Annotated in this window: 44 protein-coding genes, 2 tRNA genes, 3 rRNA genes and 1 pseudogene (2 of these 50 only partly in view); 28 read left to right on the top strand and 22 right to left on the bottom strand. The window is 61.3% G+C overall.

The genetic code is table 11. From position 1 onward, the window contains the following. Positions 1-1,181 carry the 5' portion of a murein biosynthesis integral membrane protein MurJ gene (murJ, locus tag FH041_RS20565; RefSeq protein ID WP_027915688.1) on the bottom strand. 358 nt of this gene lie to the left of the window's left edge, so only the first 1,181 of its 1,539 coding nucleotides appear in the window; the start codon lies at positions 1,179-1,181; its stop codon lies beyond the left edge, outside the window. 250 nt (positions 1,182-1,431) lie between these two features. Here murJ and rpsT point away from each other — a divergent pair, with 250 nt between their 5' ends. Beyond that, complete coding sequence (gene rpsT, locus FH041_RS20560) at positions 1,432-1,710, top strand: 30S ribosomal protein S20 (protein WP_023533220.1); 279 nt, start codon at positions 1,432-1,434, stop codon at positions 1,708-1,710. A gap of 128 nt (positions 1,711-1,838) precedes the next feature. Here the strand turns inward: rpsT and FH041_RS20555 are convergent, their stop codons facing one another. From FH041_RS20555 to FH041_RS20505, 10 genes are all read right to left on the bottom strand, one after another. Then, on the bottom strand, positions 1,839-4,139 hold the full coding sequence (locus FH041_RS20555) for a PqiB family protein (RefSeq protein WP_027915687.1): 2,301 nt from the start codon (positions 4,137-4,139) through the stop codon (positions 1,839-1,841). Then, the gene (locus FH041_RS20550; protein ID WP_028688058.1) at positions 4,132-4,755 is read right to left on the bottom strand and encodes a paraquat-inducible protein A; all 624 of its coding nucleotides are present in this window, start codon (positions 4,753-4,755) and stop codon (positions 4,132-4,134) included. The genes FH041_RS20555 and FH041_RS20550 overlap by 8 nt, the downstream gene beginning before the upstream one ends. Next, complete coding sequence (locus tag FH041_RS20545; protein WP_049695400.1) at positions 4,742-5,401, bottom strand: paraquat-inducible protein A; 660 nt, start codon at positions 5,399-5,401, stop codon at positions 4,742-4,744. Before FH041_RS20545 ends, FH041_RS20550 begins: the two co-directional genes overlap by 14 nt. 215 nt (positions 5,402-5,616) lie before the next feature. Continuing rightward, positions 5,617-5,732: ribosomal RNA gene (rrf, locus tag FH041_RS20540) — 5S ribosomal RNA — on the bottom strand. Positions 5,733-5,866: 134 nt separating this feature from the next. Then, positions 5,867-8,759: ribosomal RNA gene (locus FH041_RS20535) — 23S ribosomal RNA — on the bottom strand. A 243-nt stretch (positions 8,760-9,002) separates the two neighbouring features. Continuing rightward, positions 9,003-9,078 (bottom strand) — tRNA-Ala (locus FH041_RS20530). A gap of 24 nt (positions 9,079-9,102) precedes the next feature. Next, positions 9,103-9,179 (bottom strand) — tRNA-Ile (locus tag FH041_RS20525). Positions 9,180-9,264: 85 nt separating this feature from the next. Continuing rightward, a 16S ribosomal RNA gene (locus tag FH041_RS20520) occupies positions 9,265-10,801 on the bottom strand. The 16S, 23S and 5S rRNA genes sit together here with 2 tRNA genes alongside, the layout of an rRNA operon. A 603-nt stretch (positions 10,802-11,404) precedes the next feature. Next, the gene (locus FH041_RS20510; RefSeq protein WP_027915193.1) at positions 11,405-12,898 is read right to left on the bottom strand and encodes a CoA-acylating methylmalonate-semialdehyde dehydrogenase; all 1,494 of its coding nucleotides are present in this window, start codon (positions 12,896-12,898) and stop codon (positions 11,405-11,407) included. A 69-nt stretch (positions 12,899-12,967) separates the two neighbouring features. After that, positions 12,968-14,314, bottom strand: coding sequence for an aspartate aminotransferase family protein (locus FH041_RS20505; protein ID WP_027915192.1), 1,347 nt, complete (start codon positions 14,312-14,314; stop codon positions 12,968-12,970). A gap of 115 nt (positions 14,315-14,429) precedes the next feature. On the opposite strand from FH041_RS20505, the gene FH041_RS20500 reads away from it, so the two are divergent. The 5 genes from FH041_RS20500 to FH041_RS20480 all read left to right on the top strand — a co-directional run bounded on the left by FH041_RS20500 (position 14,430) and on the right by FH041_RS20480 (position 18,801). Then, entirely contained in the window at positions 14,430-15,350 is a 921-nt protein-coding gene (locus FH041_RS20500; RefSeq protein WP_027915191.1) for a LysR family transcriptional regulator, read from the top strand. A gap of 90 nt (positions 15,351-15,440) precedes the next feature. Continuing rightward, a complete protein-coding gene (locus FH041_RS20495) occupies positions 15,441-16,103 on the top strand; it encodes a TetR/AcrR family transcriptional regulator (RefSeq protein ID WP_023535181.1) in 663 nt (220 codons plus the stop codon). A gap of 9 nt (positions 16,104-16,112) precedes the next feature. After that, the gene (locus FH041_RS20490; RefSeq protein ID WP_028687904.1) at positions 16,113-16,697 is read left to right on the top strand and encodes a YigZ family protein; all 585 of its coding nucleotides are present in this window, start codon (positions 16,113-16,115) and stop codon (positions 16,695-16,697) included. Positions 16,698-17,081: 384 nt separating this feature from the next. After that, the gene (locus FH041_RS20485) at positions 17,082-17,768 is read left to right on the top strand and encodes an SDR family oxidoreductase (protein ID WP_104926549.1); all 687 of its coding nucleotides are present in this window, start codon (positions 17,082-17,084) and stop codon (positions 17,766-17,768) included. An 85-nt stretch (positions 17,769-17,853) separates the two neighbouring features. Next, complete coding sequence (locus tag FH041_RS20480; RefSeq protein WP_049695395.1) at positions 17,854-18,801, top strand: adenosine deaminase; 948 nt, start codon at positions 17,854-17,856, stop codon at positions 18,799-18,801. A 5-nt stretch (positions 18,802-18,806) separates the two neighbouring features. Here the strand turns inward: FH041_RS20480 and FH041_RS20475 are convergent, their stop codons facing one another. From FH041_RS20475 to FH041_RS20465, 3 genes are all read right to left on the bottom strand, one after another. After that, complete coding sequence (locus FH041_RS20475) at positions 18,807-19,520, bottom strand: helix-turn-helix transcriptional regulator (protein WP_027915187.1); 714 nt, start codon at positions 19,518-19,520, stop codon at positions 18,807-18,809. Positions 19,521-19,862: 342 nt separating this feature from the next. Next, a complete protein-coding gene (locus FH041_RS20470; RefSeq protein ID WP_125922713.1) occupies positions 19,863-21,044 on the bottom strand; it encodes a multidrug effflux MFS transporter in 1,182 nt (393 codons plus the stop codon). A gap of 98 nt (positions 21,045-21,142) precedes the next feature. Next, on the bottom strand, positions 21,143-21,340 hold the full coding sequence (locus FH041_RS20465) for a heavy-metal-associated domain-containing protein (RefSeq protein WP_049695393.1): 198 nt from the start codon (positions 21,338-21,340) through the stop codon (positions 21,143-21,145). A gap of 137 nt (positions 21,341-21,477) precedes the next feature. Between FH041_RS20465 and FH041_RS20460 the strand changes: the two genes are divergently transcribed. From FH041_RS20460 to FH041_RS23320, 5 genes and pseudogenes are all read left to right on the top strand, one after another. Then, positions 21,478-21,864, top strand: a complete 387-nt coding sequence (locus tag FH041_RS20460) for a hypothetical protein (RefSeq protein WP_027915184.1) — start codon at positions 21,478-21,480, stop codon at positions 21,862-21,864. A gap of 51 nt (positions 21,865-21,915) precedes the next feature. Further along, positions 21,916-24,312, top strand: a complete 2,397-nt coding sequence (locus FH041_RS20455) for a heavy metal translocating P-type ATPase (protein ID WP_140175002.1) — start codon at positions 21,916-21,918, stop codon at positions 24,310-24,312. Next, a complete protein-coding gene (gene cueR, locus FH041_RS20450; protein WP_027915182.1) occupies positions 24,309-24,719 on the top strand; it encodes a Cu(I)-responsive transcriptional regulator in 411 nt (136 codons plus the stop codon). Before FH041_RS20455 ends, cueR begins: the two co-directional genes overlap by 4 nt. Positions 24,720-24,896: 177 nt before the next feature. Next, positions 24,897-25,934, top strand: a pseudogene (locus FH041_RS23325) (cache domain-containing protein); the annotation flags it as partial. Between the two features lie 138 nt (positions 25,935-26,072). Beyond that, complete coding sequence (locus FH041_RS23320; protein ID WP_371259677.1) at positions 26,073-26,840, top strand: methyl-accepting chemotaxis protein; 768 nt, start codon at positions 26,073-26,075, stop codon at positions 26,838-26,840. 70 nt (positions 26,841-26,910) lie between these two features. Here the strand turns inward: FH041_RS23320 and FH041_RS20440 are convergent, their stop codons facing one another. Both FH041_RS20440 and FH041_RS20435 read right to left on the bottom strand, forming a co-directional pair. Next, a complete protein-coding gene (locus FH041_RS20440) occupies positions 26,911-27,690 on the bottom strand; it encodes a helix-turn-helix transcriptional regulator (protein ID WP_027915180.1) in 780 nt (259 codons plus the stop codon). A gap of 107 nt (positions 27,691-27,797) precedes the next feature. Then, positions 27,798-29,075, bottom strand: coding sequence for an acetyl-CoA C-acetyltransferase (locus FH041_RS20435; protein ID WP_027915179.1), 1,278 nt, complete (start codon positions 29,073-29,075; stop codon positions 27,798-27,800). A gap of 116 nt (positions 29,076-29,191) precedes the next feature. Here FH041_RS20435 and FH041_RS20430 point away from each other — a divergent pair, with 116 nt between their 5' ends. The 8 genes from FH041_RS20430 to FH041_RS20395 all read left to right on the top strand — a co-directional run bounded on the left by FH041_RS20430 (position 29,192) and on the right by FH041_RS20395 (position 35,357). Continuing rightward, a complete protein-coding gene (locus FH041_RS20430) occupies positions 29,192-30,544 on the top strand; it encodes a 3-oxoacyl-ACP reductase (protein ID WP_049695392.1) in 1,353 nt (450 codons plus the stop codon). A 2-nt stretch (positions 30,545-30,546) separates the two neighbouring features. Continuing rightward, the gene (locus tag FH041_RS20425; protein WP_140175000.1) at positions 30,547-31,413 is read left to right on the top strand and encodes a MaoC/PaaZ C-terminal domain-containing protein; all 867 of its coding nucleotides are present in this window, start codon (positions 30,547-30,549) and stop codon (positions 31,411-31,413) included. Between the two features lie 80 nt (positions 31,414-31,493). Beyond that, on the top strand, positions 31,494-31,799 hold the full coding sequence (locus FH041_RS20420; RefSeq protein ID WP_140174998.1) for a MazG-like family protein: 306 nt from the start codon (positions 31,494-31,496) through the stop codon (positions 31,797-31,799). Continuing rightward, the gene (locus FH041_RS20415) at positions 31,796-32,545 is read left to right on the top strand and encodes a methyltransferase domain-containing protein (protein WP_028687894.1); all 750 of its coding nucleotides are present in this window, start codon (positions 31,796-31,798) and stop codon (positions 32,543-32,545) included. The genes FH041_RS20420 and FH041_RS20415 overlap by 4 nt, the downstream gene beginning before the upstream one ends. A 19-nt stretch (positions 32,546-32,564) precedes the next feature. Then, positions 32,565-33,194, top strand: a complete 630-nt coding sequence (locus FH041_RS20410) for a DUF4136 domain-containing protein (protein ID WP_028687893.1) — start codon at positions 32,565-32,567, stop codon at positions 33,192-33,194. Between the two features lie 19 nt (positions 33,195-33,213). Further along, positions 33,214-33,783, top strand: a complete 570-nt coding sequence (locus FH041_RS20405; RefSeq protein ID WP_028687892.1) for a DUF4136 domain-containing protein — start codon at positions 33,214-33,216, stop codon at positions 33,781-33,783. Positions 33,784-33,990: 207 nt separating this feature from the next. Next, positions 33,991-34,461, top strand: coding sequence for an A24 family peptidase (locus FH041_RS20400; RefSeq protein WP_023535174.1), 471 nt, complete (start codon positions 33,991-33,993; stop codon positions 34,459-34,461). Positions 34,462-34,601: 140 nt separating this feature from the next. Continuing rightward, complete coding sequence (locus tag FH041_RS20395; protein WP_080992809.1) at positions 34,602-35,357, top strand: response regulator transcription factor; 756 nt, start codon at positions 34,602-34,604, stop codon at positions 35,355-35,357. 36 nt (positions 35,358-35,393) lie between these two features. Here the strand turns inward: FH041_RS20395 and pbpC are convergent, their stop codons facing one another. Continuing rightward, complete coding sequence (gene pbpC / locus FH041_RS20390; RefSeq protein WP_049695389.1) at positions 35,394-37,751, bottom strand: peptidoglycan glycosyltransferase PbpC; 2,358 nt, start codon at positions 37,749-37,751, stop codon at positions 35,394-35,396. A gap of 77 nt (positions 37,752-37,828) precedes the next feature. Between pbpC and FH041_RS20385 the strand changes: the two genes are divergently transcribed. Beyond that, positions 37,829-38,122 (top strand): hypothetical protein, encoded by a 294-nt coding sequence (locus tag FH041_RS20385; protein ID WP_023535173.1) that lies wholly within the window; start codon positions 37,829-37,831, stop codon positions 38,120-38,122. A gap of 52 nt (positions 38,123-38,174) precedes the next feature. On the opposite strand, the gene FH041_RS20380 is transcribed toward FH041_RS20385, so the two are convergent. Further along, entirely contained in the window at positions 38,175-43,070 is a 4,896-nt protein-coding gene (locus tag FH041_RS20380; RefSeq protein WP_140174996.1) for an alpha-2-macroglobulin, read from the bottom strand. Between the two features lie 203 nt (positions 43,071-43,273). On the opposite strand from FH041_RS20380, the gene FH041_RS20375 reads away from it, so the two are divergent. Then, positions 43,274-44,611, top strand: coding sequence for an MATE family efflux transporter (locus tag FH041_RS20375; protein ID WP_027915169.1), 1,338 nt, complete (start codon positions 43,274-43,276; stop codon positions 44,609-44,611). A 97-nt stretch (positions 44,612-44,708) separates the two neighbouring features. Here FH041_RS20375 and speA read toward each other — a convergent pair whose 3' ends face one another. The 4 genes from speA to FH041_RS20355 all read right to left on the bottom strand — a co-directional run bounded on the left by speA (position 44,709) and on the right by FH041_RS20355 (position 48,953). Then, complete coding sequence (gene speA, locus FH041_RS20370; RefSeq protein ID WP_023535169.1) at positions 44,709-46,622, bottom strand: arginine decarboxylase; 1,914 nt, start codon at positions 46,620-46,622, stop codon at positions 44,709-44,711. 150 nt (positions 46,623-46,772) lie between these two features. Continuing rightward, the gene (locus FH041_RS20365; protein WP_027915168.1) at positions 46,773-47,144 is read right to left on the bottom strand and encodes a translation initiation factor Sui1; all 372 of its coding nucleotides are present in this window, start codon (positions 47,142-47,144) and stop codon (positions 46,773-46,775) included. Between the two features lie 203 nt (positions 47,145-47,347). Continuing rightward, positions 47,348-47,884, bottom strand: coding sequence for an NUDIX hydrolase (locus FH041_RS20360; protein ID WP_027915167.1), 537 nt, complete (start codon positions 47,882-47,884; stop codon positions 47,348-47,350). Position 47,885: 1 nt separating this feature from the next. Beyond that, a complete protein-coding gene (locus FH041_RS20355) occupies positions 47,886-48,953 on the bottom strand; it encodes a DUF2333 family protein (RefSeq protein ID WP_027915166.1) in 1,068 nt (355 codons plus the stop codon). Between the two features lie 248 nt (positions 48,954-49,201). On the opposite strand from FH041_RS20355, the gene FH041_RS20350 reads away from it, so the two are divergent. The 7 genes from FH041_RS20350 to FH041_RS20320 form a co-directional block, all read left to right on the top strand. Then, complete coding sequence (locus tag FH041_RS20350) at positions 49,202-50,560, top strand: diguanylate cyclase (protein WP_027915165.1); 1,359 nt, start codon at positions 49,202-49,204, stop codon at positions 50,558-50,560. Between the two features lie 123 nt (positions 50,561-50,683). Further along, complete coding sequence (locus tag FH041_RS20345) at positions 50,684-52,645, top strand: methyl-accepting chemotaxis protein (protein WP_059183616.1); 1,962 nt, start codon at positions 50,684-50,686, stop codon at positions 52,643-52,645. Between the two features lie 125 nt (positions 52,646-52,770). Further along, the gene (locus FH041_RS20340; RefSeq protein ID WP_059183615.1) at positions 52,771-54,534 is read left to right on the top strand and encodes a protein-disulfide reductase DsbD; all 1,764 of its coding nucleotides are present in this window, start codon (positions 52,771-52,773) and stop codon (positions 54,532-54,534) included. Positions 54,535-54,713: 179 nt separating this feature from the next. Further along, positions 54,714-55,169 (top strand): type II 3-dehydroquinate dehydratase, encoded by a 456-nt coding sequence (gene aroQ / locus FH041_RS20335; protein WP_003255330.1) that lies wholly within the window; start codon positions 54,714-54,716, stop codon positions 55,167-55,169. Between the two features lie 96 nt (positions 55,170-55,265). Then, entirely contained in the window at positions 55,266-55,724 is a 459-nt protein-coding gene (gene accB, locus FH041_RS20330) for an acetyl-CoA carboxylase biotin carboxyl carrier protein (RefSeq protein WP_023535179.1), read from the top strand. Between the two features lie 17 nt (positions 55,725-55,741). Further along, a complete protein-coding gene (gene accC / locus FH041_RS20325; RefSeq protein WP_027915162.1) occupies positions 55,742-57,097 on the top strand; it encodes an acetyl-CoA carboxylase biotin carboxylase subunit in 1,356 nt (451 codons plus the stop codon). A 523-nt stretch (positions 57,098-57,620) separates the two neighbouring features. Next, positions 57,621-57,671, top strand: the start of a protein-coding gene (locus tag FH041_RS20320; RefSeq protein ID WP_140174994.1) for a T6SS effector BTH_I2691 family protein. The gene runs 2,556 nt beyond the window's last position; the window shows 51 of its 2,607 coding nt (coding positions 1-51); its start codon is at positions 57,621-57,623; its stop codon lies off the right edge, out of view.

Raw genomic sequence — 57,671 nt, 5'->3', positions numbered from 1 at the left:
GTGCAGACCAGGGTGAAGACGGCGATCTTCACCGGCGTGCGGATATTCTGCTGCGCATAGAAGCCCGGCGCCAGCACCTTGACCATAATGATTGCCAGCAGGCCGACGGAATAGGCGATCAGCGCCTGCTGGGTCATGGCGGCATCGGTTGCACTGAACTTGCCGTACTGGAACAGGGCCACGGTCAGCGGCTCGGCTAGGATCGCCAGCCCCAGCGTACACGGCAGCACCAGCAAAAAGCACAAGCGCAGGCCCCAGTCGAGAATGCGCGAGTACTCTTCCCGGTCCTTGTTGGCGTAGGTCTTGGCCAGGGTCGGCAGCAGGATGGTACCCAGAGCCACGCCCAGAACACCCGACGGCAGCTCCATGAGCCGGTCTGCGTAATACATCCAGGAGACGGAGCCTGCCACCAGGAACGAGGCGAAGATGGTATTGATGATCAGCGATATCTGGCTCACCGAGACGCCGAGGATGGCAGGGAGCATCTGCTTGAGCACCCGCCACACGCCTGCATCTTTCAGGTTCAGCCGCGGCAACACCAGCATGCCGATCCTTTTCAGGGCCGGAAGCTGGTAGAGCAGTTGCGCCAGGCCACCGGCCAGCACGCCCCAGGCCAGCGCCATGATCGGCGGATTGAAATACGGCGTGAGCAATACGGCGAACACGATCATCGCCACGTTGAGCAAGGTCGGCGTGAAGGCCGGCACGCTGAAGCGGTTCCAGGTGTTGAGGATGGCGCCCACCAGGGATGACAGCGAGATCAGCAATATATAAGGAAAGGTGACCCGCAGCAGATCGGTGGTGAGCTGGTATTTCTCGGCGTTGTCGACGAAGCCAGGCGCCGTGGCCCACACCACCCATGGCGCGGCCAGGATACCGATGCCGGTCACCACGGCCAGCACCAGCGTCAGCAGGCCGCTGACGTAGGCCACGAAGGTACGCGTGGCCTCTTCGCCCTGCTGGCTTTTGTATTCGGCAAGAATAGGCACGAATGCCTGGGAGAACGCACCCTCGGCGAAGATGCGGCGCAGCAGGTTGGGTAGCTTGAACGCAATGAAGAAAGCATCGGTGGCAACGCCGGCGCCGAAAATACGCGCCAGGATGGTGTCGCGGACAAAACCCAGCACCCGCGAAATCATGGTGATCGAGCTTACCGCAGCGAGGGATTTGAGCAGGTTCATCGAAAAGATTCACGCCAATGACAGAGGACGCTGCCAGAGCGCGTCCGAATGTGCGATACTCCCGCGCCTTCGCAGGGGAGCCAAAAATTCCCGAGTGTACAGGTCGCGCAGCAGAAAGGAATCTTTCCCGCTTGTTGGCGCACCGCTCGGCGGAACCTTGCAAGTGGCCTTGACATCCGCCCGACTGATCGGCATGATTCGCGGCCTATTTTGTTTGCTATTTACCTAAAGTCTTTCGAGGAGCTCGACGGTGGCCAACTCACCTTCCGCCAAGAAACGTGCAAAACAGGCTGAGAAGCGTCGCAGCCACAACGCCAGCCTGCGTTCCATGGTCCGCACCTACATCAAGAATGTAGTCAAAGCCATTGACGCAAAAGACGCCGAAAAAGCGCAAGCCGCTTACGTTCTGGCTGTACCTGTAATCGACCGTATGGCCGACAAAGGTATCATCCACAAGAACAAGGCTGCTCGTCACAAAGGCCGTCTGAATGGCCACATCAAGGCGCTGAAAGAAGCTGCAGCTGCCTAAGCGACGCGCTAGTCAAAAAACCGACCTCAGGGTCGGTTTTTTTATGCCTGGGTTTTGTGAAGTGCCAGGCTCGCGGCTCAACGCACGCGCTGTAAAGTGGCAGGGCCGCATGGCGGCCCTACCCTGCATTACTTGGCGATCTGAATCTTGGGTGCCCACTGCAGCCATTCGTCTTCAGCTTTCTCGAACAGCGGGAACGTTTGCCTTGGCCGAGCCGGAGTGCCCATGCGTTCCCCCTCGGGCGTCGCGAAGGCAATACCACCATCGATCAGTGTTTCCAGCGACTCCGTGCGCACGGTAGCGCCCTTGAACAAGCCCCAGTCGAAGCCGAAACCGCTGCTGTTCCAGAAGCGGCTGCCGCTACGTACCAGGCTGGCATAACGCGGCTCGATCAGAATGTGGATCAGCACCCTGTCGGCACTCTGGCCTAGCTCGACGTCGGTCACCTTGCCAACCGCCACCTCGCGGAATGTCACGGGCACACCGGGCTTGATGGAGCCTAGCCGAGGTGCGCTGAGGGTCACTGGCAGACCCACCTCCGGACCGGCTACTTCGGGCGCTTCGGCCAGTGCGATGAAGTCACGCTGCGGGCCCCTGTCCTTGACCGCAGGCTGTACTTCCAGGTACTGCCCACCCACCAGCGTGTCGAGGTTTTCGGTGCGCACCAGGCCGAAGGATGGCTTGACCACCCAAAACTGAGTGCCGGCACGGGCAATGCGCTCTGCAGCTTCGGTAATACGTGCCTTCAACAGCACTGCCTGCATGTCTTTGGTAAGGTCGACACTTTCCACACTGCCCACATCCAGCCCCCGGAAGCGGATGGCGGTCCCTGGCTTGAGCCCATCGGCGCGTTCCACACGGATCGTGATAAGGGTACCGGCACGGTTGGCTGCCTCCTGGCTTTCGTGCAGGCGGAAACGCGGGATATGGCGCTTTAGCGGCACATTGGGCCTTGGCGTGTCGAAGGCGATGCCCCCTGCCATCAGGGTTTGCAAGGACTCACTCTTGATCTTGATGCCGGACAGGCCACCGGTGAGGGTAATACCACTAGCGTTCCAGAACCGTGTCGAGCCGTTTACCAGTTTTTCGTATTCTTTCTCGATGTGAACACCGATCAGAATACGGTTGCTGTCACGGGCGAACTGATAGCTTTGCACGCTACCTACCTTCACCTGCTTGAAGGTTACGGGGCTACCCACCTCCAGTGAACCCAGGGTATCTGCGAACAGCACCATGTGCAGGCCCGGCGCCTTCAGGTCCAGCGGCGGCGCCTTGGCGCGCGCTTCGAACTCCCGTTCAGGTCGAGCACCTTTCTCCCCAGGGCGGATGGCAATGTAGTTACCCTTGACCAGTGCTTCCAGGCCCGTGATACCCGCCAGGGAAATGGAAGGTTTGACCACCCAGAACTGAGTGCCCTCCACCAGGTAGTCTTCGGTCAACGGGTCCAATGTCAGCTCGGCAGTGGCGCTGGCAAGGTTGTCCTCCATTTTCAGGGTCTTCAGAGAGCCCACCTGGATGCCTTTGTACATGACAGGCGTACGCCCGGCCTGCAGGCCCTCGTAGTCGCTCAGCTTCACTTTCACCCGGATACCGGCCTGGGCTGCATCGAAGTCCTCGTACAAGCGAAATGGCAGGCTTGGGTCGGTAGGCGGGCTGTCCTTGCGGTGCTCTGGCGTGGCAAAGGCGATGCCGCCGGCGACGATACTCGATAGCGATTCACTGCGCACCTTGACCCCCGATAGCGAGGCATCGATGCTGACGCCGCTGGCGTTCCAGAAGCGCGTATGCTTGCGCACCAGGCTCGCGTAGGCAGGCTCGATGAAGATTTTTACCTCGACTGTGCTCTGGTCGTCGGAAAGCCGGTAGCTTTTCACGCGGCCGACCTGGATTTGCTTGTAGAAGATCGGGCTGTCTTTATTGAGCGACCCCAGGCGCTCGGCCTTGAGGGTGAGGTGCAAACCAGGTTCGGAATCCGACAGGGGCGGTGCCACCTTGAGCGCGGTGAACCGCTTGGTTGGCTCACCCTCTCCGGGGCTGACGGCAATGTAGTTACCCGATACCAACGTCTCGAGGCCGGAAATGCCCGCCAGGCTGACGCTCGGCTTGACCAGCCAGAAACGCGTGCCTTTGTTCAGGTGCCCTTCAGCCGCCTGGTTCATCTCGATGGTGGCGATGACACCCTGATTCTCGCCCTCGGCATCGAGTACCAAACTCTTGACCTTACCGACCGGCATGCCTTTGTAGATGACTTCGGTCTTGTTGGCGACGATGCCTTCGCCCGATTCGAAACGCACCTCGATCTGCACCCCGGCCTCACGGTAAGCCTGCCATGCGAGCCAGCCTCCGATCATCAGCGCGATCAAGGGCAGGATCCAGATGGCCGACCAATTGGAGGCAGGCCGAGTTTTAGCCGTTGGCAGGTCACTCATGGTCGTCATCCGACTCCGTGTTATCCCAAATCAATCGGGGATCGAAGGTCAAAGCAGCAAGCATCGTCAGGATCACCACAGTTGCGAAGGCGACAGCGCCCAGATTGGCTTCGACATTGGCTATCCTGCCGAAATTCACCACTGCCACCAGAATGGCGATAACGAATATGTCGAGCATGGACCAACGTCCTATGAATTCGATGAAACGGTACATCCAGATCCGTTGCCGCGCCGACAGGGGCTGTCGGCGCTGCACGGAATACAGGAGCAGGCCGATCCCTACCAGTTTGAACGTAGGTACGAGGATACTGGCCGTAAATACCACGGCCGCAATCGGAACCATGCCGTGCTTGAGCAGGGCGATGACGCCCGACATGATGGTGTCGGGCGTGCCTTGACCAAATGAGCTGACGGTCATGATCGGCAGCACGTTGGCCGGAATATAGAGAATGGATGCAGCGATGAGCAGCGCCCAGGTGCGCATGATGCTGTTCGGTCGACGCGGATGCACCCTGGCACCGCACCGCATACACGTTTGGGATGCGTCACCTGTGGTTTGCCTGTTCAGTTCATGACACTCGTTGCAGACAACGATACCTGCATCAATCGCCCGCATGCGGGTCCTCCCCCGATAACGCACTCCAGACCTGGTGCGGTGACATGACAACCTCCAGCCAAACCTGAATCAACAGCAAGCTGATGAAGCAGAACAGACCAACCCCTACGGTAAGTTCTGCCAAGTCCACCAATTTGACGATGGCCACGAGCACGCCCATGAAGTAGACCTCGAGCATGCCCCAGTCACGCAAGTGGTGATAGGTTCTGTACAGCAACAGACCTAACCTGCGCCCTGTGTTGAGCCGAATTGCCAGTAGAACGGCCAGCTGACACATCAGTTTTGCCAGCGGTATGGCCATGCTGCACAGGAAAACCACGATGGCCACCCCCTGCATGCCCGAATCATACAGCCCCAGTACGCCGCTCCAGACCGTGTCGTCCGATGTCTGGCCTAGCAGATGCAACTGCATGATCGGCAGGAAATTGGCTGGGATGAACAGCGCGAGCGCCGTCAGCACCAACGCCAGGCTGCGGTTGACCACATTATGCCGGTGCGCATAGAGCTCGTAGCCGCAGCGCGGGCAAAGCGCTTTTTCACCGGGGTGGATCACAGGTTTGCGCAAGAGCAGATCGCATTCATGGCATGCGACCAGGTCTTCGAGTGGCAGATCAGCCAGCGTTTCTGGCTCGACGGGGTTGGACATAGGACGCTTCTGAGTAAGTGCGTGGGGTTATTCTAGTGATCTTATGGAGGCCGGCATAGGCTGGAGATTGCGGTTCGAATGGCCCGGCGCTCGAAATGCGGGCTCTTGACGAACAGGAAGGGGTGCCTTGAGCGACAGGCAGGCTAGAAAGGTTTTTTTCAGCCCAAAGACAAAACCCCTACCTGCATACGCAGATAGGGGTTTTGCGAAATGAATCTTGACGATGACCTACTCTCACATGGGGAAACCCCACACTACCATCGGCGATGCATCGTTTCACTACTGAGTTCGGGATGGGATCAGGTGGTTCCAATGCTCTATGGTCGTCAAGAAATTCTGTAGCCAGAATGTCCTATTGGACAGCCCAGCGAATTCGGATATGTGATGTTTGTGATGCGTTGCGAACTTTCGGCTCATGTCATCTTCACCACCGCAATCTGCAGGAGCAAATTGCTTGGGTGTTATATGGTCAAGCCTCACGGGCAATTAGTATTGGTTAGCTCAACGCCTCACAGCGCTTACACACCCAACCTATCAACGTCGTAGTCTTCGACGGCCCTTTAGGGGATTCAAGATCCCAGTGAGATCTCATCTTGAGGCAAGTTTCCCGCTTAGATGCTTTCAGCGGTTATCTCTTCCGAACATAGCTACCCGGCAATGCCACTGGCGTGACAACCGGAACACCAGAGGTTCGTCCACTCCGGTCCTCTCGTACTAGGAGCAGCCCCTCTCAAATCTCAAACGTCCACGGCAGATAGGGACCGAACTGTCTCACGACGTTCTAAACCCAGCTCGCGTACCACTTTAAATGGCGAACAGCCATACCCTTGGGACCGGCTTCAGCCCCAGGATGTGATGAGCCGACATCGAGGTGCCAAACACCGCCGTCGATATGAACTCTTGGGCGGTATCAGCCTGTTATCCCCGGAGTACCTTTTATCCGTTGAGCGATGGCCCTTCCATACAGAACCACCGGATCACTAAGACCTACTTTCGTACCTGCTCGACGTGTGTGTCTCGCAGTCAAGCGCGCTTTTGCCTTTATACTCTACGACCGATTTCCGACCGGTCTGAGCGCACCTTCGTACTCCTCCGTTACTCTTTGGGAGGAGACCGCCCCAGTCAAACTACCCACCATACACTGTCCTCGATCCGGATAACGGACCTGAGTTAGAACCTCAAAGTTGCCAGGGTGGTATTTCAAGGATGGCTCCATGAGAACTGGCGTCCCCACTTCAAAGCCTCCCACCTATCCTACACAAGCAAATTCAAAGTCCAGTGCAAAGCTATAGTAAAGGTTCACGGGGTCTTTCCGTCTAGCCGCGGATACACTGCATCTTCACAGCGATTTCAATTTCACTGAGTCTCGGGTGGAGACAGCGCCGCCATCGTTACGCCATTCGTGCAGGTCGGAACTTACCCGACAAGGAATTTCGCTACCTTAGGACCGTTATAGTTACGGCCGCCGTTTACCGGGGCTTCGATCAAGAGCTTCGCTTGCGCTAACCCCATCAATTAACCTTCCGGCACCGGGCAGGCGTCACACCCTATACGTCCACTTTCGTGTTTGCAGAGTGCTGTGTTTTTAATAAACAGTCGCAGCGGCCTGGTATCTTCGACCAGCAAAAGCTTACGGGGCAAGCCCTTCACCTTCGCCGGCGCACCTTCTCCCGAAGTTACGGTGCCATTTTGCCTAGTTCCTTCACCCGAGTTCTCTCAAGCGCCTTGGTATTCTCTACCTAACCACCTGTGTCGGTTTGGGGTACGGTTCCCAGTTATCTGAAGCTTAGGAGCTTTTCTTGGAAGCATGGTATCAACCACTTCGTCGCCTAAAGGCAACTCGTCATCAGCTCTCGGCCTTGAAATCCCGGATTTGCCTAAGATTTCAGCCTACCACCTTAAACCTGGACAACCAACGCCAGGCTGGCCTAACCTTCTCCGTCCCTCCATCGCAATAACTGGAAGTACAGGAATATTAACCTGTTTTCCATCGACTACGCTTTTCAGCCTCGCCTTAGGGACCGACTAACCCTGCGTCGATTAACGTTGCGCAGGAAACCTTGGTCTTTCGGCGTGCGAGTTTTTCACTCGCATTGTCGTTACTCATGTCAGCATTCGCACTTCTGATACCTCCAGCAAGCTTCTCAACTCACCTTCACAGGCTTACAGAACGCTCCTCTACCGCATCACCATAAGGTGATACCCGTAGCTTCGGTGCATGGTTTGAGCCCCGTTACATCTTCCGCGCAGGCCGACTCGACTAGTGAGCTATTACGCTTTCTTTAAAGGGTGGCTGCTTCTAAGCCAACCTCCTAGCTGTCTAAGCCTTCCCACATCGTTTCCCACTTAACCATGACTTTGGGACCTTAGCTGACGGTCTGGGTTGTTTCCCTTTTCACGACGGACGTTAGCACCCGCCGTGTGTCTCCCATGCTCGGCACTTGTAGGTATTCGGAGTTTGCATCGGTTTGGTAAGTCGGGATGACCCCCTAGCCGAAACAGTGCTCTACCCCCTACAGTGATACATGAGGCGCTACCTAAATAGCTTTCGAGGAGAACCAGCTATCTCCGAGCTTGATTAGCCTTTCACTCCGATCCACAGGTCATCCGCTAACTTTTCAACGGTAGTCGGTTCGGTCCTCCAGTCAGTGTTACCTAACCTTCAACCTGCCCATGGATAGATCGCCCGGTTTCGGGTCTATACCCAGCGACTAAACGCCCTATTAAGACTCGCTTTCGCTACGCCTCCCCTATTCGGTTAAGCTCGCCACTGAATATAAGTCGCTGACCCATTATACAAAAGGTACGCAGTCACCTAACAAAGTAGGCTCCCACTGCTTGTACGCATACGGTTTCAGGTTCTATTTCACTCCCCTCTCCGGGGTTCTTTTCGCCTTTCCCTCACGGTACTGGTTCACTATCGGTCAGTCAGTAGTATTTAGCCTTGGAGGATGGTCCCCCCATATTCAGACAAAGTTTCTCGTGCTCCGTCCTACTCGATTTCATTGACAAGAGATTTTCGTGTACGGGGCTATCACCCACTATGGCCGCACTTTCCAGAGCGTTCCACTAATCTCAAACCAACTTAAGGGCTGGTCCCCGTTCGCTCGCCACTACTAAGGGAATCTCGGTTGATTTCTTTTCCTCAGGGTACTTAGATGTTTCAGTTCCCCTGGTTCGCCTCTTGCACCTATGTATTCAGTACAAGATAACCAGCTTGTGCTGGCTGGGTTCCCCCATTCAGAGATCTCTGGATCACAGTCTGTTTGCCGACTCCCCAAAGCTTTTCGCAGGCTACCACGTCTTTCATCGCCTCTGACTGCCAAGGCATCCACCGTATGCGCTTCTTCACTTGACCATATAACCCCAAGCAATCTGGTTATACTGTGAAGACGACATTCGCCGAAAATTCGCACGTTGCTCTTTCGAGCAGAACTCACAAATTTTACCTTAGCCTGAATTCCAGCAGTGAAACTGGTCTTCAGTCTATTTCTATCACATATCCGAATTTTTAAAGAACGGTCTGACAAAAGTCAGAAATCAACATTCACACCGGAATGTTCATTTCTGTATTCTGAACAGTGCTGCAAACCTGAAGGATTGGTGGAGCCAAGCGGGATCGAACCGCTGACCTCCTGCGTGCAAGGCAGGCGCTCTCCCAGCTGAGCTATGGCCCCGTATTCTACGGCTGAACCAAGTAATGGTAGGTCTGGGCAGATTTGAACTGCCGACCTCACCCTTATCAGGGGTGCGCTCTAACCAACTGAGCTACAGACCTATAACAGGGTCGCGTTACAGCATCGTCTTTTACAATGAATCAAGCAATTCGTGTGGGAGCTCATCAGCAGGCTGATGTCGTCGATTAAGGAGGTGATCCAGCCGCAGGTTCCCCTACGGCTACCTTGTTACGACTTCACCCCAGTCATGAATCACACCGTGGTAACCGTCCCCCCGAAGGTTAGACTAGCTACTTCTGGTGCAACCCACTCCCATGGTGTGACGGGCGGTGTGTACAAGGCCCGGGAACGTATTCACCGCGACATTCTGATTCGCGATTACTAGCGATTCCGACTTCACGCAGTCGAGTTGCAGACTGCGATCCGGACTACGATCGGTTTTGTGAGATTAGCTCCACCTCGCGGCTTGGCAACCCTCTGTACCGACCATTGTAGCACGTGTGTAGCCCAGGCCGTAAGGGCCATGATGACTTGACGTCATCCCCACCTTCCTCCGGTTTGTCACCGGCAGTCTCCTTAGAGTGCCCACCATAACGTGCTGGTAACTAAGGACAAGGGTTGCGCTCGTTACGGGACTTAACCCAACATCTCACGACACGAGCTGACGACAGCCATGCAGCACCTGTGTCAGAGTTCCCGAAGGCACCAATCCATCTCTGGAAAGTTCTCTGCATGTCAAGGCCTGGTAAGGTTCTTCGCGTTGCTTCGAATTAAACCACATGCTCCACCGCTTGTGCGGGCCCCCGTCAATTCATTTGAGTTTTAACCTTGCGGCCGTACTCCCCAGGCGGTCAACTTAATGCGTTAGCTGCGCCACTAAAATCTCAAGGATTCCAACGGCTAGTTGACATCGTTTACGGCGTGGACTACCAGGGTATCTAATCCTGTTTGCTCCCCACGCTTTCGCACCTCAGTGTCAGTATCAGTCCAGGTGGTCGCCTTCGCCACTGGTGTTCCTTCCTATATCTACGCATTTCACCGCTACACAGGAAATTCCACCACCCTCTACCGTACTCTAGCTTGCCAGTTTTGGATGCAGTTCCCAGGTTGAGCCCGGGGCTTTCACATCCAACTTAACAAACCACCTACGCGCGCTTTACGCCCAGTAATTCCGATTAACGCTTGCACCCTCTGTATTACCGCGGCTGCTGGCACAGAGTTAGCCGGTGCTTATTCTGTCGGTAACGTCAAAATTGCAGAGTATTAATCTACAACCCTTCCTCCCAACTTAAAGTGCTTTACAATCCGAAGACCTTCTTCACACACGCGGCATGGCTGGATCAGGCTTTCGCCCATTGTCCAATATTCCCCACTGCTGCCTCCCGTAGGAGTCTGGACCGTGTCTCAGTTCCAGTGTGACTGATCATCCTCTCAGACCAGTTACGGATCGTCGCCTTGGTGAGCCATTACCTCACCAACAAGCTAATCCGACCTAGGCTCATCTGATAGCGCAAGGCCCGAAGGTCCCCTGCTTTCTCCCGTAGGACGTATGCGGTATTAGCGTTCCTTTCGAAACGTTGTCCCCCACTACCAGGCAGATTCCTAGGCATTACTCACCCGTCCGCCGCTGAATCCAGGAGCAAGCTCCCATCATCCGCTCGACTTGCATGTGTTAGGCCTGCCGCCAGCGTTCAATCTGAGCCATGATCAAACTCTTCAGTTCAATACTGCTTGGGTTTTTAAGAAACCCTAAACTTGGCTCAGCAATCTCAAATGACTATGTGATTTCTCGCATGGCCACTTGTGATGCTGATAATCTTTCTGACTATCAGTCCGTACTCACAAGCACCCACACGAATTGCTTGATTCGATTTGTTAAAGAGCGTTTGGCTAAGAGTGTTTCGTCTCAACCGAGGCGCGCATTCTACGCTTTCCTCATTGCCTGTCAAGCGTTTATTTTGAAGGTTGTTTCGAGAAACTCGTTCAACTTCAACCACTTGACTCGCTTCGATCTCTCGTAGCGGGAGGCGAATTCTACAGCGTTTCAACACGCTGTCAACCTTCTTCTCAACCGCCTTCGATCTATTCGATCGTAGCCCTTTCAGCACCACCCGAACTAGCTAACTCATTGAATCTCAAGGAGTTTCGCGTTCCAATGTCGCTGGAAGTGGGGCGCATTATAAGGGGATTCGAAACCGCGTCAACCTTTAATTTCATATATTTGAAATATTCAGGCCGTGGGTGGGAAAGACGCCGTACATGAATGAACCATGACGCTATATAGAAGAAGGAGGCCCCGTGGCCTCCTTCGTCGTTTACAGCACGCTTACAAACTAGGGAACGCGAACTGCGATGCTTCATGGCTAGCACGTTGCGGCCAGCGTTGAGTAATGGCCTTGCGCCGGGTGTAGAACCTCACGCCGTCCGGCCCGTAGGCATGCAGGTCACCAAACAGCGAACGCTTCCAACCGCCGAAGCTGTGGTAGGCCACAGGGACCGGCAGCGGAACGTTCACCCCCACCATGCCTACTTCGATCTCATCGCAGAACAACCGCGCCGCTTCACCGTCACGGGTAAAGATGCAGGTACCGTTGCCATACTCGTGATCATTGATCAGTTGCATGGCCTGTTCAAGGCTGTCGACCCGTACTACACACAACACCGGCCCGAAAATCTCTTCCTTGTAGATGCGCATTTGCGGGGTCACCTTGTCGAACAAGGTGCCGCCGACGAAATAGCCTTCTTCATTACCCGATACGCGCAAGCCGCGACCGTCGACAACGAGCCTGGCCCCCGCCGCTACGCCTTCCTCGATGTAGCCAACCACTTTGTCGCGAGCAGCCGCCGTGACCAGCGGCCCCATGTCCAGGCCGCACGATGTGCCCGCACCGATCTTCAGTGCCTTGATTTGCGGCTCAAGCTTGGCAATAAGCGCATCGGCCACCTGGTCACCCACGCATACCGCGACCGAAATGGCCATGCAACGCTCACCGCACGAACCATAGGCAGCCCCCATCAGCGCACTGACGGCGTTGTCCAGGTCGGCATCGGGCATCAGCACTGCGTGGTTTTTCGCGCCGCCCAGTGCCTGGACGCGCTTGCCACGTTTGGTACCCTCAGCGTAGATGTACTCGGCGATCGGCGTGGAACCCACGAAACTCAGCGCCTTGACCTCCGGTGCCTCGATCAGGGCATCCACCGCTTCCTTGTCACCGTGCACCACATTGAGGATGCCCTTGGGCAGGCCCGCTTCCAGCAACAGCTGGGCGATGAACAGCGTCGAGCTGGGGTCGCGCTCCGACGGCTTGAGAATGAATGCGTTGCCGCATGCGATTGCCAGTGGATACATCCACAGCGGCACCATCGCCGGGAAGTTGAAGGGCGTGATACCCGCCACTATGCCCAGCGGTTGGAAGTCGGACCAGGCGTCGATATTGGGTCCTACGTTTCGGCTGTACTCGCCCTTGAGCAATTCAGGTGCAGCACAGGCGAACTCGACGTTCTCGATACCGCGCTTCAACTCACCGGCGGCATCTTCCAGGGTCTTGCCGTGCTCCTCGCTGATCATCTGTGCGATTCGCGCTTCGTTCTGCTCGAGCAGCTGCTTGAAACGGAACATGACTTGCGCGCGCTTGGCCGGCGGGGTGTTGCGCCAGGCCGGGAACGCGGCTTTGGCAGCATCGATGGCTTGCTGCACGGTCGCACGACTGGCCAGTTCGACCTTGCGAATGGCCTGGCCAGTGGAAGGGTTGAACACATCGGCGGTGCGCTCGCCCTTGGTAACCAGGTCACCGTTGATCAGGTGCTGAACAATGCTCATGTAACACTCCAGAAAAAAAGAGGCGTGACAGGCGTGCCTGCGGCAAACGCCTGCCTTGAACGCAGGAAATCAGTCGATCAGGTTCAGGGTCTCGCCCACGGCATCGAACAGACGGTCCAGCTCTTCGGGCTTGGTATTGAAGGTTGGGCCGAACTGCAAGGTGTCGCCACCGAACCGCACATAGAAGCCCGCTTTCCACAGTTTCATGGCCGCTTCATAAGGGCGAACGATGGCATCTCCGTCCCGGGCGGCGATCTGGATGGCGCCTGCCAGGCCATAGTTGCGGATATCGACGATATTCTTGGTGCCTTTGACGCCGTGCAGCAGCTTCTCGAAATGCGGTGCCAGGTCGGCAGCAGACTGCACGAGGTTTTCTTTTTGCAGCAGATCCAGTGCGGCAAGACCTGCCGCGCAGGCGACCGGGTGTGCGGAGTAGGTATAGCCATGGGGGAATTCCACGGCATAGTCCGGCGTCGGCTGGTTCATGAAGGTGTGATAGATCTCGCTGCTGGCGACCACGGCCCCCATGGGGATCGCCCCGTTGGTCACCTGCTTGGCGATGCACATCAGGTCAGGCGTAACGCCGAAGGCCTCGGCGCCGGTCATCGCGCCCATGCGGCCAAAGCCGGTGATCACTTCGTCGAAGATCAGCAGGATATTGTGCTGGGTGCAGATTTCACGCAAACGCTTGAGGTAACCCTTGGGCGGCGGCAGCACGCCGGCCGAACCCGCCAGCGGCTCGACGATCACCGCTGCAATATTGGACGCGTCGTGCAGCTCGATCAGCTTGAGCATCTCGTCAGCCAGCGCGATACCGCCTTCTTCCGGCAGACCCTTGGTGAACGCGTTGGCCGGCAATACGGTGTGGGGCAGATGATCGACGTCCAGCAACTGCCCGAACATCTTGCGGTTGCCGTTGACACCACCCAGGCTGGTACCCGCGATGTTCACCCCGTGGTAGCCACGGGCGCGGCCAATGATCTTGGTCTTGGTGGCCTGGCCTTTCAAGCGCCAATAGGCGCGCACCATCTTCAGCGCCGTATCGGCACATTCGGAGCCTGAGTTGGTGTAGAACACATGATTCAGGTCACCCGGGGTCAGTTCGGCAATCTTTTCAGCCAGCTGGAAGGACAACGGGTGCCCGAACTGAAACCCCGGCGAATAGTCCAGGGTGCCGATCTGACGCGACACCGCCTCGGTGATTTCCTTGCGGGTATGGCCCGCGCCACATGTCCACAAACCTGACAGGGCATCGAAAATCCTGCGCCCCTTGTCGTCCACCAAATGGTTGCCATCGGCCGCCACGATCAGCCGAGGATCGCGCTGGAAATTGCGGTTGGCGGTATAGGGCATCCAGTGCGCATCCAGCTTGAGCTGGCTGGCGATACCGGCAGGCGCGGTTTGGAGCATGTTCATCGGCGGTTCCTCGAGAGACGATTAGGCAACGATGGATGTTGTTGCAGCTAACTTGGCATGGCGATAAAGTCTGAAAAAGCCTGCATTTCTAACCTTTACACAGGCCACGACTAAACTGATGAGCCGACGCCCCGATCCGCTTGCCCAAGTCAGCGACTTCGATATTCGCCTGCTGAAAATCTACCGCAGCGTGGTGGAATGTGGCGGGTTTTCCGCCGCGGAAAACGTGCTGGGTATCGGGCGATCGGCTATCAGTCAGCAGATGAACGATCTTGAGCAGCGTCTGGGTTTGCGCCTGTGCCAGCGCGGGCGTGCAGGGTTCTCGTTGACCGAGGAAGGCCGAGAGGTCTATCACTCGGCGCTGCAACTGCTGAGCGCACTGGAGACCTTCCGTACCGAAGTCAACGGCCTGCACCAGCATTTGCGCGGCGAGTTGAACATCGGCCTGACCGATAACCTCGTCACCCTGCCGCACATGCGCATCACCCATGCGCTGGCTGAACTCAAGGACCGAGGTCCGGACGTGCGTATCCAGATCCGCATGATTGCACCCAGCCAGGTGGAGCACGGCGTTCTAGATGGTAGCCTGCATGTGGGCGTCGTCCCCCAGACCAGCCCGTTGTCGGGGCTGGAATATCAACCGCTGTATAGCGAACGCTCGCTGCTGTACTGCGCCGTCGGTCATCCGCTGTTCTACGCCGATGACCATCTGCTCGACGATGAGCGCCTCAATCGCCAGGAAGCCATTACCCCAACCTTCCGCTTGCCTGCCGAAGTCCAGGCCCACTACCAGGTGCTCAACTGCACGGCCAGCGCCTCTGATCGCGAAGGCATGGCGTTTCTGATCCTGACAGGGCGCTACATGGGTTACTTGCCTGATCACTACGCTGCGCTCTGGGTCCAGCAAGGAAGGCTGAGAGCGCTCAAGCCGCAGCAACGTTTCTATGACCTGAGCTTGAGCTGGGTGACGCGAAAAGGCAGACGGCCCAACCTGGTGCTTGAGAGTTTTCTGGAAAGTCTGGCTGCGACACGTTGATGCCACTCTCTGCCGCCAATGCTTGTTACTTTGCCGTGGGAAGGTAATCTTGTCCTACAGACGCAGCCATCCCCCTGCACGGAATCGTTCATGACATTAGAAGTCCCTGCGCATCGCCTATCCGCCTCCGGCAAACCCGCAGGCCGTATTCGACAGAAAAACGAACAGGCCATCATCAAGGCCGCCGAAGACGAGTTCGCCCGTCATGGTTTCAAGGGCACCAGCATGAACACCATCGCCCTCAAGGCGGGGCTGCCCAAAGCCAACCTGCATTACTACTTCACCAACAAGCTGGGCCTGTATATTGCCGTACTCAGCAACATCATCGAGCTATGGGACAGCACCTTCAACGCCTTGAGCGTCGAGGACGACCCGGGCGAGGCGCTTAGCCGGTACATTCGCACGAAGATGGAGTTCTCCAGGCGCAACCCGCAGGCGTCCCGAATCTTCGCCATGGAAGTCATCAGCGGCGGCTCATGCCTGACCGAATACTTCAGCGCTGACTACCGCGAGTGGTTCCGGGGCCGGGCGGCAGTGTTCCAGGCCTGGATGGACGCCGGCAAGATGGACCCTGTCGACCCCGTCCACCTGATCTTCCTGCTATGGGGCAGTACCCAGCATTACGCCGACTTCGCCACGCAGATCTGCCAAGTCACTGGCCGCAGCCGGTTGACCAAGCAAGACATGGAAGATGCCAGCACCAACCTTATCCACATCATTCTCAAAGGATGCGGCATCGCGCCAGTTGCCTGACCGACATTTATGCCTTCTACCCTGCTCGACCTCTGCGAATACCGCGAGGACATTCGCAAAAGCCGCTTCATTACCCTGGCCGGGCCCATCGACAGTGCCAGCGATGCCATGAGTTTCATCGAGCGTCACAGCGACCCCGACGCCACCCACAATTGCTGGGCATGGAAAATCGGTGCTCAATACCGCAGCAGCGACGATGGTGAACCCGGCGGCACGGCCGGGCGCCCGATCTTGTCAGCCATCGAGGCACAGGATTGCGATCAGGTAGTAGTACTGGTCATCCGCTGGTACGGTGGCATTCAGCTTGGCACCGGCGGGTTGGCCAGGGCATACGGCGGCGGAGCCAACAAATGCCTGCAGCAGGCCCCCAAGCGCCTGCTGGTACAGCGCAGCGAGTTCACTTGCAGTTGTGCGTTCAGCGAGTTGGCACTGGTGAAACTGCGGATCGCCGACGTTCAGGGTCTGGTGCTTGAAGAGCACTTCACCGCCAATGGTGTAGACCTGAGGCTTGCCTTTGAAGATGCCCACAGGCAGCCACTGCAGCAGCAATTGGCAGACCTGAGCCGCGGCCGGATCCTGTTGGAGAGTTGCTGAGTATTGCCCACAGCAACTGTGGGCCTGGCTGTGGATAAGCTTGGGGCATACGCCTAGAGCCCAATAAGCATGAGCCCTCCACAGGTTTGTTCAAAATTTGACCACGACTGCTGGATCGGCGGCTTGACCAAAGCCGGCCTGAGTTATCCCCATGCGCAGGTGGCAATAAGGTTGGACCGCTGCGGTTTGCACACATTAATTGTGGAGCAGCCTGTGGATAACCCGTGAGTGGAACGACAGGGCGCCTGTTGCACAAGGCCGCACCAAGGTTCGCTCATTTTTCGAGCAGCAACGCTCTCCCGAGCAACAACACGAATGACCTGGCACGACCCCGCGCCCTATGGATTATGCTCATTGGCTCTGACAACCATAGGGAGCACGCTCATGGCCGATTCAAAAACCGCTCTGATCATCGGGGCCTCACGTGGCCTGGGGTTAGGCTTGGTCAACCGCCTGTACGAAGACGGATGGGAGGTCACCGCCACCGTACGCACTCTGCAAATACCAGGCGCTCTGGCTGATGTTCCAGGCGTGCGTATCGAACAGCTGGAAATGAATGACCCAGCCCAACTCGACACCCTGGCCGAGCGTCTGACCGGCCAGCTATTCGACCTGGTGTTTATCAACGCAGGTGTCATGGGCCCTCTCCCACAGGATGTGGAAAACGTCACACACCAAGAAATCGGTGACCTGTTCATGACCAACGTCGTTGCACCGATTCGTGTCGCACGCCGCCTGGTTGAACATGTACGTGAACATACCGGCGTACTCGCCTTCATGAGCTCCATTCTGGGCAGTGTCGCAGTGCCTGATGGCGGGGAGATTTGCTTGTACAAAGCCAGCAAGGCGGCCCTCAACTCCATGATCAACAGTTTTGTGGTGGCCCAGCAGCGCCATGACCTGTGCGTATTGGCCATGCACCCAGGATGGGTGAAAACCGACATGGGCGGAGAAAACGCGGAGATCGACGTGTTGACCAGCACGCGTGGCATGCTCGAGCAGATCAAGGCCCAGGGTGGAACGGCGGGCCTGCGCTTCATCAACTACAAGGGCGAACCCTTGGTCTGGTGATTGGGCAGGTTGCCGCCATTGGGGCGCACGGCCGGGCCGGGCCCTGTAGAATGGCGGCAACCGTACCTGATTGAGATCACCTTATATGTATGACTGGTTGAACGCCCTGCCCAAGGCCGAACTGCACCTGCACCTTGAAGGCTCCCTGGAACCCGAGTTGCTGTTCGCCCTGGCCGAGCGCAACAAGATTGCCCTGCCTTGGGCTGATGTCGAGACGTTGCGCGGTGCGTACGCCTTCAACAACTTGCAGGAGTTTCTCGACCTGTACTACCAGGGTGCCGACGTTCTGCGCACCGAACAGGACTTCTATGACCTCACATGGGCTTACCTTCAGCGTTGCAAAGCGCAGAATGTGATTCACACCGAGCCCTTCTTCGATCCACAGACACACACCGACCGCGGCATCCCTTTCGAAGTGGTGCTCAATGGCATCAACCAGGCACTTAAGGATGGCCGTGACCAGTTGGGCATCAGCAGCGGCCTGATCCTGAGCTTCCTTCGTCACCTGAGCGAAGACGAAGCCCACAAGACGTTGGACCAGGCCCTGCCGTTTCGCGACGCATTCATTGCCGTTGGGCTGGACAGTTCCGAAATGGGCCACCCACCGAGCAAGTTCCAGCGTGTGTTCGACAGGGCACGCAGCGAAGGCTTCGTGGCCGTCGCGCATGCCGGCGAGGAAGGCCCGCCCGAGTACATCTGGGAAGCGCTGGACCTGCTCCAGATCAAGCGTATCGATCACGGTGTGCGCGCCATCGAGGACGAGCGCCTCATGCAGCGCATCATCGAGGAGCAGATCCCCTTGACCGTGTGCCCACTGTCCAACACCAAGCTGTGCGTGTTCGACCACATGAGCCAACACAACATTCTCGACATGTTGGAAAAAGGCGTGAAGGTCACCGTCAACTCGGACGACCCAGCCTATTTCGGTGGCTACGTGACGGAAAACTTCCACGCCCTGCACACTCACCTGGGTATGACCCAAGAGCAAGCTCGCCGGCTTGCCCAGAACAGCCTGGATGCGCGCCTGGTCTGACGCGTTCAGCCCACCTGCAGCGTCTCGACCCGGGCGATGCGATTGATCTGCTGGATACCCAGCGGTGATATGTGCAACGCCCGGGTATCTTCGGCCTCGCGCATCCACCCTGATTGCAGGAACAGCCGGAACAGCGCCTGGCCCAGAATGCCCCCCAGGTGCGGTTCCATGTCGTGCCACTCGGTGCAGCGGCACATCGTGCATGCTCGGGGCTGATGCGGTGCCAGCGCATCGATGTATACGCCGAGGCGAGCCAGTTGCGCTCGCCCCTCATCGCTGACCACCAACTGCCGCCCACAACCATCCAGCCATCCAGCCACTACCAGTCGATGGTAGAGTTCGCCTGCAAGCTCACCGCCCAGGTGATCGCCGCACCGCCTGGCGCGTCGCACGGACATGGGCAATGAAGGGCGCGGCGTGTGGGCATGACGGTTTCTTGCCTGTTCGAGCTGCACGCTGGCAAGGGCCTCTACAGCGGCGCCCACCTGAGGCGTTGCCAGGCGGAAATAACGCTTGCGTCCCCTGGCCTCATGCCGAAGCAAGCCCGCTGAAGAAAGCAGCGAAAGATGTGCACAGGCCGATGAGGCGCTGAGCCCGGTCATGATGGCCAACTCGTTGGCCAGGCGGGGGGTGCCATCGATCAAGGCCCATAACATGGCACTGCGCTTGGGGTCGGCCATCAGGCTGGCGATCTGGCTGATGCTGCTGGCTGCTTTCATGTCCCTGTGACTCCTGCATATTCACTGTGTAGGTGCGATGGCCGACCCTGGCCCACGAACGCCCTCGCTCGCGCCGGCCTGGCTCGTCAGTATAAGCCGCACCTGGAGCCACCCTGGCGCCACTCCCAGGCCTAGTTGTCGCAAAAATGCACTGGGTAGGGCTACCCTTTGCAGGAGACTTATTCAACGGCATGTTCGCAAAACAGCCTGTATATCGGCGGTTTGACAGGAAACATGGCCCAGCATGGAGTGAGTTAAGGCATATCACTTATTGCAAATTCGGAAGATGCCCACAGCCGTCTTCACCAAATAGCGCAGATACAATCGAAGGTTCTTCACGCCTCATACCGAGCGTTTAAATTGCAAGCGCCGCGTCAACAGCGCAACCGTGACCACCAATGCCCCACACAGGCTCATCACCAGCGCCATGGGCACCGCGCTGCCATCGTGCAGCAAACCCACCAACGCCGCGGCCCCAGCGGCAACACTGAACTGCACGCAGCCCATCATGGCCGACGCGCTGCCAGCCCGAGCGCCCTGCCCGCTCATGGCGCAAGCCGAGGCGTTGGGCAGAATGAAGCCCAGGCTCGCTATGCACACGAATAGCGGTACCAATAGCGGCCAGAGCGCTGGGGGCCTGATTGCCGCCATGCTCAGCAAAACCAGGCCTGCTGCCAGGTATACCCATACCGCCCGGGTCAGCAGCCAGGCGGGCCCGCGTTTGGCCAGCAGGCGTGCGTTCACCTGAGCCATCAGGATGAACCCCGCAGCATTGGCACCGAAGAACCACCCGTAATGCTCGGCAGGTACTCCGTACAACTTGATGAACACGAACGGCGAGCCTGCGATGTAGGCAAACATGCCGGCGATGGCGATACCGCCCGTCAAGGCGTGCCCCAGGAACACACGGTCGGCGAGCAGGCGCAGGTACTGACGCAAAGCCCCTGACAATGGCTGCCGGGGAATATGATCAGGCATGCTTTCAGGCAGCCCGAGGCTGACGGCGAGCAGGCAACCGGCACTGAACAGGCTCAAGGACAGGAAAATGAACTGCCACCCAGCATGGTTGACCAGCACGCCGCCGAGCATGGGCGCAAGGATCGGCGCCAAGCCCATGACCAGCACCAGCTGCGAGAACACCTTGGCCGAAGCCACCGGGTCGCACTTGTCGCTGACGATCGCCCGGGATAGCACCATACCCGCGCAGCCGCCCAGTGCCTGGACAAAGCGCGCCAGAATCAGGGTGTCCAGGTTGGGCGCATAGGCGCATCCCAGCGATGCCAGGGTAAAAAGCGCCACGCCAAACAGCAACGGCTTGCGCCGACCGAAACGGTCAGCTACCGGGCCATAGAGGAGCTGCCCGATCGACAACCCGAGAAAGTAGGCAGCCAGAGTGGTCTGGATGTGTTTTTCATCAGTGGCGAACGCCTGGGCTATCGCCGGAAAGGCAGGCAGGTAGAAGTCGATCGCCAAAGGCCCGAACGCACTGAGTGCGCCCAGGATAAGGACCATTCGCAGGTTCATCGGGAATCCATAGCAAGCTAACAAAGTTGCACATTCTACCTGCTGTGGACCCCGTGCTGCGCAAAACAATCCAACAATAGCGTTGCCAGCTTGAGCGCCTACGCAATTTCGGCCTGGTAACCCTCTTCCTGGATGGCCGCCCGTATCTGCGCTGGGTCGGCGCTGCTATCGACGCGAACCTGCTTCTTGGCCAAATCGACATCGACCTTGGCAGCGCCATCGAGCGCCTGAACGGCTTGGGTGACCGCCTTCACGCAATGGCCACAGGTCATGCCTTCTACAGTGAATACGTGCATGGAAACACCTCCTCAAGGTTTTCAGCGAGTTTCAAGCTTGCCATGGGGGCAAGGTCAAGCGGGCGTGTCTGGAGGTGGCAATTCGCGTCCACCTCGGCCAAGCTGCGACTTTGAAACAGGCAAGCAGGAGAGTGTTCATGTTCAGGACAGCAATGGGCTTCATCGGGCTGCTGGGTGCGCTCGCTGCAGTGCCGCCGGCCGCCGCCGAAGACAACTCGGCCTACAGCGTACTGATCATTTCCCGCGAACGGCTTGAAGTGGCCACCAGTTGCGAGATCGGTGTCTACCTCAACGATCAACTGGCGGGGCGACTGTTCCAGGAACAGTCCACGTCGTTCAACCTGCCTGCGGGCCCCGTCGATGTACGCCTGCGCCTGCTGCCTGGGCAGACACCCGGTTGCGCCCCGGGCCTTGAGGATCAACGTAGCACCCGGTTGAACCTGCAAGCTGGGCAGATCAACAAGTACCGCATCGCGATGGGCCACTATGGGATGGAGCTCAAGCGAACGCCGCTGGACTATTGACCTTCCCCAGGTGGCAAGGTTGATGCTGGCAGCGTGCCCAAGGAGGAAACCATGTCCACGCCCGTTACTTATCACCTGCCCGTCTCCGGCATGACCTGCGCCAGCTGCGCTGGCCGAGTGGAGCGTGCCTTGCGCAAGGTCACCGGCGCAGATCACGTCACCGTCAACCTTGCCAGTGAGCAGGCCCGTGTGCAGGCGCCGGCCGATAGCCTGGATGCACTGGTCAACGCAGTCCACGCAGCCGGTTACGCTGTACCCAGTCATACGGTGGAATTGCAGATCGCCGGCATGACCTGTGCCAGCTGCGTCGGCCGAGTCGAGCGTGCGCTGGCCAAGGTGCAGGGGGTGCTGAAGGTCAGCGTCAATCTGGCCAACGAACGTGCCCACCTGGACGTTCTCGACGGCGTGCCGGACGCGGCGCTGATCGATGCGATAGGGCAAGCCGGTTATGACGCCAGCCTGCCGCGCGCATCCGAGAATGAACAAGCGACGATCCAGCGCCGCTTGCGCCGGGAACGGCTTGCAGTCGCTGCGGCGCTGCTGCTGGCGTCTCCCCTGGTGTTGCCTATGCTGGTACAACCGTTGGGCCTGCACTGGATGCTGCCGGCCTGGGCGCAGTTTTTGCTGGCAACGCCGGTGCAGTTCATCCTGGGTGCCCGCTTCTACGTTGCGGCCTGGAAGGCCGTGCGTGCGCGCAGCGGCAACATGGACCTGCTGGTCGCCCTCGGGACCAGTGCCGGTTACGGCTTGAGTCTTTATCAATGGGCCAACGCGCCATCGGGTACCACACCACACCTCTACTTCGAAGCCAGTGCAGTGGTCATCGCCCTGGTCATGCTGGGCAAGTACCTGGAGAGCCGTGCCAAGCGCCAGACCGCCAGCGCCATACGCGCACTGGAAGCGCTGCGTCCCGAGCGTGCGCTAAGGGTCATCGATGGCGTGGAGCAGGAGGTCGCCATCACCCAGCTGCGCGTGGGTGACCTGGTCATGGTCAAACCAGGTGAGCGTTTTCCGGTCGACGGTATCGTCGAAGACGGTCACAGCCATGCCGATGAGGCCCTGATCAGCGGCGAAAGCCTGCCAGTCGCCAAGCAACCCGGGGACAGCGTCACCGGGGGTGCGATCAACGGCGAAGGCCGGTTACTGGTCCGCACCCAGGCGCTTGGCACCGAAACCGTCCTGGCGCGCATCATCCGCTTGGTCGAAGACGCCCAAGCCGCCAAAGCGCCCATTCAGAAACTGGTCGACCGGGTAAGCCAGGTGTTCGTGCCCGCCGTACTGATACTCGCCGCGATCACCTTGATGGGGTGGTGGCTGGCCGGTGCCCCGTTCGAAACCGCTGTGATCAACGCCGTGGCCGTTCTGGTCATCGCCTGCCCATGCGCGCTGGGGCTGGCCACGCCGGCCGCGATCATGGCGGGTACAGGCGTTGCCGCACGCCACGGCATTCTCATAAAAGATGCCGAAGCACTGGAACGCGCGCAGGCCGTCAACCGCGTCGTGTTCGACAAGACAGGCACGCTCACCTCCGGCAGCCCGAACGTGGTGCATAGCCAAGCACTGGACGGCGATACGGACAACCTTTACCGATTGGCCGGCGCGCTTCAGCGCGGCAGTGAACACCCGCTGGCCAAGGCCGTGCTGGACGCCTGCGCCGAGCGTGGCCTGCGGGTGCCCGAGGTAACTGACAGCCAATCCCTGACCGGCCGCGGCATTGCCGGGCGTGTCGATGGACGTGACCTGGCACTGGGCAATCGCCGCCTGCTGCAAGACCTTGGCCTGGCACCCGGCGAACTGGCCGCGTCGGCTGACGCCTGGGAAGCACAAGGGCGCACCTTGTCCTGGCTCGTCCAGCGCGGGACTTCGCCCAGCGTGCTTGGCTTGATCGCATTCGGTGACAGCCTCAAGCCCGGAGCCGGTCAGGCGGTCCAGACGCTGCGCAGCCAGCGCATCAGCAGCCACCTGCTCACAGGCGACAACCGGGGCAGCGCCATGGCCGTGGCGGCCGCCCTCGACATTACCGATGTCTACGCCGAGGTGCTGCCAGCGGATAAGGCCGCCACCGTGGAGACCCTCAAGCAGGGTGGTGCCGTAGCCATGGTCGGCGACGGCGTCAACGACGCACCGGCATTGGCGGCTGCAGACATTGGCATCGCCATGGGCGGTGGCACGGATGTGGCCATGCAGGCCGCCGGCATCACCCTGATGCGCGGGGATCCGCGGTTGGTGCCGGCAGCCCTCGAAATCAGCCGTAGAACCTACGCGAAGATTCGCCAGAACCTGTTCTGGGCGTTCATCTACAACCTCGTCGGCATCCCGCTGGCTGCCTTCGGTTACCTCAACCCGGTCATGGCCGGCGCGGCCATGGCGCTCTCCAGCGTCAGCGTGGTCAGCAATGCGCTGTTGCTCAAGGCCTGGAAGCCCGCCCTCGATCAGGAGGCACCATGAATATCGGCCAAGCGGCGGCCCGGACCGGGCTCAGCACCAAGATGATCCGCTATTACGAATCCATCGGCCTGCTCAAGCCTGCCCTGCGCAGCGACAGCGGTTATCGGATCTATCAGCCTGCCGACCTGCACGCCTTGGCCTTCATCAAGCGCTCGCGAGACCTGGGGTTTTCCCTCGAGGAGGTCGGCAAGCTGCTCACCTTGTGGCAGGACCGGCAGCGAGCCAGTGCTGATGTCAAAGCACTGGCCAACCAGCATATCGATGTGTTGAACAAACGTATCGACGAACTGCTTAGCCTGCGCGACACCTTGGTCGAGCTGGTTTCCAGCTGCCACGGTGATGACCGCCCGGACTGCCCGATTCTCAAGGAACTGGCCAACGAAGCGCCGGGGCGCTGCTGCCGCTGAGCATTCCCGGCACCCGTGCAACCAAGCTCATAGGGCATACCCGTCCAAACGCGACCGAATAGGCATCAATAGCGACTTCGCCCAATAATTACGGGCGTTTTCCTACATAAAATTCGGTTGCTGCCGATGCATTAGGTACCTGCCTCATGTGTCGACAACAATAATTCGGGAGCGCCGATGAGCATCAAACAGAAACTGACCTGGGCTTTTGCGATCATCGCCGCCCTGCCCATCGTGCTGGTGGCCACCCTGGTGGTACTCAACCTACGCGGCGAGGCCAGGGACGGCTTCCTCGACAGCAGCAGTCGAGAAATCCGTCAGGTCAGCAACGCGATGAACATCTTCTTCCAAGGCATCAGCCAGAACGTGGAGTACATGGCCTCGCAACCCTTGGTGGCGGCCACTGGCAACGAGCTGACCAAGTACACGAGCGCCACGCCTTCCTACGAGCTGGGCGAGCAATCGAGCAAGATTCTGGCGTTCATGACCAGCCTGGCCAATGCTCATCCTGCCTATGCCTACCTCTCCTACGGGGTCGCCGACGGGGGCTACGTCGGCTGGCCGGCAGGGCAGAAGTTCGTCAACTACGATCCGCGTACGCGCCCTTGGTACCAGCTGGCCATGGCCAATCCCGGCAAGACCCTGCGCACCGGTGCCTACTACTGGGCCGCCGACGATGCCGTACTGGTAAGCACCGTGCGTGCCGTGGCCAACCAGCTGGGCAACCCTGGCGGCGTAGTCAACGTCGACGTTTCCATCAAAGGCCTCACCGAAATCGTCAAGCAGATCAAGCTGGGCGAAAGTGGGTACCTGCTGCTGGTCGAAAATAACGGCAACGTCTTGGTAGACCCACGGGATACCGCGCACAACTTCAAACAACTGGCGAGCTTCGGCGACGGCTACGCCGAGCTTGCCAAGCACGGCAAGGGCCTGGCTGAAGTCGAGCTGGACGGTGTTCGCTACATGGCCAACATCTACCCGGACGAACAGCTGGGCTGGACGCTTATCGGGCTGATCGAGCAGCGCGAGGTGATGCAGACCACCACCCGCCTGACCTGGCTGATCGGGATCGTCGCGCTGGTACTGGCTGCCGTGTTCGCCGTCGTGGGTGCCACCTTCGCCAAACTGATCGTGCGCCCGATCAACAGCGTCACCAACGGGCTTGAGGACATCGCCCAGGGCGAAGGGGACCTGACCCGCAACCTGGAAATCCGCGGCCGTGACGAAACTGCCCAGCTGGCGAGCTGGTTCAACCAGTTCCTGGGGGCCATTCGCAGCCTTATCCAGCACATCAGCGCCGCGGCCGGCAATATCCTCAACACCTCCACCAGCTCGACACGCGTGTCCAGCGACATGGCCGAGGCCGCCGGGCGCCAGCGTGAGGCAGTCGACATGGTCTCCACCGCCTTCCATGAAATGGTCGCCACTGCCAACGAGGTCGCACGTTCCTGCAGCCAGGCGGCGCAGTCGGCCGACAGCGGCCAGCAGCAGGCGCGCGAAGGCCAGCAGCAGATCGATGCCGCCGTCAGCAGCGTCGACCGCCTGAGCCACGAGATCGAACAGTCGGCGCAGTCGATTCAGCAGCTTGAGCGCGACAGCAACGCCATCCAGTCGATCCTGGGCACCATCCGTTCCATTGCGGAGCAGACCAACCTACTGGCGCTCAACGCCGCCATCGAAGCGGCCCGTGCCGGTGAGCAAGGGCGTGGGTTCGCAGTGGTGGCAGATGAAGTGCGTGCCCTGGCCAAGCGAACCGCCGACTCCACGGCCGAAATCGACGGCCTGCTGGGCAACCTGGCCGGGCGTACGGCCGAGGTGGCGGCGCAAATGCACGCCAGCCTCGAAGTTTCGCAGCAATCGGTGAGCCGTATCGGCATGGCCCGCGACAGCTTTGGTCAAATACGCGAGTCGGTGGACGTGATCCGTGACATGAACACGCAGATCGCCACGGCAGCCGAAGAGCAGCACCAGGTAGCCGAGGACATCAACCGGCACATCAGCCAGATCCACGGCGATGCCCAGCTGGTGGCAGAACTGGCCCAGGCAGCCCGCCAGGACTCCGAAAGCCTCGCCGGCCTGTCCAACGAGCTGGACGCGCTGGTCCGCAGGTTCCGTACCTGACGGCAAAAGCCTCGCAAGTATCGGGCGTGCACGTTCACCCGGCTCGCGGGGCGCCGCACCAGGTAAGCCGCTAGAGTTTAAGCTCGCCTGGCGTGGCACCGAACAGCTGCTTGAACGCGGCGATGTAGGCGGAGGTCGAGTCGTACCCGCAGCCCAGCGCCGCGTCAGTGACCGTGTGCCCCGCCTCGAGCGCGGTCAAGGACGACAGCAGGCGCATGCGCTGGCGCCAGTTGCGAAAGCTCAACCCGGTCTCGCGCTGGAACAACCTCATCAGGGTCTTTTCCGAACACCCCAGTTCGCGCGCCCATTGCTGCAAGGTCTGCGGCTGCTCCGGTGCAGCGATCAGGCCATTGCACAGGGCAAGCAAGCCTGGATGTTGCGGCAGCGGCAACGAAAACGCCACCTCTGGCAACGCTTGCAACTGGTCAAGCAGCACGGCGACCAGACGCGCCTGTGCGCTATCGCCTTCTGGGTAATGTGCAGGGTACAGGCAGAACTGCTTGATCAGCTCACGGGCCAAGGGGGTCACTTCCAGCACACGGCAACGCTCAGCCGCCCAAGGGCAGGCATCGCGGCGTATGTAGAGGCTGCGCATTTCAGCCTGCATCGAACTGGACACCGCATGCTCGGCCTGCGCGGGTATCCACACGCCCCATTGCGGCGGGGCGAAGTAACTGCCTGCCTGGGTATACACCCCCAATACGCCACTGATGGCATAGGAAAACTGCACCCAGTCGTGTTGATGCGACGTCGTCCACGAGCCGGCGACCAGTCGCTCGGCGCGGGCATAGAGTGGTCGAGGCAGGCAATCGAGCGTTGGAATGGGACGGGGATGTCCGATGGCAGGCATGGCGACTTCTTATCATGATGATCGGACAAGCCTAACAGCCCAGGCGCCCTCGGCGTTATCCGGCTCGATGGCCACCTTCGGTCACCCAGCCGGATCAACACCGACGCTCACCGCTCGACGATGACCGTAACGCCCTGCCCGCCTGCGGCGCAGATCGAGATCAGGCCTCGCCCTTGGGGCGCTGTCGACAGCAGCTTGGCCAAGTTGGCTAGGATGCGCCCACCCGTTGCGGCGAATGGATGGCCTGCCCCAAGTGAGCTGCCCTTCACGTTCAGCCGAGAACGGTCGATCGCCCCCAGCGGCGCATCCAGCCCAAGGCGGTCCCGGCAGTACTGGTCATCCTCCCAGGCCTTGAGGGTGCACAGTACCTGGGCCGCGAATGCCTCATGGATCTCGTAGTAATCGAAATCCTGCAGCGTCAGGTTGTTGCGGGCCAGCAATCGCGGCACCGCATACACGGGCGCCATCAGCAAGCCCTCGCGGCCGTCGACGAAATCCACCGCGGCTGTTTCGCCATCGACCAGGTAGGCGAGCACCGGCAGGCCATGTTGGTCTGCCCATTCCTGAGTCCCCAGCAACACCAGCGAGGCGCCATCGGTCAACGGCGTGGAGTTGCCTGCCGTCAAGGTGCCCTCATCGCTGCGGTCGAAGGCCGGTTTGAGCTTGGCCAGTTGCTCCCGTGTCAGGTCGGGGCGCAAGTTGTTGTCCCGGGTCAGCGACCAAAAAGGGGTCATCAGATCGTCCTGCCAACCTTCTTCGTAGGCACGTGCCAGGCATTGATGGCTACGCAGCGCCATCTCATCCTGCTCGTCCCGGCCAATGCGCCAGGTTTTGGCCATGCGTTCGCAGTGCTCGCCCATCGACAACCCGGTGCGTGGCTCGCCGTTGCGCGGCAGCGACGGCTTGAGATGGTGAGGCCGCAAGCCCAGAAAAGGCTTGAGTCGGTCACCCAACGTCTTGCCCCGGTTGGCCTGCAACATCATTCGGCGCAGGCCTTCGCTCACGGCGATGGGTGCGTCGGAGGTCGTGTCGACGCCGCCGGCGATGCCGCAGTCGATCTGCCCGAGGGCAATTTTATTGGCCACCAGCAATGCAGCTTCAAGCCCGGTGCCGCAGGCCTGCTGAATGTCATAGGCGGGGGTCGAGGCCGACAGGCGTGAACCCAGCACGCACTCGCGCGTAAGGTTCATGTCCCGGGCATGCTTGAGTACCGCCCCTGCCACCACTTCGCCAAGGCGCAGGCCGTGCAGGCGGTAGCGCTCGATGAGCCCCTCGAGTGCGGCAGTCAGCATGTCCTGATTGCTGGCGGTGGCGTACGCACCATTGGAACGGGCGAATGGGATTCGATTGCCGCCCAAGATAGCGACCCGGCGAAGTGAGCGCATACGCATGTTCCTCCTGAAACAATTTGATCCGTAGAGCCTAGGTGTTTTTGCTGCATTCGAACGACCTGGCCACAATCCTGGTCCACACTGTCAGACTTGCTTTCGGAGTACCCACCATGAGTGATCGCTACCTTGGTTTTGCCAACTCAAGCCTCGGCCGCAAACTTGTCGACAGCCTGGGCCTGCCTCGTCCAGCCACCCTGGAGCGCTGGGAAGCGGGCCGCATGCGGCCAGTGGACGGGCCGTTGGTCCTTGGCGGCGGCCCCTTGGCACGCCAGGTCGAAACACTCGCAGCGCGGTTGACCGACGCGGTTTACGGTTTCAACGGCCAAGGCCTCCAGTGCGAACCCTGGGTCGCCGGGTTGGGCCCCAAGATCAAGGCGCTGGTGTTCGATGCCAGTCACTTGTCCGACAGCGATGCGCTCACGCAGTTGCGCGAATTCTTCCAGCCGCTGCTGCGCAACCTGGCGCCCTGCGCCCATATCGTGGTGTTGGGTCGCCCGCCTGAGGCCGTCGCTGACCCGATGGCCAGCGTCGCCCAGCGTGCGCTTGAAGGGTTCAGCCGGTCACTGGCCAAGGAGCTGCGCAACGGCGCTACTGCACAGTTGCTGTACGTGGGTGATGGCGCCGAATCTCAACTCGAAGGCGCCTTGCGCTTCTTCCTGTCACCCAAGAGCGCCTTCGTGTCGGGGCAGGTGCTGCGCCTTCAGCCCTGCCAGGCTCAGGTGGAGGACTGGACACGGCCGCTTAGCGGCAAGCGTGCGCTGATCACCGGGGCTGCCCGGGGCATCGGCGCCGCCATTGCAGAAACCCTGGCCCGCGACGGTGCCGACGTGTTGCTGCTCGATGTGCCCCAGGCCAGCGAGCCATTGCAGGCGCTCGCTGCGCGCCTGGGTGGCAAGGCGCTAGCACTGGACATTTGCGCCAGTGACGCCGCCGAACAGTTGCTGGCGGCCTTGCCCGATGGCCTCGACATCCTGGTGCACAACGCAGGCATCACCCGTGACAAGACCCTGGCGAACATGACCCCCGAATATTGGGACGCCGTGCTGGCGGTGAACCTCAAGGCTCCGCAGGTGCTGACCCAGGCCCTGCTCGATAACGGCGCGTTGCACGCGGACGCCCGCATCACCCTGCTGGCTTCGGTCAGCGGCATCGCCGGCAACCGTGGGCAATCCAACTATGCGGCCAGCAAAGCTGGGCTGATTGGCTTGGCTCAGGCCTGGGCACCGACGCTTGCCGAGCAAGGCATCAGCATCAACGCAGTGGCGCCTGGCTTCATTGAAACCCATATGACTGGCGCCATGCCCATGGGCTTGCGCGAGGCGGGGCGACGCCTGAGTTCGCTCGGCCAGGGCGGCAAGCCCCAGGATGTGGCCGAAGCCATCGCCTGGCTTAGCCAACCTGGCTCCGGTGTCGTGAGCGGCCAGGTGCTGCGGGTGTGCGGCCAAGCACTGATGGGGGCCTGAGCATGCAACGACAATGGCATGACCTGCACCAACCCGTCAGCCGCGCCAGCCTGTACCTGCGCGCAGCGGGCAAACGACGCATCACCGGTGATCAACTGCCTATGCACGGGCTGCGCTGCACCCTGGCGGTTCAGCCCAAGCAACTGCATGCCTACCGGCAGTTGTGTCGTTTCGTCGACGATGGCCGGCTGCCTGCCACGTATCCGCACATCATGGCGTTCAACCTGCAACTGCAGCTGATGACCGCCGAGCAGTTTCCCCTTCCGCTACTGGGGCTGGTCCACCTGCACAACCGCATTGACGTCATTCGCCCGCTTGGGGGCATCGAGTCGCTGCGCATGGCGGTTCACGCCGACAACCTGCAGCCCCATCCCAAAGGCGGAACGTTCGACCTGGTCACCGAGGCGGCGGACGGTATCGGCGTGCTCTGGCGGGAAACCAGCCGCATGCTCGTGCGCGGGCTGAAGCTCGGCGGCGACCCCGCAGAAGCGGCAGAAGCGGCCGAGGATCAGGCCAGCAGCTTGCCTGAAGTCACGCGCTGGTATGCCGACAGTGATATCGGCCGCCGTTATGCCAAGGTCTGCGGCGACTACAACCCCATTCACCTCAGCGCCCCCAGCGCCCAGCTGTTCGGTTTTCCCACTGCCATCGCCCACGGCATGTGGAGCAAGGCCATGGCCATGGCCGCGCTGCACGGGCACTTGCCCCACAGTGGCTATCGGTTCGAAGTGGACTTCCACAAACCCGTGCGCTTGCCCTCGGAGGTGGTGCTCAGCGCCAGCCAGGCCGGCCCTGTGGGTGAACTGCGCCTGGACGGCCAGGCGGACGTGGTACATATGCTCGGCCGCTGGGCCTGCTTGCAGGGCTGACTCGCGCGTGCTGCCCCCGTGCAGGGAAGCTTGCTTTGCAACGGCCCTGCGCGGAAGCTATGCGCCATGAGGAGAACCCGATGAACCTGCAAGAACTGACTCAACGCCTGCATCAAATCCGCGATACCAATGACTGGCAACGTTTCCACAGCCCAAAGAATTTGGCCATGGCCGCCAGCGTTGAAATGGCCGAGCTGGTTGAAATCTTCCAGTGGCTCAGCGAGGGCGAGTCACGTCGCCTGCCACCCGAACAGTTGGCCCACGCCGGTCAGGAAGTAGGCGATGTCGTGCTCTACCTGTTGCTGTTGTGCAGTGAACTGGGGCTGGACATGGACCAGGTGGTGCGCGCCAAGCTGGCCGACAGTGAAAGGCGCTTCGCACGATGAACGACCGTCATTTCGATGAACTGGCCACCCGTTTTGCCGAAAAGATCTATGGCGGCGCAAAGGGTGCGATCAGGCTGGCAGTCTTGCAGGCCGACCTGGCCGAAGCCTTGCCGGATCGCCCGTTGCGCATCCTCGATATCGGTGCTGGCCTTGGCCACATGGCGCTATGGTTGGCCCAGCGCGGGCACCAGCTTACCCTGGCCGAACCTGCCGAGCCCATGCTCGAAGGGGCACGGGCCCGCTTTGCCGCAGCGGGTCAGGCGGCAACGTTCATCCAGGCACCCTGGCAAGCGTTGCTGGGCGAGCTGACCGAGCCCTACGACGTGGTCGTGTGCCACGCGGTACTTGAATGGCTGGCTGAGCCGGAAAGTATCCTGCCAGTTCTGCATCAACTCACGGCCCCCGAAGGGTGGCTGTCGTTGGCGTTCTACAACCGCGATGCCCTGGTCTACCGCAACCTGCTCAAGGGCCACTTCCGCAAACTGCGCAGCAATCGCCTCGAAGGTGAAAAGCAGAGCCTTACCCCGCAGAAACCACTTGATCCGCGGGCGCTCAGGGCGCAACTTGAACCTCTGTGGCAGGTCGAAAGTGAAAGTGGCATACGTGTTTTCCATGACTACATGCCCAAGGAATTTCAGGACCGCGCCGAGCTGCTGGACCTGCTGGAAATGGAGCTCGCTCACCGCCGCCATCCGAGTTTCGCCGGCCTGGGCCGTTACCTGCACTGGGTCTGTCGCCCACGTTGACCTGCCGTGAGGAGCAAGCATGCCGTACCGTCTGTTGCCACTGGCCCTGCTGCCGTTGGTTCTGGCCGGATGCCAGGGCACCAATCCCTACGTCGCCAGCAGCCGCCCACTGCCACCAGCCCCGCCTCAGGCAGCGACCACGTTCGACGCAAGCGCTTACCCCGCACCGACACGGGACTACGGCCGCTACCGCAGCTGGAGCTGGCGTGACGGCCACCTGCCCAGCGGTTCGGCCAATGCCGATCCTGCGCAGTTGGCCGATGCCGTCGCCGCAGCGCTCGATCAGCAGGGCTTGCGCCCCGCCCGCAGCGGCGTTGGCGACCTGCTTGTCGGCGCCGATATCCGCCGTGAGAAACGCCTGCGCCAAGTGCGCGACTACGACGGCTACGACCCCTACTACGGGCCCTACGGCAACGTAGGCTATGGCGGTTACCGCAACGGTTTTGGGGGTTATGCCAGTACCCCAGTGGTGCGCACCTATCAGGTTGAGGTCATGGTGGTGCGCATCGACCTGTACGACAGCCGCAGCGGCCAGGCCGTCTGGAGCGCCAGCGCCGAAAGCGGCAACGACCAGGGTTCCCCGCGAGACCGTGAAAATGCCGTGCGCGACGCCGTGCGCAAGGCCCTCAGCGGCTATCCTCCCAGTTAACGCCTAACGGAGATTCATCATGTTTCGCCGCCTGTTACTCGTGTCGTTCGCGGCCTTGCTGGCTGCCTGCTCAAGCCATAATGTGCAGCAGGACTACGACGCGAGTCGTGATTTTGCCGCCTACCGCAACTGGGCCTGGCAGGAGCCCGGCCTGCAATATCGTCCTGACGATCCACGCATCAAGAGCGACCTGACCGAGCAGCGCATCCGTCAGGCGGTCAGCGAACAGCTTGATCAGCGTGGCCTACGCCCAGCGCCCCCTGGCACGCGAGCGGACCTCAACGTGCGCACCTATCTGATAGTGGAGCAACGCCAGCAACAGGTCACCACCAACTACGGCGGCGGGTGGGGTGGCTATTGGGGAGGTTACTGGGGCGGGCCGATGTACAACGAAACCCGCAGCGTCGACTACAAGGTCGCGACCATCCAGGTCGACTTGCTTGATGGGCGCGATGGCAAGCTGGTCTGGCGCGGCAGTGCCGAGCAGATCATGAACAACTACCCGCCAAGCCCGCAGGAACGCAACGAAGCCATCCAAAAAACGGTGGCTCAGGTGCTGGGCAATTATCCACCTGGCAGCAAACGCTAGCGGGGCATGTTCTGCCTGCCTCGCCCCGTGGCGGGGTGCAGGCAGAGGCCGACCGCCCCTCTCGACAGACGACGACTGCGACAAAACTCATTCTCCCAGCGCCTTTTCCTCGCGGCACACGGCCGTCATGCAGGTTCCGGTCTATCTTGACTAAGGAAACCTGACTGAACGGGTAAGTGTTCATCTACCAGGAAAGGCGACCTGTCGATGCAAAGCATTGTTCTTCTTCTGTGGCTTGCCTTGTGTACCGAACAGGATGTGCGCCAGCGCCAGCTCCCGGATCTATTGACGCTGGGTGTGGCCGTAGGGGCTCTGCTATGGCTGTTCGCAACCGGCCACACTTGGCTTGGCGCCGACCCTAGCTCGGCAGGCTGGGGGCTGGCCATCGTCATGCTCCTCACCTTGCCCGGCTACATGCTGGGCCACTTCGGCGCCGATGACGTCAAACTGATGGGCGCGCTGGCATTGGCTACCGGCACCGATCATGTGCTCGGCACCTTTATCGGGGCCGGGATCGCGTTGTTGATCTGGCTGACTACCCGTAGACGCTTATGGACGCTGCTCAACCCCAAGGTGAAAAAACGCCTGCAGGCCCTGACCGAAGCCATGGGCGACAAGCAGGCATTCGTCCCCTATGTGCTGGCTGGCTACCTTCTGACAGCTGTATGGATCCAATGAAGAAACCAGCGGTCCCTAATCTTGTACACACCTTGTACAACTACGAGAGGTACGGCTACTTTTAATCTGCCAGAGCGTCTAGCCCGGGAGCAGGGCCGTATATTCACAGGGAGTTGATCGTGTCCAAACCTGTAAGTGAAATGAAAGTGCTGGTAGTCGATGATCAGTCGGTCATCGTCGAACAGCTGTGCGAGTTCCTGCAAGCCAAGGGATACAGTTGCGTATCGGCACTCTCCACGGATGAGGCGGTAAAACACTATAAGGCCGACCCAGCCATCGGTCTGATCATCTGCGACCTTCACATGCCCGGACGCGATGGCATCGAACTGATGCGGGCTCTAAAGCAGATCGACGGCAATCAGCGCATGTTCGAGGCGATCATGTTGACCGGCCGTGCCGAAAAGCAGGACGTCATTCGGGCGCTGCGCGAAGGCTTTGCGGACTACTACCAGAAACCGATGGACCTTGACGAGCTGCTCGAAGGGGTACGCCGCCAGGAGCAGGTGCTGCAGGAACGTCAGCGCGGTTTCCACGACCTCAGTGGGCTCAATCAGCGCCTGCAGGATCTGGCAGAGTCCGTCGACGAATTGTATCAGGACTTGGAAAAAGCCCGCGGGCAGGGGGCTCACCGGCGCGCCGGCGACACGGAGGAAGCCGAGGCCGAGCTGCCCTCGGTGTTCGAAAAGCTCTCGCCCCGTCAATTGGAGGTGGCGCGGCTAGTGGGCAAGGGCAAGACCAATTATCAGATCGCATGTGAATTGGGTATCACCGAAAACACAGTGAAACTGTACGTGTCCCAGGTGTTGCGCCTGACCCATATGCACAACCGCACGCAACTGGCATTGGCTCTGACACCAGGCTCCTCCCCGGTGAATCAACGCTTCACGGCGCACTGACAGGTGCCGGTGCCAAGGCACCGGCACACCGCCGTACTACTCGTTGACCTGAAACACGACCCGCGCGGTCTCACCGCTTTCGTCCAGCGCACTCAATTCGGCCTGCCCTGCCTGCGGCAGGCGCACCAGCAGGCTGTCCTGCCCCTGGGTTTCCCCCAGCGGTTGCCCATTGAGGAACCACCAACGCCGCCCACCACCGCCCAGCGCCGACACTGGCACTTGCAGCGGCTCACCACTGGTGGCGGGGCGACGCAGATGGTCACCAGAACGAATACCGACGATGGCCAGCGGCGGGGCACTGACCGGGCCTTGCGGTGGGCATGTGGGGTCCATGGCCGGTAGACGGGCAGCCCGCCGTTCAGCTCGAGGCAACCAGGGTTCCAGGGGGGCGGGCCACAGGGCCACCTCGCGCGCCTGGGCGCCTGGGCAAGAGCTGTCGACGCGCAAACCGCGGTCGTTGACCCAGATGTGTTCGCGCAAACCCAGGCCCAGCGGCTGATCGGCCGCCTGCAACGTAGGGGGAACGGTGCCGTCCAGGGTCCAGGCAAAGCGCTGGCGCCTGCAGTTGTCGTCCTGGCGGCTCATAGCTTGCCCCAAAGGCCAACAGATCGCCGCCACCCCGACATTGGCAGGCGTTCGCTGCACCGGGGCTTCGAACCCGCGCTGGCTGTCCCGGTTGCTGAGCAGGTCGTGCACTTGCAGCATCAACGGGGCGGCCGAGGCCAGACCGAACTGCCCGGCCACAGGGGTGCCGTCCGGCCGGCCAATCCATACCCCGATCAGGTAGCGAGGGCCGACGCCAATCGACCAGGCATCTCGAAAGCCGTAGCTGGTGCCGGTTTTCCAGGCCAGTTGGGGGCGACGTACCAGTTCGGCATGCCGATCGCGGTCGGGCCGAGCCTGGCCACCAAGGATGCGCCGAATGATCCACGCCGCACCCGGCGACAAGAGCCGGTGCTCCACCAAGGGTGCTTGGGGCTGCAACCGCACCTGGGCGCTTTTACCCTCCCGGGCCAAGGCCGCATAGCCGCCTACCAGGTCTTCCAGGCGGCTACCGGCACCGCCCAGGATCAGCGAAAGATTCGGCTCGGCCAGCGGCGGTAGCGTCAGCGGCAAGCCGCCCATGCGCAGCTGCGCGGCGAAGCGTTTCGGGCCATAGGCCTCGAGCAACTGCACGGCGGGCAAGTTGAGCGACAGGGCCAATGCCGAACTGGCCGACACCGGCCCGCTGAAGCCGCTGGAAAAATTGCCCGGACGGTAGTCACCGTAGCGGCGTGGCACGTCCTGCAACAGCGACTCGGAATGAATGAGCCCGTCATCCATCGCCAGGCCATACAGAAACGGCTTGAGCGTGGAGCCAGGCGAGCGCAACGCCCGCACCATGTCCACGTGCCCGAAGCGCCGGGCGTCCGTGAGGTCGATCGAGCCCAAGTAAGCGCGTACAGCCATGGTCTGCGCATCGACCACCAGGATTGCGGCAGACGTGCGCTCCGGCAGGCGCGCTCGCCATCCCAGCAGCAAGTCTTCCAGCCGGCGCTGTAACCCGGCGTCCACGGTGGTACGGATCAACGGCGGGCTACCAGGGGTGTTCAGACGGCGGGCCAGCAGTGGCGCCAATGCCGGCTCCTGGCGCGGTGCCAGCACCAGCGGTTCTTCAGCTGCTTCACGCAGGCGCTGCTCGGGCCACACTCGATACTGCGCCAACCGTTGCAGCACCTTGTTGCGCGCGCGTTCGGCGCGCTCGGGGTGGCGGTCAGGGCGCAGGCGGCTGGGCGCTTGCGGCAGCACCGCCAGAAGGGCTGCCTCCGACGGCGTCAGGTGCAAGGGCGACTTGCCCAGATAAGCCCAGCTGGCAGCGGCAACACCTTGCAAGGTGCCGCCGAACGGCGCGCGGTCCAGGTAGATTTGCAGAATGTCCCGCTTGGACAGGTGCCATTCCAGCTGCAGCGTGCGCCACAGCTGCCGCAACTTGCCCGCCACGGTGCGATCATGGGGATCGAGCAGGCGCGCTACCTGCATCGACAACGTGCTGCCGCCTGACACCACGCGGCCGCCCCGCGCGTTCAACCACGCCGCCCTGACCAAAGCCATCGGGTTCACGCCCAGGTGATGGTAGAACCAGCGGTCCTCGTACGTCAGCAACGCTTGCAGGTATAGAGGCGACACCTGCTCGGGGCTGACTGGATAGCGCCACACCCCGTCGGCATCGGCGAATCGCCACAACGGCGTGCCATCTTCGGCCAGCACGACCCGGGCCAGGTCGTCGGAGGGCATGGGCAAAGGCCAGATCCGGTCGGCCAGCCACAGCAGCCCCATCAAGGCCACCGCGCCAATCACCAGGGCACGCACTGCCTTGCCGGTTCGCGATCGCCGCCAACGGGCTAAGCTTGGCATCGGGAACCGACCTGCCCCGACAAGGGCCAAAGCACTGGAAACGGCAAGAACGCCGCCATGTTGATCAGGAAGCAACTATGCATGTAGAAGGTTTTTTCGAATGGCTGGGGCAAGCACTGGGATCGCTGATCCGCATCGTCGTCGACGCGCTGAGCGGGTTGTTCAACCTGTTGGCCAATGCGGGCGGCAACTTCGTCGATGGCCTGTCGCGCACGTTGGGCATGGACACCTCGCTGGTCAGCATCCTGGCCCTGATCGTGGGCCTGATGTTGCTGTTTTCGGCGATCCGCGCCTTCATGCGTGCCTCGATCATCCTCGGCATCATCTGGCTGGTATTGGGCCTGTGGGTAATGAGCTGGGTGATTCATTGAGTGGCCGTGCGACGAACAGGTGAAAGCCCTGCTCGCCGCACAAGGCTTGCCCCTAGCGAGGCTTGACCGTCATTTCACCCTGCCCTTCCCCCACGGCCTGCAGGTTGGGGCGGTACATCGACTCGACCTGCGGTGGCGGTACCCGGTAGGTACCTGGGGTCACCGCTCGCGCCAGGTACAGCAGGTGAGTGGTTGCGTAGCTGTCCAGCTTGAGCGCTGCGACGTAACGGTCGTCGCGATACTCCTGGTGAACCACGTTGGCATTTTGCATCGATTCGCGCCATTGCTTCACTGCGCCGCTGGCGTTATCCAGGCTGGCTGCACTTTGCGCAAGGTTCTGGTTTTCAAGCTCCAGGCCCGCTGGCAATAGATCGACCACCAGCGCATCGGGAACGCGTTCATCGGCCTTGAGGGCAAGGTGCACCAATACCAGGTCGCCGCTGTGCAGATTCGCCAGGTCCAGCGGCTGGCCCTTCATGCCCAGGTACTCGCGGCGGATCTGCATGCCATTGCTACTGGCAGGCGGCGCCTGGCGGGGGTAACCCGACAGGGTCAGTTGCTGGTAGACGGTCTGGCTGCCCTGGTTCTGCACCGTCAGCGGCGAGGCCAGCAGTGGCCCTTCCAGCTTCATGCCGGCTTCGGCGTTATTGAAATCACGCAGCTCACCGGCGCTGTCCAGGCGGGCCTGCCACTTGGCTTCAGGCGTACCCAGCAGACCACGTCCGGCCAGGAACAAGGCGTTGCGCTCCTGGGTGGACAGCCAGCGATTGGCCGCCACTTCATCGGACAGGGCGAAGAGCCGCTGGTCCACCTGGCCACTGGCAAGTTTGTTTTCCTGCAGCAGTGCCAGGATCAACGCCTGGTCACGCAGGGGGCTGCCGTAGTCTGCCATCCAGTGCTTGCCGCGGCTGACGGCGAGCCCTGCCTGCAGGGCCTGGTCGGCACGAGGTTTGTCACCCATCTTGTCCAGCGCCACGGCCAGTTGCACCAACGGCAAACCGGAACGCGCATCGGCGCGGCGCTCGAACAACCCGCGTAGCGCGCCCAAGGGCGCCTGCTGACTGCGCGACAGCACCAGCGCGGCGTAAGCCTGCACGGCGAACCGGGTGTGATCGGCGTCCTCGCTGTAGTCCACCTCGATCAGGTTGCGCTCCTGCAGGTAGCGCAACAACCGCTCGCTGGCTTTCTTCAGCGCCTCGGCGGGTACCCCGTAGCCTTGATCGCGGGCACGCAGAAGGAAGTCGGTGACATAGGCCGTCAGCCAGTATTCCTCTTCGCTGTCGGCACTCCACAAGCCAAAGCTGCCGTTGTAGCGCTGCATACCCAGCAGGTGCTCGATGCCCATCTCGATCTTGCGCTTGCGCACCGTGGCCGGTTCACCCTCGATGCCGAGCCGTTTGAGGGTATCGGCGTCCGCATACAACGATGGGTACAGCCCGCTGGTGGTCTGCTCGAGGCACCCATACGGGTAAGCCTTCAGCGCGCGGATCTGTTCGGCGAGGTTGAGCGGGGGGCGGCTCGACAGGGCCAGCGTGCCCTCGAGGCCGGCAGGCTCGAAGGCAGCAAGGTCCGCCTCGGGCAACGTCCAGGGCTGATCCTTCAAGGCCACGCGGAAATGCTTGAGCATGGCGGGATAGGCCGGACGCACGCCCAGTGTCCATTCGCGCTCGAACGTGGTCTGCGCCTCGCCGGCCAACTGCAGACCGGTCACCTGCACATGCACTTTGCCCTGCCCCAGGCCACCTTGAGCCTGTACCGGAATCATCAGGGTGGACCGCTGGCCTTCGGCCAACGCCACAGACTGCATGGCATTGCCGGTCAGGCTCACTTGCCCTTCGGTGGTCACTTGCACGGTCAGCTGTTGGGCAGCTCCCGACAAGTTGGCCAGGTCCAGCGCCAAACGCGTCTGATCGCCGCCTGCCAGGAACCGCGGGGCCGAGAGTTCGGCAATCAGCGGTGCGGCCACCACGGTCTTGCCCTCTGCCATGCCAAAGTGATCCTCGGTCCAGGCCTGGGCCATGAGCCTCAACTCACCGTTGAAATCAGGGATATCGACCGTGGCCTGCCCTTCCCCCTTCTCGTTCAGGGTCACCGGCAGGCTCTGCTGGGCCACGATGGTGACGGTGGTATTAGGGCGCTTGCCCCCCTTGGCCATCGCCGCGTCACCACCGAATGCCAGGCTGGCCAGACGCCCTTGCCCGGCTTCGATCAGTTGCCCGTAGATGTCGAGCTGATCGGCACCGTAGGCCTTGCGACCAAACAGGCTTGCAAAGGGATCCGGGGTCTTGAAGTCGGTGATATTGAGGATGCCGACGTCCACCGCCGACACCAGCACACGCACCTGTGCAGGCACGCTGCCGTCGGCGTTTGCCGCCTTGATTTTCACCGTCAGTGGCTGCTTGGGACGCATTTTTTCCGGTGCCTGCAACGTCACCGCCAGCTTGCGCTCGGCACGGTCGAGCGGCAGGTGCAACAGGCCTACCGCACGCTTGGGCGTGGCATTGGCCTTGCGTTCACCTGGGCGCACCACCAAGGTGCTGAGGTAAAGGTCGTGGCGTGCCCAGGCTTTGTCCAGCGGGATATCGAAGGTCTTTCCTTCTGCAGGCACCTGGATTTCCTGCCACCACAACGGGCCGTCGCTGGACTCGATCATCAAGTAACCACTGCCGGCGGCTGGTGGCGTAACCGTCACCTTGGCCGTTGCACCGTCGGCGTAGGAGGGCTTGTCCAAGGCCAGCTTGACCTGGTCGGGGCGTACCGCTCCGCCCTCGGCATTGTCCTGGGCGCGGTAGCCTGCCCAGAAGCGCTGACTGGACACCAGGCCGGTCTGCGGGTCTTCGACCTCAACGCGATAGGGGCCCCACTCGACCGGGAAGCTCAGCTTGGCCGTGGCGTCGGCCTTGACGCTTACCGTCTCTTCCACCTGGGTCAGGAATTTTTCGTTGTAGGCGTAGCTCCAGCCATCACCTTGCGAATAATTCCAGTAGTAATCCCGTCGCTCGCGGATCAGCCTGACCTTCAGGTCGTCGGCGGCCAGTTTCTTGCCCTCGCGGTTAGCGACCAGAAACTCGAATTCCACCGGGCCTTCACTGTCGGCTTCATCACCGTCGAACAGCCCGCGCAGGCCTGGGAGGCGTTCGGCCGGCCAAACAGGTTGCTCAAGGCGACGGGTGATGGGCCTGCCACCGGACTCCTGCAGGCTCGCCTGCACGGTCAGTTGCAACGGCGAACGCGCCTCTGCCCAGCGGCTGGAAATATCCAGGACCGCCTTGCCTGCCTGGTCGAGGGTGACTTCATCAAGCTCCAGGTCCTGCTCCAGTTCGCCTTCGGTAACCGAGCCGAACTGGTAGCCCGGCAGTGCAGGTACCGCTTCACGCAGCGGGCGCACATAGGCCTGGCCACTCAGGCGATTGCCAGCGGCCGGCGCACCGTATAGATAGCGGCCAGTCACCTCGATGCGCGCGTCCTGATCAGGGGCCAGGGGCTTGCTGCTGCCTTTGAGTTCGAGGGCCAGCCGCTCAGGCAGGAAGTCCTCGACCAGGAACTCGTAGACCTGCTTGCGTCCGCCGCCCAGGTCGAGCAGCAGTTGCCAACGGCCGGTCGGCGCCTCGGTGGCCAGTTGCAACTGGTACTGGAACAGGCCGTTATCGTCTGCTTCCCAGACGAACTTGCGGCTGACTTGTTCATCCGGCCGGCGTACTTCGACGTTCACCGGTTGCGCCTTGACGGGCTTGCCGTCCTGGTCGCGCAGCAAGCCGTTCAACAGCACCGTTTCGCCTGGGCGATACAGGTCGCGCGGGCCGAAGATGAAGAGTTGCAGCGGATTGGCCTGGGGACCGGTGATGTCGAATTCCGCCAGGTCCAGCGCCGCAGTATTGAGCCGCAACAAGGTCGTGTGCACGCCTTGGGTGGCGATGAGGGTATCGGCCTTCGTTGTGATCGGCAGTTCAGCATGGCCTTTGCCATCGGTGCTGGCTTGGGCCAGCAGCTTGCCTTTCTTGTCGTGGAGCTCGATGTTGACGCCATCCATCGCCTTGCCCCCCTCCAGGGCCTGGGCGAACACATCGATGCGATCGCGGTAGCGGTGGGCCGACACGCCAATGTCGCTCAGGGTGAACAGGGTAGCTGGCTGGGAGTAATCGTAGGTACCCGAGGCGCGCATTACGGCCAGGTACACACCGGGCTCCTGCAGCGGCTTGATGCCGGCAATGGGCAACAGCACGGTTTCACGCGTGTTGCGTGCAGGGTTGAGGTCGAAGCGGCCGCTGTAGACCAGCTCGGCCATGCTCAGCGTGTCCTTGGACTGGTAGTACTCCAGGCTGCTGCTGCGCCCCCAGTTGGCCATGAACGAGGAGACCATGTCCGGTTTGACGCGAAAGAACTCCACATCCACCTTGTCCACGTTCAATGCGATGACCGGCAGTCCCTCTGCCAGCCGCGTCGGCAACAGCGAACCCCGGCTGGCGAAGCCAACGGTGGGTTGCAGGTCGCGTGTCTCAAGGCGAGTGATCGACTCTTCCTGCAAGGCCTTGCCATTGACAGCCAGCAGGCCTTTGTCCACGGTCAGCACCAGCTTGCGCTGCGGTTCCAGGTGACGCAGGCGCAGCTCCATCTGGCTGTCGGACAGCTCCCAGGCACCGTCCAGCTTGCCCTTGACCGTGTCCACCAGGTGCACCTTGTTGGCGAAGTCCTGGTCGGCATCCAGCGGCGCCGAGAAACTGACCGACAGCGTGGCCGCGCCATCGAGCTGTACTTCCGACACATCCAGTACCGTCAGCTCACGACCCTCGTAGCGCTTGGCAAGCACGGCGGGGTCTTCGCGCTGCGCTGTCTTGGCGGTAGCGCTGGCGGTTGGCTTCTGGGTAGGGGCCGAGGCGTCGGGCGTTGAGGCGTCACAGGCGCTGAGCAAGGCCAGCGCGCAGGCCAGCAACAATCCTTTGTTGAACATGGAGTAGACACTCGAAGGCAGGGTGTAGATGAAGGCAGCAACTATAGCGCAAGGCCGAGTGCTGCACCCAGCGTTGTGCGCCAGATGAGACCTTGATCGCACACAATGGTTGCGTGGCCGTTACACTGTCGCCCTTGGCTTGCATTGCCGCCTTGCGCGCGTCCGTTCGAGCGTTTGCAGCCCTCGTTTTCGCTGGAATGAACATGCCCCGATTCTTCGCCGACTGGCACCACCGCCCCACCCACTTCAAGGTGTGGGGGCTGGCCGCGCCCATGATCCTGTCCAATGTCTCGGTGCCACTGGTTGCGCTGGTCGACAGCACCGTCATTGGCCACCTGCCCCATGCCCATCAACTCGGCGCAGTGGCCGTGGGCGCTACGCTGTTTACCTTCATGGTCGGCTTGATGGGCTTCCTGCGCATGGGCTCGACAGGCTTCGCCGCCCAGGCCGCCGGCCGAGGGGATGGCGCCGCCCTGCGCCAGGTGTTGGTTCAGGGCCTGATGCTGGCAGTGGGGTTCGCATTGCTCATCGGCCTGCTGGCCCTGCCCTTCAGCCAGTTGGCACTGCACGCCATGCAGCCCAGCGCGGCCCTGGGGCAGGCTACGCAAACCTTCTTCCACACCCGGTTGCTGGGCCTCCCGGCGGCACTGGCCAGCTACGCCTTGGTCGGGTGGTTTCTGGGGACACAGAATGCCCGGGCGCCGTTGGCGATCCTGCTGACCACCAACCTGCTCAATATCGTGCTGAACCTGTGGTTCGTGCTCGGCCTGGATTGGGGCGTCCTGGGCTCGGCACGCGCGTCGGTGATTGCCGAATGGTGCGCGGCCCTGCTGGGCCTGGCGCTTACCCGTCCGGCCCTGCGCGCCTATCCGGGCCACATCGCCTGGGCAGCACTCAGACGCTGGCAGGCCTGGCGCCCGCTGTTGGCGGTGAACCGCGACATCTTTTTGCGCAGCCTTGCCTTGCAGTTGGTCTTTCTACTAATCGCCGTACAGGGCGCACGCCTGGGCGAGGCCACGGTGGCGGCCAATGCACTGCTGCTCAACGGCCTGCTGCTTACGGCCTATGCCCTCGATGGCCTGGCGCACGCGGTCGAGGCGCTGTGCGGTCACGCCATTGGCGCTCGGGACCGCGACACGTTACGCCGTGCGCTGGTGGTGGCAGGTGGATGGTCGCTGATTGCGAGTTCGGTCTTTGCCGGTCTGTTCTGGGTGGGAGGACACCTGTTCATCGATCTGCAAACCGATATCGACAGTGTCAGGGCGGCGGCTTACCCGTACCTGCCCTATCTGGCGTGCCTGCCGTTGATCGCCGTGTGGAGCTATTTGCTCGATGGGCTGTTCATCGGGGCCACACGGGCTCGGGAAATGCGCAACGCCATGCTGGCATCGCTCGCGATTGCATTGCCGCTGGCCTTTGCCCTGAGCGGGCTGGGCAACCATGGCCTGTGGTTGGCGTTTCTCGTCTTCATGGGCGTGCGCGCCCTGACGTTGGCTTGGGTGGCGTGGCGCCTGCAAGGCAAGGACGCCTGGGTGGCGTGAGATCAGTGGCGTGGACCCGTGAGCATTCGAAGACAGTGCTCACTGCCGCCACGCCGCGAAGGCGTGACGGCAATGAGGCCTCACGGGCTGACGCTTCTCAGGACGAGAGGTAGGACGAACGGGTCAAGCCCAGGCGCAGCGCATCCAGGTACTGGGTACGCTCGCGCGCGGTGATCTTGGCGCTGGCCACCTTGTCGCGGTAGTGAGTCATCAGCTCCTCGGGGGACAGGTGCACGTAGCGCAGCATGTCCTCGATGGTGTCGTGGGTCTCGATACCGGCGTGGTACACGCTGCCATCGGCATTCTGGTAGATGTTGACCGAGTCGGTGTCACCGAACAGGTTGTGCATGTCGCCCAGAATCTCCTGGTAGGCACCGACCAGGAAAACGCCCAGCAGGTAGTCCTCGCCCTCGTTCAGGGCGTGCACCGGCATGCTGGTCTCGATGCTCTGCTCATCGACATACTGGTTGATCTTGCCGTCGGAGTCGCACGTCAGGTCTTGCAGCACGGCGCGCCGCAGGGGCTCTTCGTCCAGGCGGTGCAGCGGGATGATCGGCAGCACCTGACCGATGGCCCAGGTGTCCGGCAGGCTCTGGAACACCGAGAAGTTGCAGATGTACTTGTCCGCCAACTTGTCGTTCAGCTCGTCGAGTACCTGACGGTGCGAGCGCTGGCGAGCCTTCAGCGAGTTGTAAAGACGACGGCACACAGCGTAGTAGCACTGCTCGGCCAGGGCTTTCTCGGCCAGGCTGATCTTGCCGTCAGCATACTGCGCGGCTACATCGCCCATGTAGTGGGTGGCGCGCCAGTAGGTTTCGGTCACCATCTCGATGTCGGTGGGCCCCAGCAGATCGGCCAGCCACTGCACGGTTTCGGGCAGCGCGTCCTTGTTCTCGATGGTCGGCACCTGGTCATTGTGTCGCTCCACGTCAGTAACCTGGATGACCAGCATGGCATGGTGAGCCGTCAGCGAACGGCCGCTCTCCGAGAAGATGTGCGGGTGCGGCAAGCCCTGCGCGTCGCAGAACTCTTTGAGCATGCCTACCACCACGCCGGCATAGTCATCCATGTCGTAGTTGATCGAGCTGGCGTTGCGCGAGTGAGTGCCGTCGTAGTCAACACCCAGGCCGCCGCCCACATCGATGTGGTCCACCGGCAGGCCCAGGGCGCGCAATTCGCCGTAATAGCGGATGGCTTCCTTGAAGCCGTGCTGGTAGTCCGCCAGGTTGGCGATCTGCGAGCCCATGTGGAAGTGCAGCAGGCGGATACCCTGATCAAGGCCGGCATCGCGGAAACGCTGCACCACGGAAATCAGCTGCGCGGCAGAAAGCCCGAACTTGGACTTCTCGCCCCCGGTGTCAGCCCACTTGCTCGATGCCAGCGACGACAGGCGCACGCGCAGGCCCACCTGCGGCTTGACCTTGAGGTCGGCCGCTTCCTCGATCACCAAAGCCACTTCGGACTCTTTCTCGATGACGATGAAGACGTTGTGGCCCAGCTTCTGTCCCATCAGCGCCAGGCGGATGAACTCGCGGTCCTTGTAACCGTTGCAGACGATGGTACCGCCCTTGGGCGCCAAGGCCAGCACCGCCAGCAATTCGGGTTTGGAGCCGGCTTCCAGCCCGATGGACACGTTCTGGGTGGCGATGATGTTCTCGACCACCGCCTCCTGCTGGTTGACCTTGATCGGGTACAGGGCGGTGTACTGGCTCTGGTATTCCAGGCGCGCGATGTTGGCGTCGAAGGCGCCGGTCAGCTGGCGTACGCGGTCCTGCAGAATGTCGGGGAAGCGCACCAGCAAAGGCAGCGACAGGCCGCTCTGGCGCAGCTGGTCAACCTGCTCGTACAGGTCGATCGGCGAGCTGTCCGGGCCGTTGGGGCGCACTTCGACGCGCCCGGCTTCATTGATGGCGAAATACCCAGCGCCCCAATGGCGGATGCCATAAACACTGCGGCTGTCGGCCACGGTCCATTGGCTACCATCGTCTTTGCGTGTGCGTCGTACGGACATTCAAGTCCCCTATAAATTGAGTCAAGACACTGCCGGTCAAACCGGGGAAGCAGTGTAGAAGCCAAAAATGACGGTTCGCCCGTGCTCTGGGGTAGACCCTGGGCACTGCGACGAGTTTAGAAAGCGCAGGACGAAAACCTGCCGAGCGACTCAGCCGCCCGACTTTTTCGCCTTGAAGCCCTGCTTGCTCAGCTCGTCGAGCAGCAATTGCACATGATCACCCTGGATCTCGATGACGCCGTCCTTGAGCGCGCCACCGGTACCACAGCGGCGCTTGAGGGTGGCAGCCAGTTCCTTGAGCTGATCGGGCGGCAACGGCACACCCGTGACGGTGGTCACGGTCTTGCCGCCACGGCCTTTGCTCTCGCGGCGCACGCGGGCAATACCATCACCCTCGGGAATGACCTGCTGCTTGCAGGTACAGGCATCCACGGGCTGGCCACAGTCAGGGCAATGACGACCGGCATCGGTCGAATAAACGAGACCGCCGAGGGCGGAGAGGGAAGAAGCTTTCTTGGCCACTTTTGTGCCTCGGTGCTGAGGACAAAAACTGGTCGTACCTGCACATGAGGCCGACCGCGAAGCCCCACTCTGGCAGGGGCGGCGCTACTGCCGCAACACGTGCGGCAGCCCGAAAAGGCCGCGCAGTGTAACGATAAACGGTGCAGTTGCTAAGTACTGGATTGCGCCATTTTGCGAATGTTTTGCGACCCGCTGTGCAGCGGTTAGACGAGGCTGTTCCTGTAGCGGATCAACGCAGCCATCGAGTCAGGGCAATAAGGCCTGAGCCGACTGTCCTCCAGGGCCTGGTCAATACCGATGAAACGTGCCTCGATCACTTCCTCGGGCTGCAGCCGCAGCGGCGCATCGGACACTGCCGAGTACAAGGCGCACCACAGGCGATTGTCAGGCTGATCGAAGAAAAACCGCTCGTGAAAGCGCAAGGTCACGTCGGCGACGCCCAGTTCCTCGGCCAGCTCGCGCGCAGCCGATTCGGCGTACGTTTCACCAGCGGCCACCATGCCGCCGGCGGCAACGTCCCAGTAGCCGGGGTACAGCGCCTTGCTCAGGGTACGCCGGTGCACGCACAGTTCACCGGCACCATTGAACAACAGAATGAACGTGCAGCGCCCGATCAGCCCGCGCTCGCGCAACTGCGCCCTGGGCAATGCGCCGAGCACCTGGTCGTGTTCGTCCACCCAGGTAACCCGTTCCCGGTCCGAAGCCGCCCGGTGGGCGGCTTCATCAGGGCTGAAGCTCATCTCAACCCTGCGACAGCAGCTGGCGCAGGTCGATGACCGCCGCGTTGGCGCGGGAGATGTAGTTGGCCATGACCAGCGAGTGGTTGGCCCACATGCCGAAACCACTGCCGTTGAGCACCATCGGGCTCCACAGAGGCTCTTGCGAGGCCTCCAGTTCCCGGATGATCTGACGCACACTCACGGTGGCGTTCTTCTTGGCCAACACGTCGGCAAAATCGACTTCGATCGCACGCAGCAGGTGCGACAGCGCCCAGGCCTGGCCGCGGGCTTCATAGAACACGTCGTCGATCTGCAGCCATGGGGTTTCCACCACTTCCTCATCTACCTGCGGCGCCTGGCCAGCCACCACGGACTCGGTCTTGAGGGTGGTGTTGAGCTTCACGCGGCCTACACTGGCCGAGAGTCGTTGCGACAGCGAGCCCAGGCGGGTAGCGACGTCACCCAGCCAGTTGTTCAGGTTGTCTGCACGGGTATAGAAGATCGCGCCCTTGTCACCTGAAGCCAGGCGAGCCTGATAGCGCGCCAGCGACTTGATGCCTTCTTCGAATTCCGATTCGCTGGACGGCAGGATCCAGCTCTTGTAATCGAAGTTGAAGCGCGGCTCGGCCTTGGCCAGGTCGGCGTCTTCAGTCGATTGCGACTGGGAGCGGGCGAAGTCCTTGCGCAGCGCGCGGGAAAGGTCACGCACCTGGACCAGTACGCCGTACTCCCAGTTGGGCATGTTGTCCATCCACAGGCCTGGCGGGAGACGGTCATTGGCGATATAGCCACCTGGCTTGTTCAACAAGGTGCTCGCTACGGTCTTGAGCGTTTCGACGGTGGTGTAGCCCACTACCATCTGCTGGCCGTTACGCTCGGCTGCGCTCTGGGCGTTCTGCTGCACCGGGAACAATTCGGGTTCCTGGCTCCAGTACCAGGCAAGACCGATGCACACCAGCAGGTAGAGCCCGATCAGGGCCAACAGTGAGCGGCCCCACAGGCCACCAAAATAGCTACGGGCGGCAGCGCCGCGGCCGTCGACACGCTCGCGGGGCTCGGCTTTGGCCTCGCGGTTTTTCCAGTCCAGCATGGCTATATCCTTGATCAGTCACGACGGTTCAGGGGCTTTGACCACAGGCCTACGCCAGGGTGCCACGGCAAGCCCGCCTGACAGCACTATAAAGCAGACACCGCCTTACGCATAAGCGACCCCTGGGTCGAGAACTGAATAGTCATTCAGCCCAGTTTGTTGAAAGGGGCCACGCATACGCAGCTCAAGAGCTGCTAGCATAGAGCCATCACTGCCCCTGCATACCCCTAACGACAAGTAGCCAGGACATGAGCCAAGCAGTTGAGCCGAGCCCGCAGTGCCCCGCTGAGCATGTTGCGCGTAGTGGCCTGCGCAAGGACGATCCACACGATCAGTTGCTGCTGGCGCCCCAGCGCAGGCCGGTCTATATCCTCTTGCAGGACCACGACCGCGCCGAGCGCCTGGCCCAGCAACTGGAATTCTTCGGCCTGGGCGTACAGGCCTTGCCCACTGCCGATGCCTTTCGCGCATCGGTGGACGAATGCCCGCCTTCGGCGGTCATCATGGACGTCGACTTCAATGGGGTCGGCCAGGGCCTGACGTTGGCGGCCGAAGCCCAGGCGCGGCAGACCAAACCCCTGCCGCTGCTGTTCTTCAGCCACCACGAAACCGATACCCCGACGCGCTTGGCCGCCGTGCGGGCAGGCGGTCGCGATTTCCTCACCGGGACACTGGAGGCTTCCAGTCTGCTGGAGAAAGTCGAGTTACTGACCGATGCCGCGCCGTACGATCCCCTGCGCGTGCTGATCATCGATGACTCACGCACCCAGGCTCTGTTCACGGAACGGGTGTTGGCAGGCGCCGGAATGATCACCCGCAGCCTGACCGACCCGATCGCCACCATGGCCGAGCTGGCTGACTTCCAGCCTGACTTGATCATCCTTGACCTGTACATGCCGGCGTGCACCGGCCCTGAACTGGCCAAGGTGATTCGCCATAACGACCGCTACGTCAGTGTGCCGATCATCTACCTGTCGGCCGAGGATGACCTGGACAAGCAACTTGAGGCCATGAGCGAAGGCGGTGATGACTTTCTGACCAAGCCGTTTCGCTCGCGCCACCTGATCACCACGGTGCGCAACCGCGCGGCCCGCGCTCGGCACCTGAAGGCGCGCATGGTCCGCGACAGCCTGACCGGGCTGTACAACCACACCCATATCCTGCAATTGCTCGAGGATTGCAGCTTCCGTGCCCGGCGCGAACAACAGCCGTTGAGCTTTGCCATGCTCGACATCGACCGCTTCAAGAAAATCAACGACCGCCACGGCCACCCCATGGGCGACCGGGTAATCAAGAGCCTGGCGCTGTTTCTCAAGCAACGCCTGCGCAAGACCGATTTCATCGGACGCTACGGCGGCGAGGAATTCGCGATCGTCATGCCCAATACCCCATTGGAGGCGGCGTACAAGGTGCTCGATGACATCCGCGGGCGTTTTGCCGAAATCCTCTACCCAGCCCAGCCCCATGACCTGCGCTGTACGTTCAGCGCGGGCGTGGTGCAACTCGATGACGGCCTCGATGCGCTGACCATGGCCAGCGCGGCCGACGAGGCGCTGTACCGGGCCAAGCATGCGGGACGCAATTGCGTGGTGCGTGTGGAGCCCTGAAAAGCCGGGCAAAGGATAAAGGCACTTTGCCATTCAACTGCGTGCCGCCGTCATCATCGCGTCACACGAACGCAATAACTTCAGGCCCCTGACTCCTCCCTCCCCCGCAGGAAGCTCGCGGCTATGCGCCTGAAGTGGCTGACCAATTTGAATACGTTGTTACTGGTGACGGTGTGCATCGCCCTGGGTGTCACGCTGTGGTGGTCGCAGCGGGCGCTGGAGCGCCCCTACCAGATGATGGAGCGCTACCTGACCCTGTCGCGCCATTTCCAGACTGAGGCGGCCGAGAACATCCAGGCCTATCTTGGCAACGGCGATGCCGTGCGCCATGCCGCGGCACTGCAGGCCACGGTTCAACTGCAAGCCTCGCTGGCCGAATGGCCCGAGGCGATGGCCAGCCAACTGCGCCCCAGCCTGGACGACCTCCAGGCCTTCAGCGCGGGTGAGTTGCTGGCCGCCGGCAAGTTGGCCGGTGACCCCCAGGCGCTGCTGCTGCAAGCCGAGCGCGAGATGGGGGCCAATCTGGAGCAACTGACCACCTATGCGCGCGACAGCACCAGCCCCGACGCTGGGCGATACCTGCTGCCGCTTGTCGAGGCGACCTTGCACCTGAGCAGGCTTGGCCTGGCGCGGGAAAAGCTGGTGGGCAGCGGCCGGCCGGAACTTGCGAACGAGCTGGAACGCGAGCTGCAATCGATTCAGGCCCAGGCGCACGTCATCGAAGGCTTGCCGCTGCTGGGCTTGACCCGTGCTGCCGAATCCGGCGCGGATGACTTTGCTGCGCTGATGGGTTTGCAGACCGATACCCGTGCCCAGCAGGAAGACGTCGCCGTAGGCCTCAAGCGCGAGTTGCAAAGCCTGGTTGGGCGCTATCCGGCCGAGCTGCAACGTACCCGTGCCCAGATCGCCCAGCGCGCCGCCCTGGCGACCCGCGCCACGCAACAACTGGAGGCAGTGCGTCAAGCCATTGCGGCCCTGGAGCCAGAGGTGCGCAGCCTGCATGGCACGATCGCGGGCGAAGTGCGCACCCTGCAAGGGGGGATGATCGTGATGATCCTGCTGATCGCCCTGCTCATCGACACCCTGCAACGTCGTCTTGCACGCACACTCACCGGCCTGGCGCCTGCGCTGTCGCGCTGGGCCGAGGGCGATTTTACCCAGCCTGTCGAAATGGGCAGGACCAACCGCGAGCTGCATGACATCCAGGCTTCGCTCAATCGCCTGCGCCAGTACCTGGTCGAACTGGTAGGCGCCCTGCGGCACAACGCCGAGCAAGTGGCCGGCAGCAGCCATGCGCTGGCCGACATGAGTGCTGCCTTGCACGATGGCGCACAACGACAGGCCGGGGATACCGGGCAGATTCGCGACGCGCTTGGAGAACTGGAAGCGACCATCCAGCAGGTGGCTGGCGACGCCAGCGCTGCAGCCCTGGCCAGCCGTGACGCAGGCCGGGCAGTGGAACAGGGCCAGGCGGTGATCGGGCAAAGCTTGTCGGGTTTACGCACGCTGGTCGACGAGGTGCAGGGCAACGCGCGCATGATTGAGCAACTGGCAGAAGAATCGGCCACGATCGGTGGCGTGCTGACAGTGATCCGGTCCATCGCGGAACAGACCAACCTGCTGGCACTCAATGCCGCCATCGAAGCCGCCCGCGCCGGTGAAATGGGTCGCGGGTTCGCCGTGGTAGCCGACGAAGTCCGCACCCTGGCCCAACGCACCACCGGCGCTACTGGGGAAATCCAGACCCTGATCGACAGATTGCAGCAGGCAGCCAAGGGCGCCGTGGACGGTACGCGGGTACAACTGGAGCATGCCGAGGCCACTGCCAACCAGGCCCAGACCGCCGACGGCGCATTGGACGAAATCGTGTGCGCGATCCGCACCATTGCCGACACTGCCCTGCGCATTGCCGAAGTGACGGCGCAACAAAGCGCAGCGGTGAGCGAGATCCGTGACCACAGCGAGCGGATTCATCAACTGGGCGGAGATAACCTGCAACGCATCGGTGAAGGACGCGAGCAAGGCGACCACCTGCTTAGCCTTGGCAGCGCACTGAACCAGGCGGTGGGTGCCTTCAGGGCCTGAACCGACCGCCCTGGCTCCACGAAATAGCTTTAGACCATCACCGGCAAGACGGGCAGGCCCACGCATGGTTCCCTGAGCGTCAACTCCGTTATGATGCGCGGCACGTTCGATCTTGCGAGTTCACCATGCACCGCCTGTTTTTCCTGTTGTGCCTACTGCTGGCCAGCCCGGTGTTCGCCACGGGGTTGCTGGACAATCGCCCCAGCGCCACCCTTGGCGCCTCCTCACTGGCCGGCAATGCCGACTTCCTCCCGGTACACGAAGCCTTCAAGCTCAGCCTGATCCAGGCCGACGCCCATGCCATCAAGCTGCGCCTGGTGGCCACCGACGGCTATTACCTGTACCGCCACCGTTTCGTGTTTCGAACCGAGCCGGCCGACATTGTTCTGGGCACGCCGGTCATCCCGAAGGGCGAGGCCAAGCATGACGAATTCTTCGGCGATGTGGAGGTGTATCACGGCATCGTCGACATCGAGCTGCCACGCAATGATTCCAGGGCTTTTACCTTGCAGGTGGGCTACCAGGGCTGCGCTGACAAAGGCTTGTGCTATCCACCTGAAACCGAACGGCTGAGCATTGACGGTGATAGCGCGCCGAGCAGCCAGGCCGCGCACGTCTGGAACTGGAAAGCGCTCCTGCTGTTCTTCATCGCCGGCGTAGGCCTCACGTTCACGCCATGCGTGCTGCCCATGCTGCCCATTCTCTCGGGTGTGGTACTGCGCGGTCAGACAGGAGGGCTGCGCGGGCTGTCGCTGTCACTGGCCTATGTGCTGTCCATGGCTGCCAGCTTCGCCGCCCTCGGGGCCTTGATGGGCCTGTTCGGCGCAGGCCTCAACCTGCAGGCGCGCCTGCAGTCGGCCTGGGTACTGGTGCCTTTTGCGCTGTTCTTCGTGGCTTTCGCCCTGGCCATGTTCGGCTTGTTCGAACTCAAGCTGCCCCAGGCCCTGAGCAACCGTCTGGACGGCGTCGCCAATCGCACCCAAGGCGGCTCGCTGCTGGGCGCCGCGGCCTTGGGCGTGTTGTCCAGCCTGTTGGTTTCACCCTGCGTTTCGGCGCCGCTGGCCGGTGCTCTGCTGTATATCAGTGCCAGTGGAGACGCCCTGGGCGGTGCGCTCAAACTGTTCGCGCTGGGCCTGGGCATGGGTGCCCCGCTGCTGCTGGTCGCAACCGGTGGCGCCGCCTGGCTGCCGAAAAGCGGCCCATGGCTCAACAGCGTCAAGAACGCCATCGGCGTCCTGTTGCTGGGGCTGGCCATCGGTTTGCTCAGCAGGGTCTTGCCAGGGCCCGTCACCTTGGGGCTGATCGGGTTGCTCGCTGCGGGTGTGGCCGTGTTCCTGGGGACACTGGAATTCGTCGTCAAGACGCCTCGCCAACGCCTGGCCCAACTGCTTGGCCTGGCGCTGCTGGTCTACGCCCTGGCCTGCGGGTATGGCGCCCTCAGCGGCCAGGGTGATCCGCTGCGGCCGTTGCCCCCGGTTGGTGAGAGCATGGCTGGTCAGGCTGCGCCCCCTGCCCAGGCGTGGCAAACACTGACCACCGCCGAGGCGCTCGATGCTGCACTGGCCGATGCCAAGGCCGCAGGCCAGCCGGTACTGCTGGACTGGTACGCAGACTGGTGCATCAGTTGCAAAGTCATCGAGAACGAGGTGTTGAATGCACCTCAGGTACTGCCGCAACTGGCGGGCTTCAAACTGTTGCGCCTGGACCTGACGCGCAGCGATGCGGCCCAGCGAGCCCTGCTGGACCGCTATCGGTTGTTCGGCCCGCCAGCGTTGATGTTCTTTGCCGCCAACGGCAGCGAACTGACCGCTGATCGGGTGATAGGCGAGATAAATGCCGAGAACTTTGCGTCCATTTTGTCCCGCGTTCGCGACACGTCAGGCCTGTAACGGCCCGCTGGCATAGGAACATATCGGCGATCAGTGACCGGATCCTGCTATCCGGTCATATACTTCGCGCGAATCTCGGTCATCGTGCTGGCTATTGCCGGGAACTGGACACTTGCCGTCGCTTTAGGCACACTCGCCGCGCTGTGTCGAATTGCCCTACAAATCCAAGGAACTCGCAGATGGCAACGCTACTGGTGCTTCACGGCCCCAATCTGAACCTGCTCGGTACGCGCGAGCCCGGCCACTATGGCGCCGTGACCCTGGCCCAGATCAACCAGGACCTGGAGCAACGTGCTCGCGCCGCGGGCCACCATTTGCAGTATTTGCAGAGCAATGCCGAATACGAGTTGATCGATCGCATTCATGCGGCACGCAACGAGGGTGTGGATTTCATCCTGATCAATCCGGCTGCATTCACCCACACAAGCGTTGCACTACGTGACGCATTGCTCGCGGTGAGCATCCCATTCATCGAAGTGCACCTGTCCAACGTGCACAAACGCGAACCGTTCCGTCATCACTCCTACTTTTCCGATGTAGCCGTAGGGGTGATCTGCGGTCTGGGCGCCAGCGGTTATCGCCTGGCCCTGGAGTCCGCGCTGGAACAGCTGGCTGCCAACGCACAGCCCAAATGATGAAAGCCCTGGCCTCGGTGGCCAGGGTCAAGAGAAGCGTGTCGACACGCTTTAACAATTTCGCCCCCTGACCGAACCTTTGGGAGTTGATGATTAATGGATATCCGTAAAGTCAAGAAACTGATCGAGCTGCTGGAAGAGTCTGGCATCGACGAGCTGGAGATCAAGGAAGGCGAAGAGTCGGTTCGCATCAGCCGTCACAGCAAGACCCCAGCTGCCCAGCAGTTCTACGCACCTGCCCCGATGGCTGCGCCTGCCGCTGCCCCGGTCGCCGCTGCCGCCCCTGCTGTCGAAGCTGCCGCCGCTGCCCCGGCCCTCAAGGGCACCGTCATCCGCTCGCCAATGGTAGGCACCTTCTACCGCAAACCTTCGCCGACCTCGCCGAACTTCGCTGAAGTGGGCCAGAGCGTGAAGAAAGGCGACACCCTGTGCATCGTCGAAGCCATGAAGATGATGAACCACATCGAAGCCGATGTCGGCGGTGTCATCGACGCCATCCTGGTAGAAGACGGCCAGCCGGTTGAGTTCGACCAGCCGCTGTTCACCATCGTTTGAATCGCGGAGAGCCAACGATGTCTGGGAAGCTCGAAAAAGTCCTGATCGCCAACCGCGGGGAAATTGCCCTGCGGATCCTGCGTGCCTGCAAAGAGCTGGGTATCAAGACCGTCGCCGTGCACTCCACCGCTGACCGTGAACTGATGCACCTGGGCCTGGCAGACGAGTCGGTCTGCATCGGCCCTGCATCGTCCAAGGATTCGTACCTGCACATCCCGGCGATCATCGCCGCTGCCGAAGTCACCGGCGCGACCGCGATTCACCCCGGTTACGGCTTCCTGGCGGAAAACGCCGATTTTGCCGAGCAGGTTGAGAAGTCCGGCTTTGCCTTCATTGGCCCCAAAGCCGACACCATTCGCCTGATGGGTGACAAGGTGTCGGCCAAGGACGCGATGATCAAGTCGGGTGTACCGACCGTGCCGGGCTCCGACGGCCCGCTGCCGGAAGACGAAGAAGTCGCGCTGGCCATCGCCCGCGACGTCGGCTACCCGGTGATCATCAAGGCCGCCGGTGGCGGTGGTGGTCGCGGCATGCGCGTGGTGCACAAGGAAGAGGATTTGATCGCCTCGGCCAAGCTCACCCGTACCGAAGCCGGTGCAGCCTTCGGCAACCCGATGGTGTACCTGGAGAAGTTCCTGACCAACCCACGTCACGTGGAAGTACAGGTCTTGTCCGACGGCCAGGGCAATGCGATACACCTCGGTGACCGTGACTGCTCGCTGCAACGCCGCCACCAGAAGGTGCTGGAAGAGGCTCCGGCCCCAGGCATCGACGAGAAAGCGCGCCAGGAAGTGTTCAAGCGCTGCGTGGACGCGTGCATCGAGATCGGCTACCGCGGTGCGGGAACGTTCGAGTTCCTGTACGAAGATGGCCGCTTCTACTTCATCGAGATGAACACCCGTGTGCAGGTTGAGCACCCGGTGTCGGAGATGGTCACAGGCATCGACATCGTCAAGGAGATGCTGAGCATCGCCGCTGGCAACAAGCTGTCGTTCCGCCAGGAGGACGTGGTGGTCCACGGCCACTCGCTGGAGTGCCGTATCAACGCCGAAGATCCGAAGAAGTTCATCCCAAGCCCCGGCAAGGTGAAGCACTTCCACGCACCAGGCGGCAACGGCGTGCGCGTCGATTCGCACCTGTACAGCGGTTATTCGGTTCCGCCGAACTATGACTCGCTGATCGGCAAGCTGATCACCTGGGGCAAGGACCGTGACGAAGCCATGGCACGCATGCGCAACGCCCTGGACGAGATCGTCGTCGATGGCATCAAGACCAACATCCCGCTGCACCGTGATCTGGTGCGTGATGAAGGCTTCTGCAAAGGCGGCGTCAACATTCACTACCTCGAGCACAAACTGGCCAACCAGGATTGATCGCGTAGTGTGACGTACAAGAACCCCGGACTGGCTCCGGGGTTTTTTATTGCCTGTTCGGCTTCATTAATGGCTGATACGGCCCTTCAGGGTGCTTGCGGCCAAACACTGTGCAAATGGCGATCACCCAGCAAACGGTGTCTACCGACCTAGCAGAGCAATCTGCGTATTCCCGCCGCCCTCTCTAACTTGCATGACTTGATGATCTGGCTTGCCGCAAAGAGCAAGCACCGATGCCGCTTGAGTATGAAGCGTGCCCTGCAACGAAAATTCCTACTGAGCATTGGGAACTTCCTGGCAAGACGAAAACAGTACCTTCGAATATAAATTGAGTGCAGGAAAGCGACTCGATGAGTACCTGGTTAATGCGGCGTTGAGACGGCCGGCCTACTCGGTACTGCTTGCGAAAAACCGACTTGCGATTCCGTTTGGCAGGCTGCCATGAAGAATCACTCGAGCAAAGCCTGCCACTTGCCCAATGCCTTCAAACACATCTGCACCGTTTAATTCGCCAGAGGCCCTCATGTTCGATCTGAAGATGCTGATGGAAATCAATCGGCAGAACTGCGAAGCC

It is taken from the genome of Pseudomonas sp. SWI7, assembly GCF_006351945.1.
In the GTDB taxonomy this organism is placed as follows: domain Bacteria; phylum Pseudomonadota; class Gammaproteobacteria; order Pseudomonadales; family Pseudomonadaceae; genus Aquipseudomonas; species Aquipseudomonas fulva.
Note: the sequence above shows the minus strand (reverse complement) of the source record. Positions and strands in the feature narration are given on the sequence as shown.

Coding starts and splice junctions, on each gene's coding strand:
- FH041_RS20380 (WP_140174996.1), bottom strand. CDS start 43,070: ATGTTCAACAAAGGATTGTTGCTGGCCTGCGCGCTGGCCTTGCTCAGC.
- FH041_RS20400 (WP_023535174.1), top strand. CDS start 33,991: ATGCAAAGCATTGTTCTTCTTCTGTGGCTTGCCTTGTGTACCGAACAG.
- FH041_RS20375 (WP_027915169.1), top strand. CDS start 43,274: ATGCCCCGATTCTTCGCCGACTGGCACCACCGCCCCACCCACTTCAAG.
- FH041_RS20415 (WP_028687894.1), top strand. CDS start 31,796: ATGAACGACCGTCATTTCGATGAACTGGCCACCCGTTTTGCCGAAAAG.
- FH041_RS20470 (WP_125922713.1), bottom strand. CDS start 21,044: ATGAACCTGCGAATGGTCCTTATCCTGGGCGCACTCAGTGCGTTCGGG.
- FH041_RS20475 (WP_027915187.1), bottom strand. CDS start 19,520: ATGAAAGCAGCCAGCAGCATCAGCCAGATCGCCAGCCTGATGGCCGAC.
- FH041_RS20550 (WP_028688058.1), bottom strand. CDS start 4,755: ATGCGGGCGATTGATGCAGGTATCGTTGTCTGCAACGAGTGTCATGAA.
- FH041_RS20460 (WP_027915184.1), top strand. CDS start 21,478: ATGTTCAGGACAGCAATGGGCTTCATCGGGCTGCTGGGTGCGCTCGCT.
- FH041_RS20410 (WP_028687893.1), top strand. CDS start 32,565: ATGCCGTACCGTCTGTTGCCACTGGCCCTGCTGCCGTTGGTTCTGGCC.
- cueR (WP_027915182.1), top strand. CDS start 24,309: ATGAATATCGGCCAAGCGGCGGCCCGGACCGGGCTCAGCACCAAGATG.
- FH041_RS23320 (WP_371259677.1), top strand. CDS start 26,073: ATGGCCGAGGCCGCCGGGCGCCAGCGTGAGGCAGTCGACATGGTCTCC.
- FH041_RS20490 (WP_028687904.1), top strand. CDS start 16,113: ATGCCTTCTACCCTGCTCGACCTCTGCGAATACCGCGAGGACATTCGC.
- FH041_RS20505 (WP_027915192.1), bottom strand. CDS start 14,314: ATGAACATGCTCCAAACCGCGCCTGCCGGTATCGCCAGCCAGCTCAAG.
- FH041_RS20435 (WP_027915179.1), bottom strand. CDS start 29,075: ATGCGCTCACTTCGCCGGGTCGCTATCTTGGGCGGCAATCGAATCCCA.
- FH041_RS20425 (WP_140175000.1), top strand. CDS start 30,547: ATGCAACGACAATGGCATGACCTGCACCAACCCGTCAGCCGCGCCAGC.
- FH041_RS20350 (WP_027915165.1), top strand. CDS start 49,202: ATGAGCCAAGCAGTTGAGCCGAGCCCGCAGTGCCCCGCTGAGCATGTT.
- aroQ (WP_003255330.1), top strand. CDS start 54,714: ATGGCAACGCTACTGGTGCTTCACGGCCCCAATCTGAACCTGCTCGGT.
- FH041_RS20510 (WP_027915193.1), bottom strand. CDS start 12,898: ATGAGCATTGTTCAGCACCTGATCAACGGTGACCTGGTTACCAAGGGC.
- FH041_RS20340 (WP_059183615.1), top strand. CDS start 52,771: ATGCACCGCCTGTTTTTCCTGTTGTGCCTACTGCTGGCCAGCCCGGTG.
- FH041_RS20545 (WP_049695400.1), bottom strand. CDS start 5,401: ATGTCCAACCCCGTCGAGCCAGAAACGCTGGCTGATCTGCCACTCGAA.
- FH041_RS20395 (WP_080992809.1), top strand. CDS start 34,602: ATGAAAGTGCTGGTAGTCGATGATCAGTCGGTCATCGTCGAACAGCTG.
- FH041_RS20355 (WP_027915166.1), bottom strand. CDS start 48,953: ATGCTGGACTGGAAAAACCGCGAGGCCAAAGCCGAGCCCCGCGAGCGT.
- speA (WP_023535169.1), bottom strand. CDS start 46,622: ATGTCCGTACGACGCACACGCAAAGACGATGGTAGCCAATGGACCGTG.
- FH041_RS20485 (WP_104926549.1), top strand. CDS start 17,082: ATGGCCGATTCAAAAACCGCTCTGATCATCGGGGCCTCACGTGGCCTG.
- FH041_RS20555 (WP_027915687.1), bottom strand. CDS start 4,139: ATGAGTGACCTGCCAACGGCTAAAACTCGGCCTGCCTCCAATTGGTCG.
- FH041_RS20430 (WP_049695392.1), top strand. CDS start 29,192: ATGAGTGATCGCTACCTTGGTTTTGCCAACTCAAGCCTCGGCCGCAAA.
- FH041_RS20495 (WP_023535181.1), top strand. CDS start 15,441: ATGACATTAGAAGTCCCTGCGCATCGCCTATCCGCCTCCGGCAAACCC.
- FH041_RS20345 (WP_059183616.1), top strand. CDS start 50,684: ATGCGCCTGAAGTGGCTGACCAATTTGAATACGTTGTTACTGGTGACG.
- FH041_RS20440 (WP_027915180.1), bottom strand. CDS start 27,690: ATGCCTGCCATCGGACATCCCCGTCCCATTCCAACGCTCGATTGCCTG.
- pbpC (WP_049695389.1), bottom strand. CDS start 37,751: ATGCCAAGCTTAGCCCGTTGGCGGCGATCGCGAACCGGCAAGGCAGTG.
- accC (WP_027915162.1), top strand. CDS start 55,742: ATGTCTGGGAAGCTCGAAAAAGTCCTGATCGCCAACCGCGGGGAAATT.
- FH041_RS20465 (WP_049695393.1), bottom strand. CDS start 21,340: ATGCACGTATTCACTGTAGAAGGCATGACCTGTGGCCATTGCGTGAAG.
- accB (WP_023535179.1), top strand. CDS start 55,266: ATGGATATCCGTAAAGTCAAGAAACTGATCGAGCTGCTGGAAGAGTCT.
- FH041_RS20455 (WP_140175002.1), top strand. CDS start 21,916: ATGTCCACGCCCGTTACTTATCACCTGCCCGTCTCCGGCATGACCTGC.
- FH041_RS20480 (WP_049695395.1), top strand. CDS start 17,854: ATGTATGACTGGTTGAACGCCCTGCCCAAGGCCGAACTGCACCTGCAC.
- FH041_RS20385 (WP_023535173.1), top strand. CDS start 37,829: ATGCATGTAGAAGGTTTTTTCGAATGGCTGGGGCAAGCACTGGGATCG.
- FH041_RS20360 (WP_027915167.1), bottom strand. CDS start 47,884: ATGAGCTTCAGCCCTGATGAAGCCGCCCACCGGGCGGCTTCGGACCGG.
- FH041_RS20405 (WP_028687892.1), top strand. CDS start 33,214: ATGTTTCGCCGCCTGTTACTCGTGTCGTTCGCGGCCTTGCTGGCTGCC.
- FH041_RS20420 (WP_140174998.1), top strand. CDS start 31,494: ATGAACCTGCAAGAACTGACTCAACGCCTGCATCAAATCCGCGATACC.